Below are 57,151 nucleotides of genomic sequence, written 5' to 3' on the forward strand. Positions count from 1 at the left end.
GGTTTCATTGGCGAAAACGAATTGGAAGAAGTCCGCCTAGACCGAAAAGCATTGGGTGAACCCAGTGAGTTTGTGACATTGCGCCGTCTCGATTTTGGTGGCTGCCGCCTCTCTATTGCGATCGATAAGGATGAAGAGTACAACGGCCCGCAAGATTTGGCCGGTAAGCGTATCGCTACCACCTATCCACAATTGTTAAAAGCCTACATGGATGAGCAAGGCGTACCGTTCTCAACCTGTATGCTGACCGGTTCTGTTGAAGTCGCGCCACGTGCTGGCCTTGCTGATGCCATCGCCGACCTAGTGTCTACCGGCGCTACTTTAGAAGCGAACGGCTTAAAAGAAGCGGAAGTCATCTTCCAATCAAAAGCGACCCTTATTCAGCGCAAAGGTGAGTTCGCACAAGATAAAACCGAACTGATTGATAAGCTATTGACTCGTATGCAAGGCGTTCAGCAAGCGAAAGAGTCGAAATACATCATGCTGCACGCCCCAGCAGAAAAACTTGAGCAGATCAAATCGCTCCTTCCTGGCGCAGAAGATCCAACCGTCTTGCCGCTCTCTGCTGACAAACAAAAAGTGGCCGTTCACCTTGTGAGTACCGAAAACTTGTTCTGGGAAACCATGGAACAACTCAAAGAGCTTGGTGCTAGCTCAATCCTAGTACTGCCAATTGAGAAAATGATGGAGTAAGGGCGATGAGAACAGTTGTTTGGCAATCATTGAGTGAATCTCAACAAGACTCCATTTTAGAGCGCCCTGCCATTACCGAAGGGGCGAATATTACCGCTGCGGTGTCTGAGGTTATCGCGCAAGTAAAAACTCAAGGCGATGCTGCTCTATTGGCGTTGACGGAAAAGTATGATCGCGTCAAACCAGAGTCGATTCGAGTCTCAACTCAAGAGATTGAGGCGGCGTCAGAGCGCTTAAGCGAAACCATGAAGCAAGCGCTTGAGCAAGCGTACGCCAATATCGCTAAGTTTCACAAAGCCCAAAAGCCACAGCCTATTAAAGTTGAAACGCAACCTGGTGTTGTGTGTGAACAAGTGACTCGAGCGATTCAGAAAGTCGGTCTTTATATCCCAGGTGGCAGTGCGCCACTGCCATCGACCGTATTAATGCTCGGCGTACCGGCTAAGATTGCGGGTTGTCGTAAAGTGGTACTCTGCTCACCACCACCGATCGCAGATGAAATCCTCTACGTGGCGAAGCTGTGTGGTATCGATGAAGTTTACAATGTTGGTGGTGGTCAAGCGATTGCTGCGATGGCTTACGGAACAGAAACCGTGGCGAAAGTGGACAAGATTTTTGGCCCAGGTAATGCGTACGTAACAGAAGCTAAGCGCCAAGTGAGCAACGATTTTCGCGGTGCCGCGATCGACATGCCAGCGGGCCCTTCTGAGGTGTTAGTGATTGCTGATGAGACCGCCGACCCAGATTTCATTGCCGCGGATCTCTTGAGCCAAGCTGAGCACGGCCCAGACTCACAAGTGGTGCTGGTCACGCCATCGCCAGTGATTGCCGATCAAGTGACGGATGCCGTTCAGCGTCAGCTCAAAGTACTGTCTCGCGCTTCTATTGCAGAAAAAGCACTGGCGTCGAGTTTGATCATCATTTCTGATTCCATCACTCAGGCGGTTTCTATTTCGAATTACTATGGCCCAGAGCACTTGATAGTACAGACCAAGAACCCACGTGAACTGCTTCCTCTTCTTGATAACGCTGGGTCGATTTTCCTTGGTGATTGGTCACCTGAGTCGGCGGGCGACTATGCGTCGGGCACCAACCACGTTCTGCCAACCTATGGCTACACTCGCACCTATTCAAGCCTAGGCTTGGCGGATTTCTCCAAGCGTATGACGGTGCAAGAACTCTCTGAGGAAGGGATTAAAAATCTTGCGCCGACCGTCGTGACCATGGCGGAAGCAGAAGGACTGGATGCGCACAAACGCGCCGTTACCATTCGTGTTGAAAAATTGGTTCAGAAGCAAGGGTAAGAGATGGAAAAGCTAGCACGCAAACAAGTTCAGCAACTGACCCCTTACCTGTCAGCACGTCGCATTGGCGGCAGTGGCGATGTGTGGCTCAATGCCAACGAGTCGCCTTTCAACAATGAGTACAAGACGGATTTCGCCCGCCTGAATCGCTACAGTGAGTGCCAACCTACTGAGTTGATTAACGCTTACGCCGCTTACGCGGGCGTGAAACCTGAGCAAACGCTGACCTCGCGCGGTGCGGATGAGGGGATTGAGCTTTTGATTCGCGCATTTTGTGAGCCGGGTGAAGACGCCATTTTATATTGTCCACCTACCTACGGAATGTACGCTATTTCAGCGGAAACCATTGGTGTGGAGAAAAAAGTGGTGCCGTTGACCCAAGATTGGCAACTGGATCTCAGCGCCATTGAAGCCAATCTAGACAAGGTAAAACTGGTCTTTGTTTGCAGCCCTAACAATCCAACCGGTAATTTGGTTAAGCGTGAAGACATCATCCGACTGCTTGAGATGACCCAAGACCGCGCTATTGTTGTGATGGATGAAGCGTACATCGATTTTTGTCCAGAAGCATCGACGGTCGATTTACTGGCTCAGTACTCTAATTTGGCTATTTTGCGCACTTTGTCCAAAGCGTTTGCCCTTGCCGGTCTGCGCTGTGGCTTTACCTTGGCGAATGAGGCGTTGATCAACGTCTTGCTGAAAGTGATCGCGCCATACCCAGTGCCTGTGCCAGTGGCGGAAATTGCCACCCAAGCCCTCTCAGAGGCAGGGCTTGCTAGAGCCAAGTTCCAAGTGCTGGACCTCAACGCCAACCGCGCGTATTTGCAAGCGGGTCTGTCGACCATTGCCGGTTTAACGGTGTTCGAAGGGTGGGGCAACTACCTGTTGGTCAAATTCCCTGATGGTGATGCACTGTTTAAAGCCGCGTGGGACACTGGCATTATTTTGCGCAATTCGCCGATTGAGGATTGCGTTCGCATCAGTATTGGTAGTCGAGATGAGTGCGAGAAGACACTCGGTTTTATCCGTAACTACTATTTATCCGCAACTACTACAGCGCGTGATGACACGCAGTAAAGAAACAAATGGGCGCTGGCTGTGGCGGGCGCCTTTAAGATTGAGATAAGGAAGTTCGAGTGAGCACACAACAAAAAATTCTTTTCATTGACCGAGACGGCACCTTAATCGTCGAACCGCCGGTTGATTTTCAAGTCGATCGTTTAGACAAACTCAAGCTAGAGCCGTTTGTGATCCCAAGCCTGCTTGCGCTGCAAGACGCAGGGTATCGCTTGGTGATGGTCACAAACCAAGATGGCCTCGGCACAGACAGCTACCCGCAAGCGGATTTCGATGCGCCGCACGACATGATGATGGAAATCTTCTCCTCTCAGGGTGTGAAGTTTGATGATGTATTGATTTGTCCTCATTTTGAAGAGGACAACTGTTCGTGCCGTAAACCGAAATTGGGTATGGTCAAAGAGTACCTTCAAGGCGGCAAAGTGGATTTCAAGCACTCTGTGGTCATTGGCGATCGCGCGACCGACCTACAACTGGCGGAAAACATGGCGATTCGCGGCATCCAATACCACCCAGAAACCATGGGTTGGCCGAAAATCTTAAAAGAGCTCACCGTGAATGCTCGCGTTGCTGAAGTAGTGAGAACCACCAAAGAAACCGACATCAAAGTGAAGGTTAATCTCGATGAGCAAGGTGGCAACGCCATCAGCACTGGCCTTGGCTTTTTTGACCACATGCTAGACCAAATTGCGACGCACGGCGGCTTCCAAATGGTATGTCAGGTGGAAGGCGATCTGCACATCGACGATCACCACACCATCGAGGACACTGCACTGGCGTTGGGCCAAGCACTAAAAGAAGCGTTGGGCGATAAACGTGGGATTGGCCGCTTTGGTTTCAGCTTGCCGATGGATGAGTGTCTGGCGCAGTGCGCGTTGGATCTCTCTGGTCGACCTTACTTGAAGTTTGATGCCAAGTTTAGCCGCGATCAAGTCGGCGATTTATCCACTGAAATGGTGGTGCACTTCTTCCGTTCATTGACCGATACATTGGCGTGTACCTTGCACCTCTCTTCAGCCGGCGATAATGATCACCACATCATCGAAAGCTTGTTTAAGTCGTTTGGTCGCACTCTACGTCAAGCGATCAAAGTGGAAGGCAATGAACTGCCGAGCAGTAAAGGCGTATTGTAAGGAGAGAGACTATGACAAAGCAAAACGTCGTTATCATCGATACTGGCTGTGCCAACGTCTCATCGGTCAAGTTCGCTATTGAGCGCCTAGGTCAATCCGTGACGATTTCAAAAGATCCTGATGTGGTGCTCGCTGCGGATAAGCTGTTCTTACCCGGTGTTGGCACGGCAAGCGAAGCAATGAAAAACCTTGCTGAGCGTGATTTGATTGATTTGGTGAAACGGGTCGAAAAGCCACTGCTTGGTATCTGTTTAGGTATGCAACTGCTTGGCAAACTCTCCCAAGAGAAAGGCACGCAAGGCGAAAATGCGGTTGAGTGTCTCGGTCTTTGTGATGGCGAAGTACGCTTGATGGAGACGGGTGATCTTCCGCTCCCGCACATGGGGTGGAATACGGTATCGGCCACCCCAGATCACCCACTGTTTAAGGGGATTGAAGAGGGCGAGTATTTCTATTTCGTCCATAGCTTTGCGATGCCTGTCGGCGACTACACCATCGCTCAGTGTGAGTATGGCCAACCCTTTACCGCTGCGGTGCAAAGTGGCAATTACTACGGGGTGCAATTTCACCCAGAGCGCTCATCGAAAGCCGGCTCAAAACTGATTGAAAACTTTTTAGCATTATAGGGACATAACCTTCGTGATTATTCCAGCACTCGATTTAATAGAAGGTCAGGTCGTTCGTCTTTATCAGGGCGATTACGGCCAAGTGACCGAATACAAAGTGGATCCAGCTGAGCAGTTTAATCTGTATCACCAAGCTGGCGCCAACTGGCTGCACCTGGTGGATTTGACTGGTGCTAAAGACACCAGTGCGCGTCAGTTAGACCTGATTGCCAAACTGTTAGCCAGTACCCCTGCAAAAATTCAAATTGGCGGCGGCGTGCGCAGTGAGCAAGACGTTGTGGATTTACTTGAAGCCGGCGCCGAGCGCGTCGTGGTTGGTTCCACAGCGGTGAAGCAACCAGAACTGGTCAAAGGTTGGATGGAAAAATACGGTGCTGAGAGAATTGTCTTAGCGCTCGACATCAATATCGATGATCAAGGTGTACGCAAGGTGGCGATCTCCGGCTGGCAAGAAGATTCAGGCGTGACGATTGAAGCCTTAATTGACGATTATCTAACTGTCGGATTACAGCATGTTCTATGCACGGACATCTCACGTGATGGTACGTTGACGGGCTCGAACGTTGAGCTTTACGTCGACCTTTGCAAGCAGTACCCGCAAGTGCAATTTCAATCGTCAGGGGGCATTGGGTCGCTGGCTGACATCGAGGCGCTCAAAGGTAGCGGTGTGTCTGGCGTGATTGTTGGTCGTGCGTTACTCGATGGCAAATTTACTGCAGAGGAGGCGTTTGCATGTTGGCAAAGCGAATAATTCCCTGTCTCGACGTTCGAGATGGTCAGGTGGTGAAAGGGGTTCAGTTTCGCAACCATGAAATTATCGGTGACATTGTGCCCCTCGCGCAGCGTTACGCTGAGGAAGGCGCAGACGAGTTAGTGTTTTACGATATTACCGCATCCAGTGATGGCCGCGTGGTCGACAAGAGCTGGGTAGCCCGTGTTGCTGAGGTCATTGACATTCCTTTTTGTGTGGCAGGTGGCATCAAATCGGCTGAAGACGCGGCGCGGATTCTCGAGTTCGGTGCTGATAAGGTGTCGATTAACTCACCAGCGCTAGCCAATCCACAGCTGATTACCGACCTTGCGGATAAATTTGGTGTGCAGTGCATCGTGGTGGGCATTGACTCTTATTACGATAAAGAGACAGGCCAATACCAGGTGTACCAGTTCACCGGTGACGAACAACGCACCAAAGCGACACAGTGGGAAACACGCGACTGGGTACAAGAAGTTCAGAAACGAGGCGCCGGTGAGATTGTCCTTAACATGATGAATCAAGATGGTGTGCGCAACGGCTACGACATCGAACAGCTCAACATGGTGCGTGAAGTGTGCAAAGTACCGCTGATTGCTTCTGGCGGAGCCGGTGAAATGGTCCACTTTGCAGACGCTTATCATCAAGCTAACGTCGATGGTGCACTAGCAGCTTCGGTTTTCCATAAGCAAATCATCAATATTGGTGAGTTAAAACACTACCTGAAACAACAAGGCGTAGAGGTACGAGTATGAGTTTTGCGAGCGGGCAAGTGAGCGCACTTGCTGAGCGTATCGATTGGGACAAAGTGGATGGCTTAGTGCCTGCGATTGTTCAAGACTTCCAATCGAGCCAAGTGCTGATGATGGGCTACATGAATCAAGATGCGCTAGAGAAAACCGCGCAGACAGGACAAGTGACCTTCTTTTCACGTACGAAATCACGCCTGTGGACGAAAGGTGAGACCTCAGGGAATGTGCTTCAACTGAAGAACATGGCGCTTGATTGCGACAACGACACCTTGTTGGTCAAAGTGGAACCTATCGGACCGACGTGCCACACAGGTACCACGACTTGCTGGGACGCTGACAAGCAAGAAGAGTCGCAAATGGTGTGGCTTCATCAACTTGAGCAGCTATTGGCTGCCCGCAAGAGTGCCGACCCAGACTCTTCCTATACTGCCAGCCTTTATGCCCGTGGCACCAAACGTATTTCGCAGAAAGTGGGCGAAGAGGGCGTTGAAGTCGCGCTTGCGGCGACGTCGGGCGACAAGGCGGAGCTAGTGTGTGAATCGGCCGATTTGATCTACCACTTGATGGTATTGCTTCAAGACCAAGGTCTATCGATGAACGATGTAATCAATAAGCTTAAAGAGCGTCATAAGTAACATGATTATTGATGAATGAGTGGTGCATGACATCGCTTGCTGAGAGAAAAACGCTCTCGGCGATACCGAGAGCGTTTTTTTTGAGCGTCTATTCGAACAAAAAGAAGTAGCCGTAACCGACCAGTAACGCCGGTAAGGCTGAATAGACGGTCGCGACTAAGGCGGCTTTTGGCGCCAGTGCAATCGCCGGGAACAAGGCATCGCCGTCGTTAGAGATGGCATTCGCCAATTGTGCTGATAGGGGCGCCGCACCAGAGATATACAAACTGGTCACCAAAATTTGCGGCCCGCACCCGGGAAGCAGACCCACAGCAACCCCCATTAGAGGCATCCAAACCCCAAGTTGAGCCACACTATTAGTGATATCGATATGCGCAGCCTGTTGGATAAGCTCAAAGGCGAGGAAGGCGACAATCACCCAGGCAGTCACAAAGTTGGTATCTTGCGCGGCTTTTTGAATCGGGTGTGACGAGACGATTTTGCAATCTTCCGCCACCGTTGACTCATAGTCTTTGATCTCACGAGTTAGAGACCACAGTAGCATGCTCATCACAATCAAACCCGTCCCAAGCCACTCCATGGTCATGTCAGGCACGTTTAACCACTGATTCACATCAACTTGAAAGGAACCGAGTATGGCGACAAGAGCGGTGGGGACTAGCAGCCACTTCCAGAATGTCCCTTGCAGATTGATGGCTTGAATTTCAATCGCTTTACTCGTCTCTTTATTGGCTGTGTGTTGCAGCGTCTGTAACGTTCGGGCTTGCTTAAGTGCGGGACGCAAAAAGTCGTCTTTGTGAATTGCGTTAACCACCAAGCCACTGACAGTACCCACGACAACACCCAGTGCGATCACACCCAATCCCACATTTGGCTGGCTGGCGAGGAGCAGAAAGGCCGCATCACCCATGGTGGCGGTCAGCACAGCGACGATGGCACCAAATCCGACTCGCCCGCTAACAAATTGGGTGGTCACGACAATCGCGCCACCGCAACCTGGCAGCGCGCCGAGCAGAGCGGCAAAAATCACTTGGTAGTGGCGCGAGTGCTGATACAGCGCCACGATTCGGTTGTCCGAACGAGTGATCTTCGCAATCGAGTGGTAGAGAGCAAGCGTTATTGCCACGTAGCAAGACACGGCCCAGAAGGCATCAGAGAGGGTTGAAACCGTGAGCGCGCGTGTTGAGTCGTTTAATAACAGCGCCAACAGCCCTACGGGTAGCAGCAAGCGTTTGTACGCGGGTCTAAATTGCAGCGAGTCAAGCGTGGCAGTTTGGGCGTCGAAGTGATTCATAGTGCAAACCATCGTAAAGCATTTCCTTGATTATATGAAAATGATAATGATTTGCAAATGCATTTGAATCGATTTCACCTATCGATTCAATGGTTAAAACGAGCCCACTTAAACCCCTTGATTTACAAGTAGTAAACGCTGATGGTTGACAAGAGTACGAAGGCTATCGGTACTTCATCACGAGTTCATCATAGCGTCCGCTCTGTTTTAGCTGGTGCAGCCCTATCATAAAACGGACCATTAGGGTGTTTTTTTCGGGATGATCTTTGGCGATGGCGAGATGCACGGGTTTTATCATCAAGCTTTTATCGACAAAGTAAAAGTGGTCTGAGTCTAAACCGATTTCCTTCATGGTATGAATGGCGGCTCGCTCATCGGCGATGATGGCGTCAACGCGTTTTGCGCGCAGTTTTCGAAGATTGGTGGCGAGATCGCTCGCGACGACCCGAGTAAAGTAGGTGGATTCATTAAAGCGCTCTCCATAGCCATAATCTTCAATAATGCCGACTGTCATGCCTTCTAATGAGGTGAAGTCTCGGTACTCAAAGGCGTTTTCTCTTAGCACAATGAACTTTAGGTGGACCATTAAATAGGGCACGCTAAATTCTAGCTCTTGGGTGCGATCGTCAGACCACCAAAGCGACACCAGCATATCTTTTTTACTGTTTCGCACTTCTTTAAGTGAGCGCAGCCAAGGCAAAATTTCCAAATCGATGTCATAGCCCTGCGTGGCAAACGCTTCTTGAACAATCTCTATCGCTAGCCCGGAGTTGACCCGTTCAAACACATAGGGAGGCCACTGCGCTTGAGTGGCGCGTATCACGGGAGGGCTGGCCCAAAGCACTGTGCTAAGGAGAAGCAGCGGCAGAGCATAAAAACAAAAACGCATGGCATTGACTCATTTATGATTATTGTCCTTTGAGTGTAGACACCTTTTGCCCGACCGCCAAAACACCCGATAGGGGTTAATTGGCGCTTTTGGCACCGTTAGGCGATGACAAATTCTCAAAATCAGGTAAAGTATCGGGCTTCGTGAGTAATCGCCCAGATCGGGCTCGTAATAGTCGTATAGGAAATAAGATGATTCTAGTCGTAGGTCACAAGAACCCTGATAGTGATAGTATTTGTAGTGCTTTGGTGGCAACTGAACTGCTGAAGGCACGTGGCGAGCAAGCCATGCCTATCCGCCAAGGTGAAATCAACCGTGAAACTCAACACATCCTTGACGTTGCTGGTGCAGAGACGCCAGAGCTTCGTACGTCTGTGGCCGGTGAGAAAATCTGGTTGGTTGACTATTCAGATCTCGCACAGGCACCTGATGATGTGGCAGACGCAGAAATCCTAGGTATCGTCGATCACCACCGTCTAGGTGATGTGATGACCATCAACCCGATGGAAGCGTGGATCTGGCCAGTTGGCTGTACCAACACGGTTCTATTCAATATGTTTAAAATCGAAGGCCACACAATCACGCCTAAGATTGCCAAGTTGATGATGTCGGCCATCTTGTCTGACACCGTGGGCTTTGCTTCGCCAACGTGTACGCAAAAAGACAAAGACGCGGTTGAAGAGCTAGCGAAGATCGCAGATGTGGCAGACATTGATGCCTTCATCAAAGACCTTCTGATTGCTAAGACGAACATTGAAGGTCTGTCGGCAGCGGAATTGGTTGAGAAAGATCTTAAAGGCTACCCATTCAACGGTCGTGATGTCGTAGTGGGTCAGGTTGAGCTGGCAACCCTTGAGCAAGTTGATGGCATGATTGATGCGCTGGAAGCGGATCTTGAGCGTCGCTGCAATGAAGAAGGTCTTGCGTTTGCAGCGGTGATGTTGACAGACATCACCACAGCGCAAACTCGTCTACTCTATAAAGGTGAATGGGCGCAGAAGCTGGTTAAGCATGAGAAAGATGGCAAGCTGATGATGGAAAACACGCTGAGCCGTAAGAAGCAAGGTTGGCCTTGGCTACAAACTGAGTTGGCGTAATCCAAACAGTGATCTTTTTCAAGCGCTTACAGGGATGCCTGTGAGCGCTTTTTTCTTTGTTTAAGGGGGTAACATGTCACTCAGTGAAGAGCAAAAGACAAGCATTAACAAGATGCGTCCGGATGAGCGTTTTAATTACTGTTTAAATGCGATCGCAAAAGAGCGCAAAGTGTGGATCCTAACCGACGAGCATGGCTGCGTGATGCTCAACACCGAAGATGATGATTGCGTGCCTGTGTGGCCCTCTGAAGAGTTTGCGCGTGAGTGGGCAACCGGTGAGTGGTCTGAGTGCGAGCCGCAATCCATTTCCACAGCAAAATGGTTCAGCCGTTGGACTGTCGGGCTTGAGCAAGATGAGCTCTCAGTGGTTGTCTTTCCTGACAGCAATGAAGAGGGCGTCGTGCTGTTTCCGGACGAGTTTGAATTTGAACTGAAAAAACGCGGCTAACCGTGCCCGTTCAACGTGATTAATAACCACCAACCAGCTTAAATAGCTGGTTGTTTTTTGCCTGCTTGGCCGCATCGCGTAAGATGCCTTGTTGCTGATAGTGTTGCAGCAGTTTACGCACCACTGGCGCGGCCTGCTCTCGACTCATACCAGGGCGCAGCTCAGGTTCGTAGAGCAGTTTTAATAAAATGACGTCGAGAGGCGAGAGCAGATCTTCAGGCGTTTCGTCATTAAAAATCGAAGGGTAGGCGCTTTCTGCGTCATTGGGCAGACCAAGCACTTGGGTGATCTCTTCGACGATGCATGCCAGCAGCTTGCCGTGACTGCGCGCTTGATCCACTGGGATAATGACGACCCCTTTGTCGATAACGCTGCTGCTCGTATAACTAAAGCTCGCTTTGCAGATGGCCCCCTTGATGTGCTCTAGCGCAAAAGTACCAATTTCCTCGGCGATCTCGTCTTGCCACTGACTTTGACGGGTGAATATCCACACCACGTTGGCGTCCTCTCGGCGTGAAACGCGCCGAATGTCGTGGCCAGTCATCGCGGATAAGTCGCGCAGATGCGCATTGGTGAGCTCATCATGAAGCTCGCGATCAGCCACGCGGTGATCAACCCAAATACGAATCGGAACCTGCCATTTCGTCAGTGGTTTGTCGCCAGGGCGGTATTCGTTTTTTAGTGCAACATCGAGAAAAGCGCGTTCAACAAAGCTTGGGTCAAGCCAGGTCGTCTGGCTAGGGTAGGCGAAGGCGAGGTGAGCAAAGAGCAGCAAGGGGCTAAGTAGAATCGCTTTGCCCCGTTTGAATAGATAGATTCGCTGTTCCATTGCTGACATCCCTGATTGAAATGGCGATTTAGCGAAAGCAGAGCGCTTTGTTAAAGTGGCTTTCAACCATGCGCTGAGTGATCGGGTGTTGTGGGTCAGTCAGCACCTTGTGGGTATCACCCGCCTCGACCACTTCTCCCTCGTGCATCACCATCACTTTGTCAGTGATGTGTTTGACGGTGCCAATATGCTGCGACACATAGACAAACGATACGCCCATCTCTTCTTGCAGTTCTAGAAACAGGTTAATGATCTGTGAGCGCATCGCCATATCAAGACCATTGAGCGCTTCGTCGGCGATGATGACAGAAGGCTGCAAAATTAACGCTCGCGCGAGACAGACGCGCTGCTTTTGACCTGTTGCCAACATTTGCGGATAGAAGTACGCATGCTCAGGCAACAATCCCACTCGAAGCAGGGTCTCTTTCACGCGCTTAATGCGTGCTTCGGGTGGCATGTTGGTGTTTCGCTTCAATGGCCCCTCAAGGATACGGCCAATCTGAATTCTTGGGTTGAGCGAGGTGTTCGGATCTTGGAAAATCATGCGAATGAGCTTACAACGCGTCGAGTAATCTTCATGGCGCAGCGCTTCGCCATTCACTCGGATTTCGCCAGAGCTGGGTTCAACCACACCGGCCAACATGCGCGCTAACGTGGACTTACCAGAGCCATTTTGGCCGATAAACCCCACAGTTTGCCCTGCTTCTAAGCTAAAGCTCACGGGCTTGACAGCCTGTTGGATTTTCTTTCGAAACAAGCCAGAACGCGTGACAAACTGTTTCGACAGTTGGTCGACTTCAAGTAGCGCACTCATGCTTTTTTTCTCTCCGTATTGAGTGGAAAGTGACAGGCAAATTTGTGGTTTTTAATCCGTCTGGTCATGGGGATCTCAACGCACTGACGCTGCGCGTATGGGCAGCGGGGGCCAAGTCGACAGCCAATTGGCAAATGTTGCAACGGTGGGATGGTGCCGGGCAAGGATTGCAGTTTTTCTTTGTGGGGAATCCACTCACTAAAATCGGGCATCGCTTTTAATAGCGCCACGGTATAGGGGTGTTTTGGCTTTTCAAGCAACTGCTCGGTATCTGCCGACTCCACCGATTGACCACAGTACATCACGGTGATGCGATCGGCCCACTGGGTGATGGTGGTGAGATCATGACCAATCAGCAAGATTGAAGTGTTGTTGATCTGATTCATTCGACTGAGCAAACGCAGGATTTGCGATTGCGTAATCGGATCGAGGTCATTGGTGGGCTCGTCTGCAATTAACAGCTTGGGTTTGGCCGCGATCGCCATCGCGATCATCACCTTTTGGCATTCCCCATCCGTCAGCTCATAAGGGTAGCTGTTCATCAGGCGGTTGTGATCTTTAATGCCCACTTTGTGCAGCAGGCCAATGGCTTGCTTCTTGCGCCAACTAAAGCGCTCGTACCAGCGGCCTTCAAAGGCGCTGGCTGGAATGGATTCGATTAGCTGTTTGCCCACTTCTTCCGATGGGTCCAAACAGGTGGAGGGCTCTTGGAAAATCATCGCCACATCGCGTGCAATAACGCGGCGACGCTCTTTCGGCGTGAGTTGCAATAGGTCTATATTGCCTAAGCGCATGCGGTCGGCGGTGATTTTCCAGTTCTCTTTGCACACACCAACGATGGCTTTCGCCACCAGACTTTTACCTGAGCCAGATTCGCCCACAAGCCCGCGAATCTCGCCTTCGTTGAGAGTCAGGCTCATTCGATCGACCGCTTTCATCAGCCCTTGAGGCGTTTCAATCTCGATCGTGAGATGACGGATATCTAACAGCGGCATTATTCAATCCCCGCATTCAATGCTTGGCGAACCCCTTCGCCAACGAGGTTGATCACGATGACAGTGAACATAATGGCAAGGCCCGGCAACGTCACTGTCCAAGGCGCTAAATAGATGAGCTCGACGGAGTCACCGAGTAGTGCGCCCCATTCGGTACTTGGCGTTTGAGCGCCAAGGCCCAAAAAGCCCAGTGCGGTGATGTCCAAGATGGCCAATGACAACGCGTAGGTCATTTCGGCTGCGATCACCACTAAGATATTGGGTAAAATGGAGTTCCACAGCAGGTAGAAATCATTGGCGCCATCGAGTCTTGCGGCCATGATGTAGTCTTTTTCCACTTCTGCGTGCACCGCGATATACAAAGAGCGCACGAAACGCGGAATAAGCGCTAGACCGATCGCCAGTAAGATATTGAATTCGCCAAAGCCCAGAAAGGCGACGAAAATGATCGCCAACAGCAGGGAAGGGATCGACATCACAGTATCAAGCAAGTGGTTGAGCGTACTGGAGAGCAGGCCTTTGGTCATTCCGGCTAAAATACCGATTGAGCAACCTATGATGGCCGCGATTAGCGTGATGATGATAGCTGCGCCGAACGTCAGCTGTGAACCTTCGATCAAGCGCGAGAGAATGTCTCGGCCTAAATCGTCGGTACCAAGGAAGTATTCGACGGTGCCGGTCGGATCCCAAGAAGGGGGAATCAGCAATTCACCGGTTTGTGCTTGCGGGTCATGGGGTGTGATCCACGGAGAGAGTAGCGTGATGACGATCAGCAGAATCAAACACCATAAACCAAACATCGCCAAGCTATTGGCTTTGTAGCTGCGCCAAAAACGCTCAAACTGAGTGGGTATCAACTCTTCTTGATAGATGTTATCGCTTAGCATACCACTCCTTCCTTACCAGCGGATTAACCATAGCACCAAACAGATCCGAGACAATATTGGCGGTGAGTACCAGTGTTGCCACTACGATGACACCCGCTTGAATAGAGACGTAGTCACGGTTTGATAAAGCATCCAGTAGCCAGCGACCAATCCCCGGCCAGTTAAAAATAGACTCGGTAATGATGGCCAAGGTTAACATGCTCGATAACTGAATACCGATTTTGGGGATGATGGGTGGGATGGCATTACGCAGCACGTGTTGAGTCACGATCTCGTGATTTGAGAGACCTTTAATCCGCGCCGCGCGAATGTAGTTTTGCCCCATCACTTCCGCAACCGAGGCGCGCATCAAGCCAATAACTTGTGTGGTCGGAGCGAGTGCCAGCACCAAGCAGGGCAAGATCAGGTGTTCGATAACACTTTGCAGCGCGTGCGCTCGGTACGCACCTTTGGCAAAAAACGCGTCAATCAAAGCAAAGCCGGTCACGTGTTCAATTTGATACAGAAGATCGTAGCGGCCGCCAACGGGAAACAGCTCAAAGTGCAGTGAGAACGCCATGATCATTAATAGCGCAATCCAGAATATCGGCGCAGAGTAGCCCGACATCGAGGTAAAGGAGATCGCCGTATCAATCCACTTACCTTGGCGCATGCCCGCTAACGTGCCAATTGGAATACCAATCATCAGCGAAATAACAAACGCGATAAAACACAGCTCAATGGTGGCAGGGAAGACCACTCCCAGCTCGTCAATAATCGCCACGCCTTGTTTATTAATACCAAAATTTAAGTGCATCAATTCGCCGACGTAGGTCGTCCAGCCGGACCAGTAGCTCATTTGGCTCCAGGCGGAATCGGGCTCTAAACGAAGTAAGCTAAAGCCCACCATGGTCAAAATGAGCAAGGTGATGATAAAGAGGTTCAGTCTTCTTAGGGTATACAGCAGCATCAGTTCACCCTCTCCACTTTATCAAAAGGCTGTGCATTGAATGGACTCATGCGAAAGCCACGAATCGAGCGATCATGCGCCTGCAACTGTACGCCGTGATTGAGTGGGATCACGGGAAATTCTTCGTTCAAAATATTCTGTGCTTGCCTATAGAGGTTAAGGCGGTAGCGAGGACGATCCACTTCGAGCGCCAAATCGAGCAAAAAGTCGAAATCTGGGTTACACCAACTGGAGACATTCAGTCCAACGCGATCGGAATCGCACGACAAGAGTGGGCGTAGAATGTTGTCTGGATCACCCGTGCTGGCGATCCAGCCGGTGAGGTAGAGATCAATGTTGCTGGTGAGGTTGGTTCGCTCGAAGCGCTCATCAGTAACGAGGTTTAAGGTGATACCAATGTCTGCCAAGTTTGCTTGAATCAACTCCGCGGTTTTGCGCGGGCTTGGGTTGAATGCGCGAGGCTCAAGAGGTACCGACATACTGAGCTCCAAACCTTCGCTGAATCCAGATTCTCGCAACAGTGCCAAAGCATAGTTGCGATCGTAACGAATTTGGTTGGCGTCTTTTTGGTACGCCCAAGAGCTAGGCGGCAGAACCGAATAGGCTTGGCTACCCGTGCCATAGTAGACCGAATCTAAAATGTTTTGTCGGTTAATGGCAAAGTTGAGCGCCTTGCGCACGCGCGCATCTTTGAGCGCAGGGTGGGCGGTATTGACAGCAATAAAGGAGATGTTCATTGCCGGCTTTGAAATCAACTCAATGTTATCTTGCTCGCGAATGATGGGCAGTTGACTCGACAGAGGCGAGCTCAGTACATCACATTCGTTACGCAGCAGTTTAGCCAGTGTGCCAGTACCGCGATGGGAGATGTCAAACACAACTTGCTCCATCAAGGCGGGCTGTTTCCAGTAACGTGTATGGCGTTTAAGGCGAATGAGGTCGTTGACTTGGTACTCTGCCAAATAAAAGGGACCAGTGCCGACGGGGTGGGAATCTAAGCGCGCTTTTTCATCTTTTATTTCCAGTTCACTCGCGTACTCTTTGGAGAGAATCACCGGGTAGCTGGTGGCAATGTTGGATAAAAATGTGTTATCCGGACGAGAAAGAATAAAGCGGACTTGGTCATCTGAGGTAGCCACGACATCTTCAATTAAATTGGGGAAGTCGATGCTGTTAAACCAAGGGTAAATACCGCCCCCGACGTGATGAAACGGATGTTGTGGGTCAATGATACGCTTAAAACTAAACACCACGTCTTGTGCATTCAGCGCTCTAGAGGGCGTAAACCACGGTGTGATTTGAAATTGGATATTGGGACGTAGCGTAAACGTGTACTCCGTACCGCTTGCATCCACCTGCCATGCGGTGGCGAGACTGGGTATGGGTTCGTATGTATCTGGGTCGAGCACCAGTAAGGTATCGAAAATCTGAGGACTGAGCGCTTCAGACGTGATGCCGCTGTCGACCAGTTGCGGGTTAAAGGTCCCGGGGCCACCTTGGCCACAATAGACGAAGCCACTTTGGCGGATTTTGCTGTGGTCGATGTCGTCTCCGCAGCCGCTAAGCAAACCGAGGCCAACGAGACCGAATGTTAACTGTAGTAATGCTTTCATAGAAAGAGCGATTGCCTGAGATAAAGCACAAAGCGATTGGTCATTATGCCTCAATATCTGAGTGATTTACCATAAAAGATAAGGGTAATTTATCATTAAACCTCTTGATAACCCAAGTGTTGGGTGATCAAGAGCCGATTTACTCATCGTCTGCGGAAGACTCAAGGTTTGGCGTATTTAATTGATACTTTCTCACCATTCCCCTGAGCTGATGATAGCTAAGACCGAGCAATTGTGCGGCTTTTCGCTGGTTGTATTTGCTTTCTGCCAGCACTTGGTTAAGTAGAGCGATGTCTTGCTCTTCCTGCCAGCGTTTGTAATCCATCGGAAAAGTAAACATAGGCGCACCCACAGCGTTGGACGCCTTTTCTATAGTGTCATGAGAAGCGGATTTGAGAGGCTCACTCCACTGCGGCTTAAAAGGGTTAAAGGTCAACTCATCAATCGGCGTTTCTTGCTCGCCATGAAGGTACACGGCACGTTCGACGACATTTTTCAGCTCGCGCACGTTGCCAGGCCAGTCGTAATCGAGCAGCGCTGACTCCGCATGCTCGGTGAAGCCGGCAAAATAGCTAAGCCCTAATTCACGGCACATCTTGATGGCGTAGTATTGGGCAAGCAATAGGATGTCTTGTTGACGTACTCGTAACGGCGGAAGGTAAATGACATCAAAGGCGAGCCTGTCGAGCAAGTCAGCGCGAAAATGCCCGTCTTTCGCCATGGTGGGTAAATCGGCGTTGGTGGCGCAGATGAGCCTGACATTGGCTGTCAGTGGTTTTTGCCCTCCGACTCGCTCATAGTGACCATACTCGATGACGCGCAGCAGCTTTTCTTGCACCATTTGTGGGGCAGTGGCCAGTTCGTCTAGAAACAGCGTGCCATTTTCCGCACGCTCAAATCGGCCTTGATGACGCCCTTTGGAGCCGGTAAAGGCCCCTTGCTCATGCCCAAATAGCTCGGAATCTATCAAGCCTTCGCTAAGCGCCGCGCAGTTAAGTGAAATTAAAGGTTGGTCCCAACGCTTGGACAGATAGTGCAGGCGCTGTGCGATCAGCTCTTTACCTGTCCCTCGCTCGCCGATAATTAACACCGGACGCTCAATCGCAGCCAGTTTGGAGACTTTATCGAGCACCGCAAGAAACGCAGGTGACTCACCAATCAGATTTTGTTGCATAGTCGCGGCTCACTCAAAATTGCCCCTATGGGCGGTTGGTAAAATTTACCTTATGTTGGTTATTTTCATCACATGCGTGTCTTTCAATCAAGGGGAGAAATCTAAGTGATTGTTTTAAATGAGCTTATTTATTGGCACGACACTTGTATTGTTCACACTCGTAGCGACAACCATTAAGGAGCCTCATCATGGGTATTTTTTCAAGATTCGCCGACATCGTTAACTCCAACATCAGTGCTCTGCTTGATAAAGCCGAGGATCCCGAGAAAATGATCCGCCTCATTATCCAAGAGATGGAAGATACACTTGTCGAAGTGCGCACTAACTCCGCCAAAGCGATAGCGGACAAAAAAGAGCTGGCGCGCAAAGTGGAAGCCATTGATGAGCAAGTGCATGATTGGCAGCAGAAGGCCTCTTTAGCGTTAACTAAGCAGCGCGAGGATCTCGCCCGTGCCGCCTTGATTGAGAAACAGAAATTACAAGATGTACTCAAAGGTCTTCACACAGAGCAAACCTTAGTGGAAGAAACCATCGAGAAGCTGACCGGTGAAATCAGTAAGCTAGAGAGTAAAATTACCGAGACTCGCGCCAAACAACAGGCGTTGGCGATTCGCAGCCAAGCGGCCTCCAATCGTCGCGATGTTCAGAAACATCTGCACACGGCCCGTACCAACGAAGCGATGGCGAAGTTTGAGCAATATTCACGTAAGATTGATGAACTGGAAGCGGAAGCAGATGTGTTTGCGCAATCGGGCCAGAGTAAATCACTTGACCAAGAATTTGCTGAGTTGCAAGCTCAAGATGAAATTGAGAAAGAACTCGCGCAACTTAAGCAGCAGATGGAAGAGAAAAAATCCTCTTAATCCCTCTGTGAAAAATCATTTCGCTGCAGAGCATTCGCCCCACAACAATAGGGAGAAGCGATCAGCTTCTCCGCCTAAAAGGAGTCATTTATGTCATCGTTTATGGTTACAGGGCCATTAATTGTCTTTTTGATTTTTGTCGCCCCCTTGTGGCTTTTCTTGCACTATCGCAGCAAAAAAAGAACCAGCAGTGGCTTATCACAAGAGGATTACCAGCGCCTGCAAAGCTTATCCAACAAAGCTGATGCGATGCAGCAACGAGTAGAAACCTTAGAGCGGATCCTTGACGAGCAGTCACCAAACTGGAGACGTCGCTATGAGTAAACGTGAACTGTATCGAGATCCTGCCAACGGTAAGTTGTCGGGCGTATGTGCTGGGCTGGCCAACTACTTCTCATTAGAAGTGTGGCTAGTACGTATTTTGGTCATCTCTGCAGCGCTGTTGGGCGGTTCGTTTCTGGTGCTGCTAGCCTATGTTGCCCTCAGCTTCATGTTGGAAAAAATGCCCGCCAGTTATCAAGCGGAAATGGAGAGCGAGCAAGGACATAAACTCAAGAGTAAGCCGTGGGAAAAGGGCCAAGCGCCAAGCGCATTACTCGATAATATTGAGCAAGAGTTTGATCAGCTTGAAGGCAAAATCAGAGATATGGAAGCCTACGTCACCTCAGATACGTTTAGTGTCGAGCGGGAGTTTCGCTCTCTCTAAAGGCGCGGTGGCAAACAGTGATGGGGCGCCCACTTCATCGCTTTATCATCAACGCGTGAAAGTTCATCATTGAGACTAAGGTCTAAAACTCGGCCAAATCCCTAATTTTCATAATAATTTATTATCCCTGTTATGGAAGCGCGCATCGCTATCATCTATCTTTATCAATAGTTGGATTGAATAGATGAATAGCGAACAATGGAACTGTGACTATGCGAACTTCCTTAACGCTCTTGGTGGGCGCAGCGCTGATTAGTGGCTGCGGAAAAGAGCCTGCCCCTGTCCCTGAGCCAGACTCTCGTCCGGCGAAATTATTTACCGTCTCGGTTGGCAACACGCAATTTGAACGTCAATTCCCGGCAGTCTCTGAAGCCGGAGATCGCGCCGTTCTTGCGTTTCGCGTGCCTGGGCAGCTGCAAACCATTGACGTGCGTGAGGGGCAAAATGTCACGCGTGGTCAAGTGTTAGCTACCCTAAGTCCCGATGAATATGCATTACTCGCCGAGCAAGCCAACGCGCAGTTCACACTGGCTGACGTGCAATATCGCCGCTATAAAAAACTGCGTGAAGATAAAGTCGTTTCCGAGCAAGATTTCGACCAAGCGCAAGCCAATCACAATTCGGCAAAAGCACAGCTTGATCAAGCCAACGCGAATTTGGGCTACACACGCTTACTTGCGCCTTATGATGGTACCATCTCGTTGATCCCCGCTGAAAATTTTGAATATGTTGCTGCTAAGCAAGCAGTGATGAACATTCAAACCAATCAATTAATGAAAGTGGTGTTCCAACTGCCTGACTATCTGCTCAATCATTTTGCGCGAGGGGCACAATCCCAAGCCGTCATGACCTTTGACGCCTTTCCTGAGTACCAATATTCGCTGAGCTTTCAAGAGTTAGATACGGAAGCGGACCCCAAAACCGGATCGTACAAAGTGACCATGATTATGGAGCGCCCAACGGATGTCGGGATTTTGCCTGGCATGGCTGGCATTGTCAGTGTCACCGCTGGCAGCGGTGAAGCGACAACCATCCCGAAATCAGCGCTGCTTGAACAAGACGGTGTCACTTATGTATGGCGAGTCGATGACCAAGGTTTAGTGGAAAAAGCACCAGTGACATTGGATGAGCGCCGTTATGTGGTGTCGGGGCTCAGTGATGGCGACCAGATAGTCACCTCTGGGGTGAACAGCATGACTGCAGGTATCAAAGTGCGTGAATGGATTAAAGAGCGGGGGTTGTGATGAACAGAATATGGACCACATCGGTCGCCTTGCTGTGCACCAGCGTATTGTTTGGCTGTGAAAGAGAAGCGGACTACCTGGATTTTGGCTTGCCTAAAGTTAAAGTGGCGAGCGTAGGCAGCGAGTTCAGCGGTGATAGCCTCTTTTTCCCTGCGGTGGCCAATGCGGCTGAGCGTGCTCATCTTAGTTTTCGTGTCGCCGGCGAAATTAGCCAATTGAATGTGAAAGAAGGGGATAAAGTCGCAAAAGGCGACGTCATCGCCGTGCTTGACCCAACCGACTACCAGCTGGATGTCGACAACGCCAGTGCCAAATACACCGTGGTTGACAGTCAATATCGCCGCTCAAAACCTTTGGTGGATAAAGGGCTGTTAGCGAAGTCTCAGTTTGATGAAATTGCCGCCAACCGCCAAATAGCGCTCGCAGAACTTCAACTGGCCAAGTTGCGGCTCTCGTTTACCCAATTATTAGCCCCCGTCGATGGGGTGATTTCACGTGTCGCAGTGGATCAGTTCGAAAACATTCAAGTGGGTCAGCAAGTGGTGAACATTCACAGCTTAGACAACGTCGAAGTGGTGATTCAATTGCCAGACAGACTCTACGCCCGCCAACCAGAGCAAGCCAAACTGGAAAAAATCGATGCGGTGGTTCGTGTGCCTAGTGGCAACGAATATTCAGCAACCATCAAGGCGTTCACCACTGAGCCCGATCCCTCAACGGGCACTTTCACCGTGACCTTATCAATGCCCATGCCAGAAGAGGAGTACATTTTGGACGGCATGGCGGTCGAAGTGACCTCACGTGGGGAAAACGCAGGCTTGAATTTATCAGCAGGGGTACAAGTACCGATTGAAGCGATATTTAATGCCGATGGCGACGCACTGGCGCGCAGCGAAACCTTCATCTGGCGTCTAGACGATGACGGCACGGTTAGCAAGCAAGCCGTGGTGACCGGCAAGGCGACCAAAACATCGGTGCAGATTCTTGAGGGCCTGGAAGCGGGTCAACAAGTCGTAATCGCAGGGCTCGGGAAATTGACACAGGGAATGCAAGTTGAAGTCATCGCCAAGGAGGCGCAGCATGACGAACTCTAATCAAACGCCACGCGCAGACGACGACATTACAGGCATCGCCGCGTACTTTATTCGTAATCGAGTCATCAGTTGGATGATTTCACTGATCTTTTTGATTGGTGGAGCGGCGGCGTTCTTTGGTTTGGGCCGTTTGGAAGACCCTGCCTTTACCATCAAAGATGCTATGGTCGTCACTTCCTATCCCGGTGCCACACCGCAGCAAGTGGAAGAAGAGGTAACTTACCCACTAGAAAAGGCGATTCAGCAACTGACCTATGTCGATGAAGTGAACTCAATTTCCAGTCGAGGTTTATCGCAGATCACCGTCACCATGAAAAACAACTACGGGCCGGATGATCTGCCGCAAATTTGGGACGAGTTGCGCCGTAAAGTCAACGACCTCAAAGGCTCGCTGCCACCTGGGGTAAATGATCCACAAGTGATTGATGACTTTGGTGATGTGTATGGCATTTTGCTCGCCGTCACCGGAGATGGGTACAGTTACAAAGAGCTGCTTGATTACGTCGACTATCTGCGTCGAGAGCTGGAACTGATAGACGGTGTCAGCAAAGTCTCGGTGAGTGGTCAGCAACAAGAGCAAGTCTTTATCGAAATTTCCATGAAGCGCCTCAGTAGCCTCGGGTTATCACCGAGCACGGTGTTTAATTTGCTTTCGACACAAAATGTGGTCTCGGATGCCGGTGCGGTGCGCATTGGCAGCGAATACATTCGCATTCAGCCGACGGGTGAGTTTCAAAATGTCGACCAGTTGGGCGACTTGATTTTGACCGAATCGGGCGCACAAGGGCTTATCTATCTACGGGACGTCGCCGAGATTACGCGCGGATACATCGAAGTCCCAAGCAACATTATTACCTTTAACGGCCATTTGGCGCTCAACCTCGGCGTCTCTTTCGCGCAAGGGGTGAACGTGGTCGAAGTGGGGCTGCGTTTTGATCGCCGTTTGGCTGAGCTGAAATATCAGCAGCCTGTAGGCGTCGAGATTGCAGAAATCTACAGCCAGCCGAAGGAAGTTGACAAGTCAGTGAGTGGCTTTGTGGTCAGCTTGGGCCAAGCGGTCGCGATTGTGATTGTGGTGCTACTGTTTTTCATGGGCTTACGCTCCGGGCTCTTGATTGGTCTTATATTGCTGCTGACCGTGTTAGGTACCTTTATTTTTATGAAGTACTTTGCGATCGATTTGCAGCGCATCTCGCTTGGCGCCCTAGTTATCGCACTTGGTATGCTGGTGGACAACGCGATTGTGGTGGTGGAAGGGATACTGATTGGCACGCAAAAAGGGCGCACCCGCCTGCAAGCCGCGACGGATATCGTCACGCAAACCAAATGGCCGCTGCTCGGTGCGACGGTGATTGCGGTTACTGCGTTTGCGCCTATTGGGCTGTCTGAAGACTCGACCGGTGAGTATTGCGGTACCTTGTTTACCGTGTTGCTTATCTCGTTAATGCTCAGTTGGTTTACCGCGATTTCGATCACGCCGTTTTTTGCTGACATCTTCTTTAAAGGGCAAAAAAACGCCGCGGGCAGTGAGGATGCCGATCCCTACAATGGGATTATCTTTGTCGTCTATCGACGCTTTTTGCAGCTGTGTATGCGTCAAGCTTGGCTTACCGTCATCGTCTTGGTTGTGGGGTTGGCCGCCAGTGTGTATGGCTTTGGCTTTGTTAAGCAGGCGTTTTTCCCTTCATCGACCACGCCCATGTTTCAGGCGGATATTTGGTTGCCTGAAGGGACGGACATTCGCGCGACCAACACTAAGCTCAAAGCGTTAGAGAGTTGGATCACTCAACAAGATGGCGTCGAGCATGTCACCACGACCGCCGGAAAAGGCTTGCAGCGCTTTATGCTCACGTATGCTCCGGAGAAAAGCTACGCGGCTTATGGGGAGATCACCACGCGAGTCACCAGCTATGAATCTTTGGATGCCCTGATGGTGAAATTTCGCGCCCACGTTGAGCAGCAATTTCCAGAAGTCAATTACAAGCTGAAAAAGATTGAGCTTGGCCCAGGCGGAGGCGCAAAAATTGAGGCGCGTCTGATTGGCTCCGACCCAACGGTGCTGCGTTCGCTCGCCGCAGAGGTGCAGGCCATCATGCGTGACGATCCTGGCGCGACCAACATCCGTCATGACTGGCGTGAGCGCACTAAGGTTTTAGAGCCCAAGTTTAACGAAAGCCAAGCGCGACGTTACGGCATCACAAAATCCGATGTTGACGATTTTCTCTCGATGTCGTTCTCTGGGCTCTCCATCGGTGTGTACCGAGATGGGACTACCTTGATGCCAATTGTCGCAAGACTGCCCGAGGAAGAGCGGGTGGATATTCGCAACATCGAAGGGATGAAGATATGGAGCCCAGCACTGAGCGAATTTATTCCTTTGCAGCAAGTCACGCTTGGTTATGACATGCGCTGGGAAGACCCGATTATTGTGCGTAAAAACCGCAAACGTATGTTGACCGTCATGGCTGACCCAGACTTGCTCGGCGAAGAAACAGCGGCCACTCTGCAAAGTCGCTTACAAACCAAGATAGAAGCGCTCGAGTTCCCGCCGGGGTATTCGCTCGAATGGGGCGGGGAGTATGAGTCATCCGCCGATGCGCAAGCATCTCTATTTACTACGATGCCGATGGGCTATTTGTTCATGTTCTTGATCACTGTGTTCTTGTTCAACTCCATCAAAGAGCCGATCATCGTCTGGTGTACCGTGCCATTGGCCCTGATTGGCGTCACCAGTGGCCTGTTGCTGCTGGATACACCGTTTGGTTTCATGGCGCTACTCGGCTTTTTGAGTCTGTCTGGCATGGTATTGAAAAACGGCATTGTGCTGCTGGATCAGATCGAGATAGAGATGAAACTGGGTAAAGATCCCTACGTCGCCGTGGTGGATGCGGCGCTGAGTCGTGTACGTCCGGTGTGTATGGCGGCGATTACTACCATTTTAGGTATGATACCGCTGCTACCGGACATCTTCTTTAAACCGATGGCCGTGACCATTATGTTTGGTCTTGGGTTTGCCACCGTGCTGACGTTGATTGTGGTACCCGTGTTGTATCGCCTATTCCACTCAGTACGTGTGCCGAATGGTCGAGAGCCAAGTGACCCTTCAGCACTGGGTATGCAAGAGGCGACTCAGTAACTCGCAGTTGTAACAACCAAAAAAAGGAGAGCGCATGCAACGGTGCCGTTGGGTGGATGAATCAAAGCCAGATTACGTGGCTTATCATGACAATGAATGGGGCGTGCCTGTCCATGATGATAAGGTGTTGTTTGAATTTTTAATCCTCGAGTCCGCGCAGGCAGGGTTGAGTTGGTACACCATCTTAAAGCGTCGCGAGGGTTATCGCCGTGCGTTTGCTGGCTTTGACCCGCAGAAGGTCGCACAGTTTGATGCCAAAAAGGTTGAAGAACTGATGCAAGACGCCAGCATTATCCGCCACCAGCCGAAAATTGAAGCAGCAATTAACAACGCTCAGCGCTTTCTTGAGGTGCAAAAGGAGTTTGGCTCATTCAGTGCGTTTATTTGGGGATACGTCCAAGGGGTGCCCGTCGATAATCGCAGTGAAGAGCGTCTCCCTGTGGCCACCACGCCATTGTCTGATCAACTGTCTAAAGAGATGAAAAAGCGTGGATTTAAGTTCTTGGGAAGTACGACGCTTTATGCGTATTTGCAAGCGGTTGGGGTAGTCTTCGATCATGATTTGGACTGTTTCTGCCGAGAGAAAACCACGATTCAACAGGCATAAGCCAAGTGAACTCAGTAACGTACAAAAGTGAACTGAGTAACGTAAATAAGCAAAGGGGCTATCGAGCCCCTTTATCGTATCGGTATACTTTTAACGTTTCGTTTGTTGCTCCGCAAGATGAAACTTTGGTGTGCAATTCGAGCTAGCAACAATCACACAAAACGATCACTCAAGGGATCAGAAGTTGGCCGTCAGTCCCACGTACCAAGAGCGAGGGTCGACGCTATAACCGCGCTGCGTCATGTCCAAATCGTCATATTGTTCAATGCGCGCTGACGCTGGGTTGGCTCATATGGAGGGTCAGTGCGGTATTGGAGACGTGTTTTTCCTCCAGCAGGTGTTTCAAAATCACCCTCAAGTTTAAGTCAACCTTATCTAAATTCATTTTCTGCATAACCAGTATGGAAACTATCCTATTGACGGATTGATATTAGCTGATATTCTCAACCATAATCAAGAATCATTCTTGTTACTATTTGCGATATGACCATTTAGCTGCCAACTATTGGTGAGAAGAATGATTCAATATCTGAATATGGAACAACACCTTAAACGTGGTGATGTCGTGAATCCTCAGTGATACATCCTGTCATTGAGTGTGGTTAGGTAAAGGTGGAACCTCCGTATGGCAAGGCTTAAGGCTTTTTCTTTAAACATGGTATTTTCTTGGAACATCGTATTGGGTTGTGCAGTTGCGCTGGCAAGTACATGGGCAAGTGCGAAAACAATCGAACACAATTTGGGTAGCATTGAGATTGAAGGTCAGCCCAAACGCGTGGTGGTGCTTAGTTACGGCGCATTGGATTTGCTCGATGAGTTGAATGTTGAAGTGGTGGGTGTGGTGAAGCAACTGATCCCAGAGCACCTTAGTCAATACCAAGCGGAGCAATATGCGTCGCTGGGCAGTTTGAAAGAACCAAATTTTGAAGCCATTTACATGGCGAAACCGGATTTGATCATTGCTGAAGGGCGCCAAGCGGAAATGTACTCTGCTTTGTCTGACATCGCGCCGACCTATATGTACCAAATTGACAGTGCGGATTACTGGACAACGACGCAGCATCACTGGCGTGTGATGGGGGATGTGTTTGGTCAATCCGAGCGTGTTGAGCAGATGATCGCAGACGTGCAAGCGCAGTTTGATGCCGTCGCGAAGAAAGCACAGTCTGGTGAGTTCAGCGCGTTGACCGTGATGAACAATGGCAATCGCATTTCTATGTTTGGTCGTCAAAGTCGTTTCTCGATTGTGTATGACGAGTTTGGTTTCCATACCAACGAAAGCAAAAATGTCGAGACCGTCGCTGCGACACACGGCAACTTGATCTCCTTTGAATACATCGCTGACGCCAAACCGGATGTAATGTTTATCCTTGATAGACAACAGGCGATTGGCGCGGGCAATAATGTCTCTAAACAGCTGTTTGATAATGCTTTGGTCAACAACACACCGGCCGCCCAGCACGACCGCATAGTGTTTTTGGACCCTGCTGCGTGGTACTTGACCGCAGGGGGATACCACTCAACGCAAACCATGGTGGCCGACGTCGAAAAAGTGTTCCACTGAGCCTCTGACGTTTAAATTTTATCATTGAGACAGCGACGGATGGTGTCGGCCATCCGTCTACCTTATGTAATGAATAACAAAATTATCTTCGCAATACTTGGTTTGTGCACACTGAGTATTGCTTCTTTATTTGTGGGTGTGGCGACGATCAATTTGTCGTCTCTGATGGTTGGTGACAGTCACACGCTCGACATCATTGTGACCAGTCGGCTGCCAAGGCTGTTGGCGATAGGGCTTGCGGGCGCAGGGCTTAGTGTGGCGGGTTTGATCATGCAGCAGATTGTTCAAAACCGCTTTGCTGCCCCGTCGACCACGGGGACAGTTGACTGCGCTATGCTCGGCTACATTATCGGACTAGTGCTGTTCTCCGAGGCGCAAAGCTGGCTGCATCTCACCATCATTATGAGTTTTGCTCTGCTTGGAACGCTGATCTTTGTCCGTTTTATTCAAAAGCTGAAATTTAAGAACGCTATGCTGGTGCCATTGATTGGGATCATGTACGGCAATGTCGTCTCCTCAATGACAACTTTTATTGCTTACAAATACGATTTGGTGCAAACCCTAGGCTCATGGACAGTGGCCAATTTCGCGTCCGTTCTCAAAGGCAATTATGAAGTGCTCTATCTTGCTGTCCCGACGTCGATCTTGGCCTACCTCTACGCGAGTCGGTTTAGCGCGGCGAGCATTGGGGAGAGCTTTGCGAGAAATATCGGTCTCAACTATCAACGAATCGTCACTGTGGGCGTACTGCTGGTGGCGGTGTTGTCCTCTTCTGTGGTGATGATCGTCGGTGTGATTCCCTTTCTAGGTTTGATTGTACCGAATGTGGTGTCACTGTTTATGGGCGATAACATGCGCCGCAATCTCCCCTGGACAGCGTATTGGGGGGTGTTGCTTGTGCTGATCTGTGATGTGCTAGGACGAGTGATCATTTTCCCTTATGAGGTACCGATTTCTATGATCATCAGCATCCTAGGCGGAGCCATTTTCGTGACACTGATTCTAAGGGATAAGAGCAATGCGTAATGGCGTAAAAATGGCGTTGCTGACGGTCTTGTCACTGCTGTTTATCGGTTACTTTTTGGGGAAAGGGCTGACCGTCGACAACTATCAGTTTTTCTTGTCGCGTCGCATCCCTAAAGTGCTGGCGATTGTGATTGCGGCGGTGGCGATTGCCTCCTCGTCTTTGGTGTTTCAGACCATCACCAACAATCGAATCCTCACCCCCAGTATTCTCGGCTTCGACTCGCTGTATGTGATGATTCAGGTCTTGCTGGTGGTGACGTTGGGCAGTATGAGTGTGTGGGTGGTGAACAGCGGCATCAACTTTTTGCTCTCCACGTCGATTATGTTGTTGCTCGCCATGACGCTGTTTGGCTTTTACTTCAAAAAGGCGCAGCGAAACCTGTTTACCTTGCTGCTGATTGGCGTGGTGTTGAGCAGTCTATTTAGCAGCGTCACCGGCTTCTTCACTATGATTGTCGATCCCGATGAATTTATCATGATTCAGGGGTCTATGTTCGCGAGTTTCAATAACATCAACGGTGACTTGGTCTACTGGAGTCTGTTGCCTCTCTCTTTGAGCGCGGCGTACCTCTTTTATCTCTCTCCACAGTTGGACGTTTTTTGGCTTGGAGAGGCGAACGCGAAAAGTCTCGGTGTCGATACCCAAAAGCTGACGATGAGGGTGATGTTTGCCATCACCATTTTGGTTTCCATTTCCACAGTGTTGGTCGGTCCGGTGCTGTTTTTTGGTCTGATAGTGGTGGCACTGACGCGCGAGTTGTTTCGCGCCTATCAGCATCGAGTGTTACTGGTTGGTGCCAGTTTGCTGTCGATTGTCATGTTGGTAGGTGGGCAGTGGATGGTTGAGAACCTATTAGATTTTCAAACCACGATTAGTGTCATCATCAACTTTGTCGGTGGTGCCTATTTCTTAATGTTGTTGAGCAGAGAAAAACTCAGTTAAGGCGAGCAAAATGATTACCATCCGTGGATTAAGTAAACAATACGACGAACAGTATGTGGTCAATAATGCTGACGCTTTGTTCCCTCTCGGGGAGGTGACGAGCATTATCGGCCCAAATGGGGCGGGAAAAAGTACGCTGCTTGCTATGGCGAGCCGCTTGACGGACAGTGATGCTGGAACGGTTGTGATTGGCGACAAGCCACTCAATCAATGGGAAACCCAGGAGCTTGCTAAGCATCTTGCAGTGCTGCGCCAATCCAACAACATTAATATGCGATTTACGGTGCGTGAGTTGGTCGCCTTTGGCCGTTTCCCCTACTCACAAGGACGCTTGACCAAAGCGGATCAGTCGGTCATTGACGATGCGTTGGCGCAATTGGAGATCACTGATATTCAAGATCGTTTTATCGATCAGTTGTCAGGCGGGCAACGCCAGATGGCGTTCATCGCTATGGTCGTCGCTCAAGATACCGACTACGTATTTTTAGACGAGCCACTGAACAACCTCGACATCAAACACTCGGTCGATATGATGCAGTCATTGAAGCGTCTCGCGCATAAAAATAACAAAGCGATTGTGATTGTGATTCACGATATCAATTTCGCTTCCTGCTATTCGGATAACATTATTGCGATGAAAAAGGGGCATGTGGTGAAAAGCGGCCCAACGCAGGAAGTGATTCAAGAGTCGGTATTAAGTGATATTTACGAGCTGCCTTTCACGATTCGTGAAGTCGATGGCAATCGTATTTGTATGTATTACCAAGGATGACACTCTTAGTGAATCACTCTCGCTGCATCATCCATAAAACAAAAGCGCCTTCGTGGCGCTTTTGTCATATTGGCTGTTTGGTATTTGTCACTGAGCCGCTTTTTCGGCAATGAGAGCATTGTAGCGCTGAAAACCCGCCTCCAGATCGGCCAACAGATCGTCAACGTCTTCAAGACCAATGTGGACACGAATCAAGGTGCCAGTGAAGTTCGGGTTGGCTACCGTGCGTAAACTGTTAAAACTCTTTGGCTCGTTGGCTAAAATCAAACTTTCAAATCCACCCCATGAGTAGCCCATACTGAAATGCGTCATTCCATCGAGTAGGGCGGTGGTGGCTCTTGGGTAACTGGTTTTGAGTACAAAGGAAAACAACCCGTTGCCGCCGGTAAAGTCACGGGCAAAAAACTCATGACCCGGACAGGTATCGAGCGCAGGGTGGCGAACGTGATCCACTTCTGGACGATTGGCCAGCCACTGGGCGACTTTCAGACTGTTCTGCGCATGCTGTTTTAGTCTCACATCCAGCGTGCGAATGCCGCGCAGACCCAGATACGCATCATCCGGCGAGACACATTGCCCCATCAAATAGCTTTGCTCACGTAACTGATCCCAGTGCTTTTCATTTGCCACCGCGGTACCTAGCATGACGTCCGAGTGACCAACGATGTATTTGGTTGCCGCCTGAATCGAAATGTCGACCCCATGTTCAAACGGTGAGAAGTGGACGCCCGCTGACCAAGTGTTGTCGAGCATCACAATGATATCGTGTTTATGCGCAATTTCGGCGAGAGTCGGGACATCCTGCACTTCCATGGTGATTGAGCCTGGAGACTCGAGAAACAGCACTTTGGTGTTAGGTTGGATAAGTGATTCGATCTCTTCGCCGATCATAGGGTCAAAGTAGGTCGTCGAGACGCCCATCTTCTTCATGATGGTGTTACAGAAATCACGTGTCGGTTCGTAACAGGTATCCACCATAAGAATATGATCGCCAGTCTCGACAAAAGAGAGGATCGCGTTGGAGATGGCGGCCGTACCACAGGGGAACAGCGCACACCCTGCGCCACCTTCAATCTCAACCATCGCATCTTGAAAGGCAAAATGGGTGTGAGTACCACGACGACCATAGAAGAGGGTTTTGTTCGCGCGGTTGACCATGGCGTGATGTTTTTCCGCAACGGTGTCGAACACCACGGTTGAGGCGCGTTGCACGGGTGGGTTGACCACGCCGTTGGTCCATTTTTTGTCACGACCTGCGGTGACGAATTTTGTTTGTTTGCCCTCTGACATCTTAAGTCCTTGTCTTTGCTGCGTTGCCAATGAAACGAACCTCTATTTAAAACATGGCGAGCGGCAATGATCAAGCCTTATAACAGTGGGTTAAATAAGTAGAAGACACGCTCTAGGAAGCGGGAATAGAGAGAGCGCTCGTTCCACTGCTCTAACTCCACCTTATAGGCACTCTCGATGTAGCTTTGCTGTAACCAATACATCTCTTTAGTAAACGCCACGTCATCGATGGCGAGGGTCAACTCGAAGTTAAGCCATAAGCTGCGCATGTCCATATTGACGGTGCCAACCAAACAGAATTGCTCATCAATCACGACCGATTTGGTGTGCAATAACCCGCCATAGAACTCAAAAATCTCCACACCCGCTTGCATCAATTCAGCGTAGAAACCGCGTGACGCCCACTGCACCATCAGTGAGTCATTTTTGTGTGGAATGATGAGTTCTACTTTGACGCCTCGCTGAGCGGTCATTTTCAAGGTTTCCAACAAATCGGCGCTCGGGACGAAGTAAGGCGTCGTAATGCGCACGGATTGGTTGGCTTGATTGATCGCCAAGGTTAAAACTTGGGAGATCAAATGCTCAGGCATCCCGGGACCAGAAGGGACCACTTGCACAGGGTGCTGGGTCTGCCTGTCATCTATTCGGCATTCTGGAATGGAGGGTAAGCTGCGCTGGCCGGTTTCCACTTCCCAATCCCAGCAATGGATGGCAGAGAGGACATTGACGGTGGGGCCAGTGATGCGGATCATGATGTCGATCCACTGACCGACACCGGAATCTTGTTTGAAATGGGCAGGATCGACCAGATTCATCGAACCGGTATACGCCACTTTTTCATCAATAACGATGATCTTGCGATGTTGGCGCAAATCGAGGCGACGCAGAAAAATACGCCACGGGCTCACTTCGAGCGCCTGAACCACCTCGACGCCCGCTTGTTTCAACATGGTGTGCCAATCACTGCTAAAAAAGCGCGGGCTGCCTGCAGAATCGAGCAACACTTTGACATCGACGCCTCGCTTTGCCGCGCGAATAAGGGCAGAGGCGACAGAGTCGGCGAGCCCACCGGGGTGCCAGATGTAAAACACCATTCGAATGCTCGATTGAGCGTGTTCGATATCCTCTATGATGGAGCGCAATATCTCATTGGGTGAACTCTGCAGAGATAATGAGTTGCCTGATAAGGCGGGCAAACCGAGGCGATTATTGCACAGTTCGTCAATGCGGGTGATGTGGCGGCCAAACATCTCAGGGGAGTGTGCATGGCAATCATTGAGTTTTGAGAACCAAGTTGCAAAGGGAGCGAGCATCTCTTTCGCCCGTTCGGCGCGTTTTCTACCTAAGTTAAGTTCGCCAAATAAGAAATAGCACCCAACGCCCACCACGGGAAGAATATAAATGATCATCAACCACGCTAACGACACGCTGACAGCGCGCCGCTTATGGACGACACGAAGCGTGACGCCAGCAACAAGTATCCAATAGAGTACGATCCCCGCGAGGGTGAGGAACTGGTAAAATTTATCCATCAATTAACCTAAGACTGCAATAGCTTGTCCATCTTACTTCGAGCCCCGTTTTCCAACAAGCGTTTGAAAGTTTGCAATGGATACAAATGCATAACATTTATGAATGTGTAATACGGTAGAAAACGGGCTATATACCAGACTGGTTTCGTATAGCGAAACAGAACGATTGTGTTAGAGAATTGTAAAACGAAGACACAAGCATGCGCGCTAGGTCAAAAAAGCAGCATTTAACTGCGCAGGTTACAAATATGTTGGTAATTTGTACTTGGCAGGGCTTCCAATTTTACTGGTAAACTGGTTTACTTACCACAACGTTAGCGTCACTCAAAATTCTTAAAAGTGTAAAAAATAATATACACATAACTTTTAAAGACGCCTAACAGAAGCATACACAACATCAATCAAGTTTTAATGGAGTAACCGTGGCTACATCAAGTTCATCAGCCCGTGATACGTGGGGGTCTAAATTAGGCTTCATCATGGCCGCAGCAGGTTCTGCTGTTGGTTTGGGTAACATCTGGAAGTTTCCTTATACTGCTGGGGAAAGCGGCGGCGGCGCGTTCGTTGCGATTTACCTAGTGTTCGTTATTGTTATCGGTTTCAGCGTCATGCTGACAGAATTTGCGATCGGTCGTAAGACTGGTCTTTCTGCGGTTGGCGCGTTCAAGTCAACGGACCGTCGCTGGGCCTTTACCGGCGTATTGGGTGTGTTCAGTGGTCTATTGATCATGGGCTTCTACCCAGTCGTTGGTGGTTGGGCGTTAGCGTACGTGTTTAAAGTCGGTGGTGGTCTACTGAGCACACCGGACGCGATTGGCAGCAGCTTTGGTGGTTTCATCTCTGATCCTGTTCAGCCTCTCCTTTGGATGGCGGTTTACCTTTTCCTAAACATCATGATCGTTATCAAAGGTATCTCTGGTGGTATCGAAAAAGCAGGCAAAATTCTTATGCCGTTGCTTTTCTTAATCCTCATCGTGGTTTCGGTACGTGGTCTTATGCTACCAGGTGCGACAGCGGGTCTGGAGTTCCTATTTAGCCCTGATTTCTCGAAAGTTGACAGCAACGTAGTACTTGCCGCACTAGGTCAAGCGTTCTTCTCGCTCAGCTTGGGTATGGGTGCAATGCTGACGTACGGCTCTTATTTGAAGAAGAAAGAGAATCTAGTACAGAACACGGCTATCGTTACTGCGATGGACACCGGTGTTGCTATCCTTGCCGGTATCGCCATGTTCCCAGCAATGTTCGCTTTCGGTATGGAGCCAGCAGCGGGCCCAGGTCTAGTATTTGTCGTTGTACCTCAACTGTTTGCTGAAATGGGTGGTGTCGTAGGTCTATTGCTTGCTTTGGCGTTCTTCATTGGTCTAACAGTGGCGGCTTTGACTTCTTCCGTTTCTCTACTTGAAGTGGTTGTGTCTTACCTTATCGATGAAAAAGGTCTGAAGCGTTCAACAGCGGTAATTGGTTCAGGCGCTGTAATGGCGACACTATGTATCATCGCATCGCTTTCTCTTGGTGGCGTTGGTCCTACACTGTTTGATACTGGTGCGTTCGATATCTTCGATCTACTAACGGATAAAATCTTCCTAGCAGTAGGTGGTATGTTGATCTGTATCTTCGCAGGCTGGAGACTGAACCGTGACGATCTGAAGAAAGAAATCACCAACGATGGTGAAGTGTCTTTCCCACTCTTCGGTCTATGGTACAACCTAGTGAAATTCGTTATCCCTGTTGCTATCGCGATTGTTGCCTTCATGGGTATCAAATCTGGCTTTGATAGCGGTAAAGGCGAAATCATGCTGCTGGGTATCGGTATCATCGTATTGGCGGGTATCTTCTCTAAGAAGTTGTAATCGCTAAGCGTTGACCTGATAAACAAAAACCTCCCTCTGGGAGGTTTTTTGCTATTTCGCTTTCGCCTCAAATCGGTATACTCGCCTTTCCAAGTAAAGGCCCATCTATGTTTGATATTCTACACACTCACCCAGACTTTCTTATCATCAACAAACACCCCGGTGTCTCTGTACACAAAGACGACGGTGATACGCTGCTTCTGCAAGCTATCGCGAGTATCTCGGGGGATGACAAACTCTATCTTATCCATCGCCTTGACAAGATGACCTCCGGGTTATTGCTTCTAGGTAGAAACAGTCAGGCCGCGAGTGAGCTATCAGCGCTGTTTGCGAAACGAACGGTGAGTAAGTTTTATCTGGCAATCGGCAGCAAAAAACCAAAAAAGAAACAGGGATTGATCAGTGGTGATATGGCGCGATCGCGCCGAGCAAGTTGGAAGTTAATCAATACACAGTGTAACCCTGCGCTGACACAGTTTTTCTCTGCCGCGGCGATGCCTGGCGAGCGTCTGTTTTTGTGTAAGCCACATACTGGAAAAACTCATCAGATTCGGGTAGCGCTAAAATCTATTGGCTCGGCCATTGTGGGTGATCCAATCTATAATGCCAGCTCTAAAGCCGATAGAGGCTATTTACACGCGTTTGCGCTCGGCTTTGACTATCAAGGTGAGCGCTACCAGTTTGTCTGTGACCCACGCGAGTACGAGACGCTGGGGAATAAATGGCGTGAGGCACCAGTATCACAAAGTATCGACGCTTGGTTGACGCCTTGGACACTCAACTGGCCAACCATTAAATAACGGCAAATCAAATAACGGATAACGACCTATGCAATTACTGCCCATTGAATCATTGATCACACAGTTGACCCATGCGTTGTCAGAAGCGAGCGATGAAGTTCGACGTCTATTTCACGGTCGCGGACGTCAGTATGAAGGGCTAGAGCAAATCACCTGTGATTGGGTCAATGGTCAGTTGATGGTGAACCTGTTTAAACCTGTCAGCGACGAGAGTTTGCAGGCACTTAAAGCGGCGCTTATCGCCATGACCGAGCGCGATATTTGGCGTGAAAAATGCGGGCGTTCAGTGGTGATTCAACACCGATACAGTGAAGGTGCGCCTACGGAAGTGTTGTTCGGTGAGTTAGACCGTCACCCTGTGGTGGTGGAATCTGGACTGAAGTATCAGCTCGATATTGGTCGAAATCAAAACTTCGGGTTGTTTCTCGATATGCGCTTTGGCCGAGATTGGGTCAAAGCGAACGCGCGCCATAAAAACGTGCTTAACCTGTTTGCTTACACCTGTGGCTTCTCCGTCGCCGCGATAGAAGGCGGCGCCGATCAAGTGGTCAACGTCGATATGGCCAAGGCGTCATTGAGCAAGGGGCGAGATAACCACAGACTCAATGGCCACAATCTCAATCAAGTGAAGTTCTTGGCCCATGACATCTTCAAATCGTGGGGAAAAATCAAGAAAAGTGGTCCGTATGATTTAGTGATTATCGATCCACCCTCGTTTCAAAAAGGCAGTTTCGCACTGACGAAAGATTACCAAAAGATTTTGCGTCGCTTGCCCGATTTATTGGCGCAAGACGGTGAGGTGCTGGCGTGTGTCAACTCACCGCAAGTCACAAGCCAATTCCTTATTGATGGTATGCAAAGTGAGGCGCCGCAACTATCGTTTGTTGAGCGCCTAGCGAACCCGCCTGAATTTGCCGATGTCGACGATGAGGCTGCGCTGAAAGTACTGCGTTTTCGCTAACCCCCAGTCATCGAACAATAGAGTTATAGAGCGGATGTTGAAGCCTGATTTTCAGCGAGGGTTGGCAGTAAGTGGATGACTTCAAGATGCCTGCTTTATGGCGCTGATTTCAGTGTATGGAAGCCAGAATAAATCCGTGTGAAGGTGGTAAACCAGCATGCTGCGCCAAACACATAGGCTATCAGGGCAAAGTGTTCAGGTAATAGGCAGAACAGAATAAAACAGGCGATGGTCTCTGTACCCTCCGTTAACCCACTCATGTAGTAGAGCGACTTGTGAGAGTAGATCGGGTTCTCAATACCTCGTTTACTTGCCAAAACTGCGAAGGCGAGAAAACTTGAGCCGGTGCCGATGAATGAGAAAATCAAAAAGGCTCCCGCAACGGCGTTCTGCTCTGGGTTGGCCAATACAAAACCAAATGGCACTAAAGAGTAGAACAGAAAATCGAGGCTGATATCTAAAAATCCACCCGCATCGGTGATCCCTTGTCTACGTGCCAGCGCGCCATCTAAGCCATCACAGAGTCGATTGACGACGATGAAAAACAGCGCCACATCGTAGCGAGAAACGATCAGCGCTGGCAAAGCCAAAACGCCAAGCAAAAATCCACATAGTGTGGTTTGGTTGGCCGTCACACCAAGCTTATCCAATCCCTTAGCCGCTAGGGTTAGCGGTGCACGTATCACGCGAATACTCACTTTATCGAGCATGATTATTTCCCCCAACGCCAATGCAAAATACGTCCCTCGGGCGGCACATCTTGTTCATCGTGGGTGACCAGTAGGGTAGGGATGTGCGCTTTGCTTAGCTGTGAAAACACCCAGTCACGAAACTGGACTCTAAGTTGTTGATCGAGTTTGCTAAACGGCTCATCAAGTAGCGCCAATTTAGGCTTAGCCAGCAACATGCGGATCAGGCTGACACGAGCACGCTGACCACCAGAAATATGCTCAGGATATTGGTTCGCTAACGCGTCCAAGCCGACACTCTGAAGGGCTTGCAGTGCGTCTTTTTTACGCTGCTGACCTTTAATTTGATTGGGCAGAGCAAAGGCAAGGTTTTGCCAAACATTTAGGTGAGGAAACAAGAGATCATCTTGAAATAAAATCCCTACTTCTCGCTGGTGGGCCTCGACCTGATTGAGCTCACGATCATCAAGAATGATCTCTCCTTGTGCTTGAAAGTCATCACTGAGGTGACCTGCAATCAAATTCAGTAGCGTCGACTTTCCACAGCCGCTAGGGCCCATGACACAGACGACTTCACCATTTTCTATCGTTAAATCAAGGGTATGCAGTAGTGCCTCTCCTTGTCGATTATGGATGGCGAGGTTTTTGAGATATAGCGTCATGAGTGGAATCTTCCTTTACAGCATTGGATGTGAGAGTGGCGCTTACGGCGCTTTCTGATACTCGGCGCGTTGTTCTCCGGGTGACAGCGCGGCTCAACAGCAAGGCACCACTAAAAAAGACAAAGGGGAGCAAGGCTTGCCAGATTGCGTAAATGGCGGTGACACGGCGATCAAAGCCACTGGAAAGTGCCACAGCTTCGGTGGTGATCGTCGCGATTCTACCTGCGCCGAGCATCAAGGTCGGTAAATACTGGGCGAGGCTGACACTGGCCCCCACCGCCCAAGCGTAACAGATTGCAGGAAACAGCAGTCGCGCCTTGATGGTGAAAAAGACGCTCAGTGGCGATTTGCCGAGTGACAACGCTGCCTTGGTATAGTTGAGATTGTAACTTCGCCAAGGCCCATCGAGGGCGAGGTAGACAAAAGGAAACGCAAAGAACACGTGTGCCCAGACTGTCCATACCCAGTAGAGATCACTGTTGATAGATAGTGTGACCACTTGTAAGCCGAACAAGATAGAGAGCTGTGGGATCAACATGGGCAAGGCGATGACAAATCCAGGTACATGCAAACGCGATCGCAGTCGGTACTCATGGCATACCAAGGCAGCAATTAGGGCAATGGTGGTCGCGATAAGCGCCAGCAGTAAGCTGTCGCTGATGGTTGGTAACACGTTCTGCCACTCATTGTGCCAAAATCTGCCACTCCAAGAAGTGGGCAATAAGTCCGGAAAACGCCAACGCTGTGCGACGCTCCACACCAGCATGATGGGCAGCATTGACGCGGCAAGCAGTGCACTTAGAGTGAACACAGATTTGCCAGGTAAAGCCAATCCGGCGCGGCCAGAATATTGCCAGCTTGACCAGAATTGCGTGATTGCTTTTTCAATCACGACCACAGCAAGCAGCAAACTTGATGCGATGGCAAACAGGGTAACGGCGCCTGCAGCGGCGCGAGGTAAGACGTTGAGATCAGGATCGTTAAACCACTGCCAAATCATCACTGCAAAGGTGGGCGGGTTGGTGGGTCCCAAAATCAGGCTTAAATCGACCACGGATACGCCGTAGGCGATCACGGCAAACAGAGGGAAGCGCATTTTTCTCAGCCATTGTGGTAGCACCACTTTCCACCACATTTGTGCGCACGAATATCCGAGCGAATGAGACACCTGGGCGAGCTTAGGGAGGTTAAGCTGGCCAAGTACCGGGATACTCATTAATAGTAAGAAGGGCACCTCTTTGAGTGCGAGAGCTATCGTCAGGCCTGCGGCGTAAGGGTCATGGATCAACCATGCTGCATTGTGCGTATCACTGCCCATCATCAACCATTGATTCGCCCATCGTGCCAGCAAGCCGGTCGGTGAGAAGAGAAAGGCAAAGCCAATGGCAAACGCGACGTGGGGCATCGCCAATAAGGGGGAGAGCAGCAACTCTACCTTGCGCCAATGCTTGTTCATCCACAAACTTTGTAAGATGGCAAAGGTGATGGCGCAGGCAAGATAGGTACTCACCAGTGCGCTGGTCAGGGTACTGCCGATGGCGCGTCCCACTCCCGGCCATTGCAACACAGTGTCATACGCGGCTAATGTGATTTGGTCAAAGCCGATGACCGGCATATACCCCAAAGAAGAGAGCATCACACCCAATATGCCGGGCATAATGGGCATGATGCAGATCAGTAAAACAATGAAATACGTCGCTCTAAACATCTGGCTCTCGTATTGGTTTGCTGGCTACTGGCCGTAGCGTTTCTGCCACTCGACTTCGAGTGCGGATTGCCAACTTGGGTGCGGCTCCGCCACAGATTTAAACAGCGTTGTATTTTTCGCGCTGCCCTGTAACACCTCATTCTTAAGCACTGACGGATCGCCCCACACATTCAAATCTCCTTTGCGTGATTGTGCTTCTGGGCTGAGTAAGAAGTTAATCGCCACCTTGGCGCCCTCGGGCGCATTGGCGTTCCAAGGAATCGCTAAGAAGTGAATGTTAGACAGGGCGCCGCTCTCCATCGCATAGGCCGCTGTGGTTGGGGCAAGCTTTCCGCTTGCTTGAGCGGAAAAAACCGCATTGGGATTAAAGGTAATCGCCAAGTCTAACTGTCCGTCGTCAAGTAATTGCAAAGTCTCTGCCGTGCCCGATGGAAATTGCTTCCCTTGACGCCACGCGACCGTATGAAACTCATCGAGATATTGCCAAAGTGATGCCGTCACTGCATCAAACTGGGCCTCAGACACGGGCTTGGCGAGCGATGGATCATTGTTAGTCAGTTCAATCAACAGCGCTTTTAAAAAACTTGTGCCGTGAAATTCGGGTGGGCGAGGGTAGCTGACACGATTAGGGTAGGCCTTAGCGTAGCTTAGCAGTTCACTAAAAGAGGCGGGCGGATTATTCAGTGTGGTGGTGTCATGGATAAACACCAGCTGTCCTACCCCCCAAGGTGCTTCAAGGCCAAGTGTTGGCTCTGAAAAATCACTGTCAACGGGCAGTGACTTATCGACGTACTGCCAATTGGGGAGCGATTCAACAAATGGACCATAAAGCAGAGCGTTGTTTTTCATCGATTTAAAGTTTTCACCGTTGATCCACACCATATCAACGCTGCCCCCGCTGTTTTTGTCTGCCGCTTTTTCAGCAATCAGGCGAGTCGTGGTCTCGGCAATGTCCGTCACTTTGACGTGTTTCAGAGTCACGCCGTATTGACGCTCTAGTTCAGAACTTGCCCAGCGCAAGTAGTTGTTGATCTCCTGGCTGCCACCCCAAGCATGAAAATAGACAGTTTGCCCTTTGGCTTTTTCAACTACCTGATTCCAGTTGTCGGCCGCTAGGCTACTAAACGCCACAAGAAGCGAGGTGAAGAGTGTGATAAACCTTGTCATGAGTATCCTTTCTGATGAACGTATTGAATGGTTGCGATAAACAAGTAGACCGGAGCCGCATTGCGATTCATTCATTATGAACGAAAAAAAACAAAAGTTTTACGAGCGAAAGAGAAATGTGGGTTAAATCAAGGCGCTGCGTTGGAAATAAAACTTGCGGACAATAAAAAGCAGCGCTTTGGGCGCTGCTTATAAATACACGTTGATGATCGTGATGCGTTAGAACTTAAAGCGCGTGGTAAACATCAATTGGTCGCCGTAGAAGTCGTTGATACGAGCCTCTGCACCGAGAGAGAACAATTCGGTGGAGTGGAAACGTGCGTAGACAGAGCCTAACCATTGGTCTTTGTCGTCGAGCGATAAGTAACCGCCGCCACCGCCGACTTCAAGTTGTGGCCCAAGCCACTGACGAACGCCTAAGTTAAGCTGCATGCCTGTTTCAGTGCTCTTATCGTTGCGACCATTGAAATCCACCATACGGAAGAGCATCGAACCGGTCAGATCCGCCCAGTTGTTGATCGGTGCGTGAAAGCCAAGACCGACCGCTGAGTCGTAATCGCCTTCAAACTCTGAATCAATGCGAGCAATAAAGTGTGCGTTAGGGTGGATGGACTTGCTCACGCCACCGCCGAAGGTCACTGGGCTTGCGCCGATACGAGCTTCGAAGTAGTCGTAACTGAAGTTACTCATAACCGCTGGGCTGTTTGGATCCTCAGCAAATGATTGGCCAGATGCAAGCACTAGCGCCGCTGCTAAAATTGTTTTACGCATAATGGACGATAAACCTTTATCTTGTTAATTTCCTTGGTCTTTAGCGAGAGTGTCGCTATGACGATGTGTCAACATAATAATGCATCATAGCGAATGCCACTACACTAAATGTCATTGTTTTGTCGATATATCTAGCATTTAGCAAGTGATATGCCAAGATTTAGCCAGTGAATGGCTAAGGTGGTCGTTTATTCACCCAAGTCCAAACGGTTTTTCGCTATCGCGGCAAAGATGGCTTCTGTATCGAGTATCGATGCCCAGTGGAGCGGATTGGGCTCGTTGTCGATAACAAATTGGGTGAGTTGCTCTTTGATTACGCTTCGCAACTCCTCTCCGCGCCAGGGCTTCGCGATGTAAAAGTCGAGGCTCGAGTGATTAATCGCTTCCACGGTATCTTCTAGCCCCGCTTGTCCGGTAAGAAGTAATTTTCGCGTCGGCTTCGTCTCTTCTTGCTCATTCAATTCAATCAGGAACTGGATGCCTGTCTGCTCGGGCATAATGTGATCGCAGAGAATCAGCGCCAAACGGGTACCTTCTTTAGCCGCCGACTGAATGATCTGTTTGGCTTCTGCGACCGACTCTGCCGCCTCGAGTACAAACGTCTCTTCAAAGCAATCCAGATCTTGCACTACGCTATCGAGGACTTCTCGCTCGTCATCCACGCACAAAATGAGATAGTTGTTCATACATGAGTCCTTGTTGTGTGAGACATGGGGTTGACTGGCAGCCAAACCGACATCTTAGTATAGGGGGCCAACTCTGGGTGATGGTGGCACTCCTCTTCGGTAAGTGAGGCCACGTCTATCCTTCCACCGTGTTGCAGGACAATTTGCTGGCAGACCGATAAGCCAATACCTAGGCCAAAATTGCCTTCTTTTTTGGTGGTGAAATTGAGAGTAAAAATTTTATCCAGTTGCGCTTTGGGAATACCACAGCCGTTGTCTTTAAATGCCACTTCTAGCCAGTTGTCGTCATGAAGGGTGGTGGAGATCTCCAACACACCTTTGGCAGGAAAGACATCAATCGCGTTGGAGATAAGATTGGTCCACACTTGTTGCAGCGCGATTGGCTGACAGGAAATGAGAGGGATGTCGCCATAGTGCTTTTCAACATGATGGAATTTTAATTTGTTTTCAAAGATCACTAAGGTGTCTTCCAACCCTTCGTGTATGTCACTCAAATGAAAAGATTCATCATCGGGCCTTGCGTAACCTTTCAGGCTCTTGACCATATCTGCAATACGCTGCGCGCAGACATGGATTGAGCGCAGGGTAGCCCCCGTCAATTGATAGGCTTCGAGATCGGTGAGTTGGCTTAGCGTCTGCTGCGGGTGACGTTTTGCGCGCGTTAACCACTCTTCATCCTCATTAAGCCCTAGCTTGACCAGCTTTTTTGCCACGCGGCGATCAGAGACGCGCTTTTCAGCGGCGGCGGCGAGCTCGCGCTCTTGTGAGGTTGAGCGGGGCCGTGCGGTCAAGGCATGAGTGAGAATCTCGCTCCCCAATGCTTGTATCGGCTCGTCCCCTTGATGGGCGATCAACTGATGGATTTTGTCAGTGATGGTATCTGTGCCGCGCAGTATTGCGGCAATCGGGTTATTGAGCTCATGGGCAACGCCTGCGACTAGCTGCCCCAACATGGCCATTTTTTCTCTTTCGATCAGTTGTTGGTGGGCCAGTTCCAGCGACTCCAGGGTTTTTTGCAACTCAAGTTTGGTGGTAATGCTGCGTTGCAAACGGCGATTGAAATGGCGCAGTAGTAAATTGGTAAATAGTGGCAGCAGCGCAGTATTGGAGTGCATGACTTTGGCGAAGACGTCACGATCGAGTTTGATGACTTCTGTTTTCGTCAAAGTTATGGCGGTCGAGAATGACGTTTCGCCGGTGACAAAGGACATCCCGCCCACGATGCTGCCTTGACTGTGACGGACGACTTCACGCTGAATACCGAGCTCATCTTTTTTGTACAGTGCCACTTGGCCTTCGGTGATGAACCACAGAAAGCGGTTTTCCTCGCCTTCTTTGGTTAACAGATGGTCGGCGGAGTAGGTACGACATGCGTTGGTATCATCTTGGTCAGAAAAAAACTCGCGCAGAGCACCGGTCACTTGTTCTGCTAATTGTTGGTCGGTCAGCGTGTGGTGATCGCTGATAAAGCCCTCGCGATAGCTTCGCATCTTCTGATCGATGTGGGCGCGAAGTAGGCGGTGTTGGTCGAGAACTTGGCTATAGCTGAGCAGGTTATCGCGATCGTTTTCGAGCACGAATGTGGTCAGTTCTTTCAATGCGGTACGTTCGACCACGTTGTCTTGCAAAGGCTTGGTTAAGCAGTGGTCAAGGCGGCCATCATTGACCGCGGATAAAATGGCTTGAATATCCTGCCCACAACTGACGAGCACTTTTCTTGCTAAACGTGTTTGAGGTGACTTATCAAGGTGAATCAAGAAGCTGGCGCCATCAAACTGCTCATGGTGACTGGCGATCACTAAGGCCATCTCCTGTTGCCTTTCGATACAGAACTCGAGAATCGAGTGGGCGTCCTCGATGGTATCGGCAGTGTAAATGTCGAATTTAAGCGCAAAGGTCGCAAGTTCACGTCGCAGGATTTCAACGCTCACAGGGTTGTTGTCGAGGCACAATAATGCGTAATGATTCACGGCGTTTTCATTTTTTGGAAACCAACACATGCTCCACTGTAACAAGCCTGACCAAACCATGTTGAGAGCTGAGTAATAGAATCTTTGCCAAAATCGAGAGAAAGACAATACTCTGATTTATCTCAATGTTTTTTGGTGTAGACTTGGGACAAATCTCCATACCGGACACGTACATGCATCAGCTTAAAAAGATTGGCGCCATCGGTGGTGCCATTTCTCTCGCCCTTTGTTGGCCATTGGCCGTGGGGCAAATTGGTCAAAATGTTATTCAAGATGGCATTCGTCACCTAAACAGCGCGGCCATCAGTGCCGACGTCGTCAGTTACGATAGAGGCTACCTTTCCTCCAAGGTGACCACCCGCTATGTGATTCACGATCAAGAGCTCGCCGCCCAAATGGCTCAAGATGGCTTACCCAGTGAGTTTATCGTTCACAGTGATTTGACTCATGGTTTGGTGAGCCTTGACGCCGATTCGGTCATCGAAGGGCTAGAAGCCATTCCATTGACGCTGCACACCTCAACCCAACTCAACGGCAATACTCGTTATACCGTATCTATGGACAGTTGGAATTATGTCGCGCAAGGGGCCGATAACGCGGTGTTGTCGATGTCGCCATCGACGCTGAGCGGTCAGATCACTGTGCTAGGTGAAGTGAGCTACGAGCTGGATATGCCCGCTGCGGATATCGACTTTAACCACGGCGAGTCGCTGCATATTGTGGGTTTAAAAGGCAGTGGAAGTGGTAAGAAACAGGGCAGCTTTTGGTTAGGTGAGCAGACCCTATCTGTCGATGAAGTGACGTTGACGGATCCAGCTCAAGCGGTGTGGCTTGGCCTCAAGCAAGGTCAATACCGCGTCACCAGCTCTATGGACGAAGTGAATCAAACCGTCAGCAGTCAGCATGTTGTTCGTCTTTACGATGTTATCGGTCAAGAGGGCGAAGTGAAAAGTGTTGGTTTCGATCTGACTTTTGGTGGTTTAGATATGGAATCGTTCGACCATTTAGTGAATATCTATCAAAACAACCCTGTTCTCAGTGAAAATGAGATTGAGCAAGCAATTTCCCAAGTTGAGACCCTGTTTACCAAAGGGTTTTATCTCACTATGAACAAATTGGATGTCGATTTGGGTGACGGCGCAGTGTTCGATTCTACTTGGACAGTGGCAGTACCAGAAGGTACCTCTGGCATCTCACAAAACCCTATGATGGTAATCCCAGCGTTGACGGGCGAGATTAATACCTTTTTCTCCAACCAACTTGTTGAACAGTATCCGTTTATTAAGCAGGGTGTTGATGAAGCGATTGTGATGGAGTTTATCTCACAAACCCAGCAAGGCTACCAAATCCAAGCCACCCTTGAGCAGGGGAATTTGGTGTTTAACAATGGCCAGAAAATACCCTTGATGACCTTGTTTCTCTCTGCAATGATGCAGCCATAGTTAGGAAAACAAACCACTAAGCAAGAAAAGAGGTCGTAACACCTCTTTTCTTGCTTTTTATCTCGTAGAAAACGTGCTATTAATCCTAGCAATCTCTCAGAATGATCAAGGAATGTGAAATGGACAACGTATATAACTTCAGTGCAGGTCCAGCGGCGCTACCTAAAGCCGTGATGGAAAAAGCGCAAGCAGAATTTGTTAATTGGAACGCGCTTGGCACTTCGGTTATGGAGATCAGCCATCGCAGTAAAGAGTTTATTCAAGTCGCTGAGGAAGCTGAGCAGGATTTACGTGATCTGCTGAATATCCCAGACAACTACAAAGTCCTTTTCTGCCAGGGTGGCGCGCGCGCTCAGTTCGCCGCCGTGCCGCTTAACTTGCTCGGTAGTGCGCGCAAAGCCACTTACATTGATGCCGGTTACTGGGCACAAAGTGCGATAGAAGAAGCGCAGAAGTACTGTGATGTTGACGCATTCTCTGCAAAAACAGAGAAAGACGGCAAACTTGCTGTCGTCGCCGCGAGCGAGTGGCGTATCGATGCAGACAGTGCTTATGTCCATTTTTGTCCTAACGAAACCATCGATGGTATTGAGATCAGCGAACTGCCCGTGACTGAAAAGCCGATTGTGGCAGATATGTCTTCCAACATCTTGTCACGTGAGATTGATGTGTCGAAATATGGGGTGATTTACGCAGGCGCGCAGAAGAACATTGGCCCAGCTGGTATCTGTATCGCGATTGTACGTGATGACCTATTGGAGCTTGCCAGTGACGTGTTGCCAAGCTTTTTAAACTACAAAGTTTTGGCGGAAAAAGAGTCGATGTTTAATACACCGCCGACGTTTGCTTGGTACCTCTCTGGGTTGGTGTTTAAGTGGTTGAAAGAGCAAGGTGGCGTGGCAGCTATGGAGAAAATCAACCAACAAAAAGCCGCGACACTCTACAACTACATTGATCAGTCAGACTTTTACATCAACAACGTGCATTCCGACAACCGCTCGCGCATGAACGTGCCTTTCCAACTGAAAAAACCGGAGTTGGACAGTCTGTTCCTAGAGCAAGCGAAAGCCCGCGCTTTGGTGGCACTTAAAGGTCACCGCGCGGTCGGTGGGATGCGTGCATCGATCTACAACGCGATGTCGCTCGAAGGTGTGCAAGCCTTGGTGGACTTTATGGCTGAGTTTGAAAAAGCCAACGCATAACGGTATTTCCACCGCGTTGCTTAAAACAGAGATCAAAAAAGGGGCGTTTGCCCCTTTTTTGAACCTCATTTGTCAGCGGTGTTTGGGTTTGCGCTTGCCTTGGCCATTGGATCGGCCTTGCTCTGCAATCACATGATCGCGTGAGGCTTTACCCGCTGGCGCTTTGCCTTTCTTATTTCCGCTGTTTTTACTCGCTTTACCTTTTTCACTGCCATGCATTTTTTCAAAGCCAGGCTGAGTTTTCGTGTGCTTAGTAGCAAAGCGATTGGAGCCGTGACGTCCGGATTTTCTGCGTTGCGCAGGCGTCTGGGCGGAACTGTCTTCAGCCGGAACGAGACAACTCGGCTTATCACCGATCAGGTGCTTTTTACCCATGTTGATCAGAGCTTCACGAATCAGTGGCCAGTTTTGCGGATCGTGATAGCGCAGCAGAGCTTTGTGTAAACGACGCTGGCGCTCTCCTTTCGCAACGGGCACCACTTCACGCTGCTTATATTTAACGCGCTTGAGCGGATTCGTCTCTGAGTAATACATTGAGGTCGCATTACACATCGGTGATGGGTAGAAGTTCTGCACTTGATCGCACTCAAAGTCATTCTTTTTCAGCCAAAGGGCCAGATTGAGCATGTCTTCATCTTCTGTGCCAGGGTGGGCGGAGATGAAGTAGGGAATCAGATATTGCTTCTTGCCTGCTTCTGCACTGTATTTTTCGAACATCTCTTTGAAACGGTCGTAGGCACCCATGCCCGGCTTCATCATCAAATCAAGCGGACCTTTCTCGGTATGCTCTGGTGCAATTTTCAGGTAGCCGCCCACGTGGTGCGTAACCAACTCCTTAACGTACTCTGGGGATTCAATCGCCAAGTCATAACGCACACCAGAGGCGATCATCACCTTGTTGATCCCCTCGACTTTGCGCGCCGCGCGGTAAAGGTCGATGGTGTGCTTATGGTCAGTATTGAGTTTATTACAGATGCCAGGGAAGACGCACGATGGACGACGACAGTTTATTTCCGCTTTCGGATCGCTACAGCCGAGGCGATACATGTTGGCCGTAGGGCCGCCCAAATCAGAAATCGTTCCGGTAAAGCCGGGCACTTTGTCTCGAATTTCTTCCAACTCATTCAAAATGGACTCTTGGGAGCGGTTTTGAATGATGCGGCCTTCGTGCTCGGTAATGGAGCAGAATGAACAGCCGCCAAAACAGCCACGCATGATGTTGACTGACGTCTTGATCATGTCATAGGCAGGAATTTTTGCTTTGCCGTACATCGGATGAGGCACGCGTGCATAAGGCAGACCAAACACGTAGTCCATCTCTTCTGTGGTCAGAGGAATTGGCGCTTGGTTGACCCATAGCTCTCGGTCACCGTGCTTTTGAATCAGAGCGCGTCCTGAGTACGGGTTTGTCTCAAGGTGCATGATGCGACTGGCGTGCGCGTAAAGTATGCGGTCATTGTTGAGTTTTTCAAAATGAGGCAGGCGCACTGCGGTGGTTTTCGCATCGTGTCGCGAAGGGCGAATCGTGATCGGTTGTGGCTTTGTCTCTTCTTGTTTCGCTTTGGTGTCGCACTGCTCTTCCACCACGTAAGGATTTGGCGGAATAAACGCCTCTTTACGTGGCTTCTCAATACGTGATGAGTCGATGATGGTGTAACCTTCTGGCTCGGCCGCCAAGTTCACCGCGGTACCACGAATATTGGTCATATTCGCGATCGCTTCGCCGTCGGCTAAACGGTGCGCGACTTCAACCAGTGCGCGCTCTGCGTTACCAAACAGCAAGATATCGGCTTTGGCATCAAACAAAATGGAGCGACGTACTTTATCTGACCAGTAGTCGTAGTGCGCAAGGCGACGTAAGCTGGCTTCAATACCCCCCAGTACGATAGGCACACCTTTGTAGGCTTCACGACAGCGCTGCGAGTAGACTAAAGTGGCACGATCTGGGCGCTTGCCCCCTTCGTTGTTTGGGGTATAAGCGTCATCATGGCGTAATTTGCGATCCGCCGTGTAACGGTTGATCATCGAGTCCATGTTGCCGGCGGTGATGCCGAAAAAAAGGTTAGGTTTGCCAAGCGCCATAAAGGCATCTTTGGTTTGCCATTCTGGCTGAGCGATAATCCCGACACGAAACCCTTGGGCTTCCAAAAGACGTCCGATGATGGCCATACCAAAACTGGGATGATCCACATAGGCGTCGCCTGTGACGATGATGATGTCACAGCTATCCCAACCTAAAGCATCCATTTCCTTGCGACTGGTCGGAAGGAATGGCGCGGTGCCAAAACACTCGGCCCAGTACTTTTTGTATTGGTGAATCGGGGTAATATCGTTGAACATATTTTGCTCTCTGTGCCAGGGAGCGCGAATTATAGCGGCTTGTTATTCATCTATCTACCTCAACATAGCCCTCATTTTTTTACGTATAAACACGGCAGGTTAACGGATTATTTCGAGCATCCAGTCTAAAATTAACCTCATCAACATAAACCACACAGGTGTTTACGAGCATGGAAGAGAATTTTCAAGTGCATGCGCTTGAAACCACAGCAGAGCCTTCTAATCACCCCAAGTACAGCACGTTTGATTGGCGTTTGGACCTTAACAACCAGACTTTTAGTTGCGATCCCGATGCGATGCAGCTTTTGTTTGGCCAGAATGTGGCGAGCGTTTCGGCGAAGCAGTTATTCAAGCTGCTTCCTACGTTACACCGTAAGCGCTGTCAGAGTGTGTTCAAGTCGGTGCTGAAAACCGGTGAGATGGACAGGTTCCATTGTTGTTTGCTGATCCCTCATGCCGTGTTTGCTTACGTTGAGTTTGACGTCAACAGAGAAGCGACCAACGTGCTTTCAGGCTGCTTTTCTCCACGTCTGGTGATTGGTTCCCGCTCGGACGCCAGTGACCTGTTTTGCTCCGCATTTGAAAGTGAGACGCGCGGTGTGGTCATCACCGACGCGCAAACTCGCATTTTGGCGTGTAATCGTCGCTTTGAACAAAATACTGGCTATTTACTCAATGAAATTGTGGGTTTGAAAACCAGTATTTTTAATGCCGACAAGCTGAGTGACGAATTTTATGAAGCGATGTGGGCGAGTGTAAATCGTTGTGGGGCATGGAGCGGACCGATCATCACCTTGAAAGCGGATGGCTCCACCGTGCCACAAGAGCTCTCAATTACGGCAATTGAGCGTGCCAGTGGCGAGCGTATCTATATTGGTGTTACGTCTGATCTCTCCAAGCAGCTGGATAAAATTGATGGCTTGGAAACCGATGGCATTGACCTACTGACCTTATTACCCTCTCGAGACAGTTTCATTGCCGAACTGGAGCAACAATGTGAGCAAGCGCCGGATGCGTTGAATGCGGTGATGTTGGTATTGCAGCCAAAGTTTCCTGCCGACAAAGCGCATCAAGTCAAAAAGCAATTTGCCAGTTATTTGATTGAGAGCACCAAAGTGGCAAGCTGCGGCTATTTGGGTAATGGTCGTTTTGCGGTGTGTTTGTCGATAGCGGAATCCACCGCCGAAGAGCGAATTCGAGAAGTACGCAAAGCAGTGAAGAACTTTTTTCACCTTTTCAAGCGTGCCCAAGGAGAGATTGCCTTGGCATTGCGTGACGGATTAACCGGGGTATCGGTACTGGGGGTCGATGCGAATAACCCTTCGCGTTTGATTTCCCATGCGACTCAGGCGTTACTGGAGCTGAACCAGAGTGAAGGCAAACGTATTGCGTTTTTCGACCGAGAGATGCATCAAGCACAAGAGCGCAAGAAAGCGTTGGAGGAGTTCGCGATCAAGTGCGTGAAAGGTGGTCTGGTGGATGTCCACTTCCAGCCTTTGGTGGATATTAAATCGGGTCAGATTGATAAGTTTGAAGCGCTGTGCCGTTTTCCAATCAATGATCAATTGAACACTAATACGCAAGAGATGGTGAGTGTCATTGAAGACCTTGATTTGATCGTCGAGCTCGACGATATGATTTGCCATCGAGCAATGTCGATGCTGCCCGAATTACAAAAGCGCTTTGGCGCTCAAGTGGGCTTGTCTGTTAACCGCTCCCTTAACTCAAAACACGATATTGGGGAAGTCTTGGGCCGTACGGTGCAGATGGTGGACAGATTGAAAATTGACCCTGATCGATTAACCATCGAGTTTACCGAAAGCGCCTATTTTGAGAGTGACAGCTATCAAGAATCGATGTTGTCGGCGATACGAGAGGCAGGTGTGCTCATCGCCGTAGATGATTTTGGCACAGGCAGTGCGTCATTTGAGTATCTCAATCGCAGCTATTTTGATGTGTTAAAGATTGATCGGGTGTTTGTGAGTGGTATCAGTGAAACCAGCCGTAAGTACCATTTAGTGGCTTCCATCACTAAGCTAGCACAAAAGCTTGGCCTCAGGGTCGTGGCAGAGGGGGTGGAAACGGAACAAGAGTACCAGGTGATTGCCAGTCTCGGCGTCAATTATGTTCAAGGTTACTACTTTTCAAAGCCGATGAGCCTTGATGACCTTAGATTGGTTGAGGACTACTGCCAATTGCCCGATGCGCCACGTTCAAGCAGCGGTGAGCCATCATTAGCGGATTTGGTATCGCCCAACGTCAGCCACCTTAGCCCTACGGTGGCGCTGTCACTGATCTTTCAGAAATTTCAGGACAAAACGATACAAGCCTTACCTGTGATCGATGAAGGGGAATGTCTGGGTGTGATAGAGCGCGCTTCGATGAACTTACATCTGACGCCCACCATGGGCACCGATTTAGAAAGCAGCAAAGAGCGCAACATGTGGCTGAAAACCGCAAACCGTATTATGTCGCCGCCTGCGGCGATCATCTATTGGCAAACCCCGCTCGATAGTATGGCGGCACTGTTGGAGCAGTACCCGCACTTTCCCTGGGTGTTGGTCGACAAGGAAGGCGCGTTCAAAGGCATTGTCGAGCAGCGCACTGTATTGAAGCATCTCACCAGTCTGTTATGATTCGCGCCTTGTTCATTCAATTATCTGACAGATTATGATTCCTGATTTGCTTGCCTCTTTCGCACCGATGTTGCTCGGCGCGCAACTGATCTTAACCCTTATTCTCGTTAAAGGTGACATCTGCCCAGGCCAGCGTGGGCGTATTCATAAGGTACTACCCGCTATCGCGATTTTGTGGTTAGCGGTTGCCTCCTTACGTATTGAAGCCATGATGGTGGTGTTCGCTATCGGCTATTTCTATTCTCAGGTTCAAACTAAGAAAACACGAGTGCAAGGACCGTTATGGGTGATGTACTTGGCGAATGGTTTAGCGCTGGCTTACGTTGGAATCATGATCACTGAACAATCGAGCTTTGCTGCTGGGTTGAGTGTTTTAGTTCAGGTTGTGTTGCTAGGCGGATTGTTTGCCCATTTGCTGTTGACGGTGGCAAAAACGAGATTGCAAGCGTTTCATCGAATTTTACCTGTCGCGGGGGTGGCTTCTGCAATGATAATGAGCATTACTGTACTGCTTAAAGCGTCTTCATTGGACGAGCAGACGCTCACCATGGCAACGCAGCCGTTGCTGGTCAGTTTTGCGCTTCTCATCACTGCTGTGGTGGTTTGGAGCTGGCATATGTTGCTCAGTAAAAGCATCACTAAGCCGCAGTTGGCGGTTGCACTGGTGATGTTGCTGGGTGCGGTGACGGTTAATCAGGGCTTATTCGTTCTTTAGTCTCGGTCACTGTTATTTTTCTGCTGAAGGTCTAAGCTTGTGTTATCAACACGACAAAGGAGCGCAGCGATGGATCTTAGTAATGTTGGCCGTTTCGATAGCACGATTTTACTTGGTATCGTGAACGAGAAACTGAGACTGGAGTGTGACAGTCTCGAAGAGTTGGTAAGCACCTATGAAATGGATGCAGAGACAGTGATTGGCAAATTGGATGTGCTTGGCTACCAATATGACCCGCTCACCAACCAGTTCAAGTCAAACCAACGGTAGGACTTCACTCAATTCAGCGTCGATGTCGGTTCAATACCTGACAGCGAAGCTAGGTATCGGCGTGACGAACCGTCTCGGTGTAACCTTTAGAGGTTACACCGTTTTTATTCCCTCTAAATGACTTTTCGACTGTTGCCGAGCGGTATGGAAAAACGCTTGTAGATAGCGTTTGCCCTTATCACTGTCTCTGGTCGCCGCGAACAGTCGACGCCACAGTCCGTCTCCCAAAGGAATACTGGTGATCAAACCCTGACGAGAAAATTCACTGATTGCCCAGTTAGGTAGCGCCGCGATACCGAGCCCCGCGGACACCATCTGCACCAACATCAGTGTATTGTCTGCTTGTTTCCACTTTGCCGGCTCCACCCCCGCCGGAGTCAAAAAGTGTTTCACTACATCTAAGCGTTTTTTCTGCACTGGATAGGAAATCATGGTTTCGCCTTCAAGATCGCGTGGTTCGATACGGTTTTTTGTCGCAAGCGGGTGCGTGGTCGAGGTGATTAAGCGCATTTCAAAGTCGAAGAGCGGTTCATAGTGAATTTCAGAGCGCGGTTGAATATCTGAAGTGATAACCAGATCCAACTCGCCACTGATCAATGCGGGCAGGGGTTCAAACGAGAAACCTGATGAAAAATCAAGTGTGACACTGGGCCACGCAATTTGATACTCACGCAGCGCAGGCATCAACCACTGAAAGCAGGAGTGGCAGTCTATCGCCATGTGCAGGCGTCCGTTGACGTCTTCTTTGAGGCTTGCCAACTCATTTTCTGCGCGCGCTAGCTTGGGCAGAACCTCATCGGCGACGCGAAGTAAGATTTGTCCTTCAGAAGTGAATTTCACCGGACGAGTTTTACGCAGAAAGAGCGGACTGCCTATGCGAGACTCGAGATCTTTGATTTGATGAGAAAGGGCCGATTGGGTCAAGTGCAGTGACGTTGCGGTTGCGGTGAGTGATCCGGTATCTCGCAGCGATACCAATGTTTTCAAATGCTTAAGCTCGATCATTAATTTAATTCAACCTTTCCCTGTCTCAGATGAGTAAAACTAACTTACTCGTTTTTTATGGGTGTGTAAACATCTAGACGTCCAATTTGATTTAATATACATTCTATAACAACAACGCCGACCCAATGGGTCGGCGTTGTTGTCGTAGGGATTGGTTTACAGCGTTTGACCATTCACCGTGACATGAACGTCAATGTTGCCACGAACGGCGTTGGAGTATGGACACACTTGGTGAGCGATTTTCGTCAGCTCTAGTGCTTGTGCATCGTCGAGAGCGAGTGCGACGTTCAAGCTCACGGTGAGTGCAAAGCCACCTTGCTCATTTGGACCGATACCGACTTCAGCGGTTACCGGCGCTTCTTTCAATGTGACCTTGCCTTCACGCGCAACGTGGAGCAGAGCGTTAGAAAAACAGGCGGCATAACCTGCGGCAAATAGTTGCTCTGGGTTAGTCGCTGCACCTGTGCCACCCATCTCTTTCGGATAAGCAAGGCTAAGCGAAAGTTGACCGTCGTCAGTTTGAACCTGACCGTTACGGCCAGCAGATGCGGTTGCTTGAGTTTTGTAGAGTGTGCTCATAGGTATCTCCTTGGTTATTTAAGTTGTGCGCAATTTAATTGTTTGCAATCATATATCGAACCCAAGTTGTTTTGCAACTATATTGTGCACAATTTATTTTTAAGGTTAATACTATGGACACTTGTCATGTGACGCCCCCCTTGAGTGATGAGGATAAAATAAAACTCGAGAATCAAGTCTGTTTTCCACTATACAGTGCGGCTAACGCAGTTGGCCGAGCATACAGACCGCTACTGGATGCATTGGATCTCACTTACGCGCAATACCTAGTGATGATGGTGCTGTGGGAGCAAGATGGCGTCAGTGTCAAAGAGCTGGGTGCTCGGTTATACCTCGATTCAGGGACCTTGACGCCACTGTTAAAACGTTTGGAAAGCAAAGGGTTTGTAGAACGAGCGCGCAGTGAGAGTGATGAGCGCGTGCGGGTCCTCAATCTCACCTCGCACGGAAAAGCGTTGAAGCAGCAAGCCCTTACCGTGCCCACTGCGCTGTCATGTAAAATCAATTTACCCCTGGAAGAGATGGTGATGCTCAAGCAGCTATGTGAAAAAGTGCTTGAGCGTCTAGGTGAGTGAGGGAGAACGCCTCACTGCGTATCGTTACAACACTTCTTCTTTGTTAAAGAAACGGTTGAGCACACTCGCCAACGCCTCTTTGGTTGCTGGCTTGGTGAGGCGACCATCCATCAGCTTGGCCATTTTCGTTACACTGGCGCTCTCTGCCTCTCCGCTGAGCGCAATAATAGGAATGCTTGGGTAAGACTCCTTGATGCGTCTAGAGGCTTCAAAGCCATCCATGACCGGCATCTGGATATCCATAAACACCAACTCAACGGGATTATCGTGAATGATGTCGAGCGCGGTTCGACCGTTATTTGCCATAATCACTCGATAGCCCAGTTGTTCGACGTACAGTTTGACTAACGCACGTTGCACTTCTTTATCATCGACCACCAACACCACTGGCGCACCCGGAGCGGTAGGGCTCGAAACCACTTGGCGATCACGCGGTTTTACTTTATTTGTAGGCTCAGCGGCGGGCGTTGATTTATTCGGCGTGACGACAGGCTTTTGCGTGGTGGGGGGAAAGCTCAACGTGAACTCGGTAAATTTGCCTTGTTCTGAGCGGCACTGAATTGTCCCACCAAACGCTTTCATCACGCGTTGACAATAGCCCAGACCTAGCCCACTACCACCACTCTTACGGTGACTGAAGAAATCATCAAAAATACGCTCAAGAAGATCCGCTGGAATACCTGGGCCTGTGTCGGTAACAACGAGTCGGTTGTCGTTCTCCCCAAGCACGGTTTCAATGGTGATGTGGCTATCTGGGTAAGAGTCAAAATAGTAAATGGCGTTGCGAAGGAGATTGAAAATCACAAAGTTAAACAGTGTCTCGTTTACCTTAGCGACAAAATCTTGATTCAGTTTTAGGTGGACACGGCGGCGAGTGGGTTCATCGTCAAAGCCATAGTTTTCGACAGCGCTGCGCACGCAGGCGCTGATCGATGTTGCCAACGCGGGCTCTTGATCCAGCGAGGCACTGTTCACCTCTCGCAATATGATATCGATCAGCTGGCGACCACGCAGGACGGCTTGCTTGCCGTTGTCGACGTGTGTCATCAATTCAAAATGGGCGGGCAAATGGCGAATTTTTAAGTTGAGATGCTCAAACTCATACTGCACTTGGCTGAGTGGGTTACGCATTTCATGTGCAATGGAATTGGCTAATGCCTGAGACTGTTTGACCTTACGTTCGTAGTTGATGTGCGCTTGAACTTTGGAGAGCACCCGTTGCAGCGCTTCAAGTTCCTCATAGGAGAAGTTTAATCCGCCATCTTTCTCACTTGAGACCAAGACATGCGACAGTTTATTTCGACCTTCATAAATAGGCAGAACTAGGGCGGATTGTGTCTTTTTCATCGCTGAGCGAACTTGACTCAGTTTGCTACTGCCACTTTTTGCCATCGCTTCTTCCACCTCATCGAGCACAAGTGGTGCGGTGTGGGTTTCAAAGTAATCACGGTAAAAGCTTGCTCCTTGAAAGTCATCCAACAAGCGCAGTTTATTTTCAGGTACATCGAGGTAGCGTGCGAGTTTGTCCATCGCTTGCGTTGGTGAGTGATGAAATTCGTTCTCCAACTTGATGATTTTTTCCACTGGAGACACCGGATCGCCATACACAATATAGCTAATGGAACGTTGCAAGCTGCGGTAAAGTTTGGACCAAGATAAGCCAACAATTGCGACTATGGTGACCACCTCAAACGCGTGTGAATCATCAAATATGGGCAGTAAGGTGATGGCAGAAAAATAGACGAACAGTGTCACGGCGAAGCTCAAACCGATATACAGGATATAGCGCGAGCTATAAAAGCGAGAGGTAAGCAGCGCGTAGCCCATGAAGAGCATTTCGCTGACAGAGAGTGCAGGTGGTAGCCAAGTCAACGAGAAGTCATTGAGGAAATAGGTAAAGCCAAGCTGAATGACTGCCGTTGAGCACATAAAAATGGCCATACCAAGAATCATGTAGTTGATTCGAGTCCGTTGAATACGGTTTTCACTTGCCGTTAAAGAGAGCAAATTGATAAACGTCAGCACCACCAAGGTGGTCAAACCGAGGAAAAAGGGCTGAGTATACGGACCAAACTCCAATATGAACTGACTTGGGCCTGAAATAGAGGCGCCTTGTACGGTCAAATCCGGTAAAAGGTTACAAGCTAAACCAAAAGCAAATACGCTCCATGCCACAATGGATTGGAACACGGGGACGCGTTTACTTGCGTAATAGGTGCGCAGCTTAGCGGTAAAATGATACGCAGAAGCGAAGGCGACTAGCGCAGAAATATTGGCGACAATCGCCATTAAGACCGCCGCTTTCTCACCGAGCAATGGCAGCAATCCGGTATGAAAGTAGTAGTTACTAAGAATCCAAATAAACAAGCCAAATGTGTAGGTCACA

Annotated in this window: 52 protein-coding genes and 1 pseudogene (1 of these 53 cut by a window edge); 30 read left to right on the top strand and 23 right to left on the bottom strand. The window is 49.7% G+C overall.

Going from position 1 to position 57,151, the window contains the following annotated elements:
• The 8 genes from hisG to hisIE all read left to right on the top strand — a co-directional run.
• Positions 1-693: ATP phosphoribosyltransferase (hisG, locus tag AC6R0L_RS00585; protein WP_500627921.1), on the top strand; the 693-nt coding region annotated here is incomplete at its 5' end.
• 5 nt (positions 694-698) lie between these two features.
• Positions 699-1,997 carry a histidinol dehydrogenase gene (gene hisD / locus AC6R0L_RS00590; RefSeq protein ID WP_500627922.1) on the top strand — a complete coding sequence of 433 codons (1,299 nt, stop codon included), beginning with the start codon at positions 699-701 and terminating at the stop codon, positions 1,995-1,997.
• 3 nt (positions 1,998-2,000) lie between these two features.
• Positions 2,001-3,074, top strand: a complete 1,074-nt coding sequence (gene hisC / locus AC6R0L_RS00595; protein ID WP_500627923.1) for a histidinol-phosphate transaminase — start codon at positions 2,001-2,003, stop codon at positions 3,072-3,074.
• 59 nt (positions 3,075-3,133) lie between these two features.
• Positions 3,134-4,207 carry a bifunctional histidinol-phosphatase/imidazoleglycerol-phosphate dehydratase HisB gene (hisB, locus tag AC6R0L_RS00600; protein ID WP_500627924.1) on the top strand — a complete coding sequence of 358 codons (1,074 nt, stop codon included), beginning with the start codon at positions 3,134-3,136 and terminating at the stop codon, positions 4,205-4,207.
• 11 nt (positions 4,208-4,218) lie between these two features.
• Positions 4,219-4,833 carry an imidazole glycerol phosphate synthase subunit HisH gene (gene hisH / locus AC6R0L_RS00605; protein ID WP_334550767.1) on the top strand — a complete coding sequence of 205 codons (615 nt, stop codon included), beginning with the start codon at positions 4,219-4,221 and terminating at the stop codon, positions 4,831-4,833.
• Positions 4,834-4,846: 13 nt separating this feature from the next.
• Entirely contained in the window at positions 4,847-5,584 is a 738-nt protein-coding gene (gene hisA, locus AC6R0L_RS00610; RefSeq protein WP_487902056.1) for a 1-(5-phosphoribosyl)-5-[(5-phosphoribosylamino)methylideneamino]imidazole-4-carboxamide isomerase, read from the top strand.
• A complete protein-coding gene (gene hisF / locus AC6R0L_RS00615; protein ID WP_500626904.1) occupies positions 5,566-6,339 on the top strand; it encodes an imidazole glycerol phosphate synthase subunit HisF in 774 nt (257 codons plus the stop codon). Before hisA ends, hisF begins: the two co-directional genes overlap by 19 nt.
• Positions 6,336-6,971 (top strand): bifunctional phosphoribosyl-AMP cyclohydrolase/phosphoribosyl-ATP diphosphatase HisIE, encoded by a 636-nt coding sequence (gene hisIE, locus AC6R0L_RS00620; protein WP_334550764.1) that lies wholly within the window; start codon positions 6,336-6,338, stop codon positions 6,969-6,971. Before hisF ends, hisIE begins: the two co-directional genes overlap by 4 nt.
• An 88-nt stretch (positions 6,972-7,059) precedes the next feature.
• On the opposite strand, the gene AC6R0L_RS00625 is transcribed toward hisIE, so the two are convergent.
• Together AC6R0L_RS00625 and AC6R0L_RS00630 are read right to left on the bottom strand one after the other, a co-directional pair.
• Positions 7,060-8,265 (bottom strand): putative manganese transporter, encoded by a 1,206-nt coding sequence (locus AC6R0L_RS00625; RefSeq protein WP_500627925.1) that lies wholly within the window; start codon positions 8,263-8,265, stop codon positions 7,060-7,062.
• A gap of 163 nt (positions 8,266-8,428) precedes the next feature.
• Positions 8,429-9,154 (bottom strand): transporter substrate-binding domain-containing protein, encoded by a 726-nt coding sequence (locus AC6R0L_RS00630; protein ID WP_500627926.1) that lies wholly within the window; start codon positions 9,152-9,154, stop codon positions 8,429-8,431.
• A 191-nt stretch (positions 9,155-9,345) separates the two neighbouring features.
• Between AC6R0L_RS00630 and AC6R0L_RS00635 the strand changes: the two genes are divergently transcribed.
• Together AC6R0L_RS00635 and AC6R0L_RS00640 are read left to right on the top strand one after the other, a co-directional pair.
• Entirely contained in the window at positions 9,346-10,251 is a 906-nt protein-coding gene (locus AC6R0L_RS00635) for a manganese-dependent inorganic pyrophosphatase (RefSeq protein ID WP_500627927.1), read from the top strand.
• A gap of 73 nt (positions 10,252-10,324) precedes the next feature.
• Positions 10,325-10,699 carry a DUF2750 domain-containing protein gene (locus AC6R0L_RS00640; protein ID WP_334550759.1) on the top strand — a complete coding sequence of 125 codons (375 nt, stop codon included), beginning with the start codon at positions 10,325-10,327 and terminating at the stop codon, positions 10,697-10,699.
• A gap of 19 nt (positions 10,700-10,718) precedes the next feature.
• On the opposite strand, the gene AC6R0L_RS00645 is transcribed toward AC6R0L_RS00640, so the two are convergent.
• From AC6R0L_RS00645 to pspF, 7 genes are all read right to left on the bottom strand, one after another.
• The gene (locus tag AC6R0L_RS00645; RefSeq protein WP_500627928.1) at positions 10,719-11,528 is read right to left on the bottom strand and encodes a DUF2927 domain-containing protein; all 810 of its coding nucleotides are present in this window, start codon (positions 11,526-11,528) and stop codon (positions 10,719-10,721) included.
• A 28-nt stretch (positions 11,529-11,556) separates the two neighbouring features.
• On the bottom strand, positions 11,557-12,342 hold the full coding sequence (locus AC6R0L_RS00650; protein WP_334550755.1) for a peptide ABC transporter ATP-binding protein: 786 nt from the start codon (positions 12,340-12,342) through the stop codon (positions 11,557-11,559).
• A complete protein-coding gene (locus AC6R0L_RS00655; RefSeq protein WP_334550754.1) occupies positions 12,339-13,337 on the bottom strand; it encodes a peptide ABC transporter ATP-binding protein in 999 nt (332 codons plus the stop codon). The genes AC6R0L_RS00650 and AC6R0L_RS00655 overlap by 4 nt, the downstream gene beginning before the upstream one ends.
• Positions 13,337-14,224: a putrescine export ABC transporter permease SapC gene (sapC, locus tag AC6R0L_RS00660; RefSeq protein WP_334550752.1), complete on the bottom strand. Its 888-nt coding sequence runs from the start codon at positions 14,222-14,224 to the stop codon at positions 13,337-13,339. The genes AC6R0L_RS00655 and sapC overlap by 1 nt, the downstream gene beginning before the upstream one ends.
• On the bottom strand, positions 14,211-15,173 hold the full coding sequence (locus AC6R0L_RS00665) for an ABC transporter permease (RefSeq protein WP_500627929.1): 963 nt from the start codon (positions 15,171-15,173) through the stop codon (positions 14,211-14,213). Before AC6R0L_RS00665 ends, sapC begins: the two co-directional genes overlap by 14 nt.
• On the bottom strand, positions 15,173-16,786 hold the full coding sequence (locus AC6R0L_RS00670; RefSeq protein WP_500627930.1) for an ABC transporter substrate-binding protein: 1,614 nt from the start codon (positions 16,784-16,786) through the stop codon (positions 15,173-15,175). The genes AC6R0L_RS00665 and AC6R0L_RS00670 overlap by 1 nt, the downstream gene beginning before the upstream one ends.
• 139 nt (positions 16,787-16,925) lie before the next feature.
• On the bottom strand, positions 16,926-17,960 hold the full coding sequence (pspF, locus tag AC6R0L_RS00675) for a phage shock protein operon transcriptional activator (protein ID WP_500627931.1): 1,035 nt from the start codon (positions 17,958-17,960) through the stop codon (positions 16,926-16,928).
• A gap of 188 nt (positions 17,961-18,148) precedes the next feature.
• Between pspF and pspA the strand changes: the two genes are divergently transcribed.
• The 7 genes from pspA (at position 18,149) to AC6R0L_RS00710 (ending at position 25,610) form a co-directional block, all read left to right on the top strand.
• Positions 18,149-18,823, top strand: coding sequence for a phage shock protein PspA (gene pspA, locus AC6R0L_RS00680; protein ID WP_334550744.1), 675 nt, complete (start codon positions 18,149-18,151; stop codon positions 18,821-18,823).
• Between the two features lie 90 nt (positions 18,824-18,913).
• Complete coding sequence (gene pspB / locus AC6R0L_RS00685; RefSeq protein WP_334550742.1) at positions 18,914-19,147, top strand: envelope stress response membrane protein PspB; 234 nt, start codon at positions 18,914-18,916, stop codon at positions 19,145-19,147.
• Entirely contained in the window at positions 19,140-19,529 is a 390-nt protein-coding gene (gene pspC, locus AC6R0L_RS00690) for an envelope stress response membrane protein PspC (RefSeq protein ID WP_334550740.1), read from the top strand. The genes pspB and pspC overlap by 8 nt, the downstream gene beginning before the upstream one ends.
• A 212-nt stretch (positions 19,530-19,741) precedes the next feature.
• Positions 19,742-20,773, top strand: a complete 1,032-nt coding sequence (locus AC6R0L_RS00695) for an efflux RND transporter periplasmic adaptor subunit (protein WP_500627932.1) — start codon at positions 19,742-19,744, stop codon at positions 20,771-20,773.
• Positions 20,773-21,867, top strand: coding sequence for an efflux RND transporter periplasmic adaptor subunit (locus AC6R0L_RS00700; protein ID WP_500626892.1), 1,095 nt, complete (start codon positions 20,773-20,775; stop codon positions 21,865-21,867). Before AC6R0L_RS00695 ends, AC6R0L_RS00700 begins: the two co-directional genes overlap by 1 nt.
• Positions 21,854-25,003 (top strand): efflux RND transporter permease subunit, encoded by a 3,150-nt coding sequence (locus AC6R0L_RS00705; RefSeq protein ID WP_500627933.1) that lies wholly within the window; start codon positions 21,854-21,856, stop codon positions 25,001-25,003. Before AC6R0L_RS00700 ends, AC6R0L_RS00705 begins: the two co-directional genes overlap by 14 nt.
• 34 nt (positions 25,004-25,037) lie before the next feature.
• Entirely contained in the window at positions 25,038-25,610 is a 573-nt protein-coding gene (locus AC6R0L_RS00710) for a DNA-3-methyladenine glycosylase I (RefSeq protein ID WP_500627934.1), read from the top strand.
• 271 nt (positions 25,611-25,881) lie between these two features.
• Here AC6R0L_RS00710 and AC6R0L_RS00715 read toward each other — a convergent pair.
• Positions 25,882-25,995, bottom strand: a pseudogene (locus AC6R0L_RS00715) (LysR family transcriptional regulator); the annotation flags it as partial.
• Positions 25,996-26,265: 270 nt separating this feature from the next.
• Here AC6R0L_RS00715 and AC6R0L_RS00720 point away from each other — a divergent pair.
• The 4 genes from AC6R0L_RS00720 (at position 26,266) to AC6R0L_RS00735 (ending at position 29,915) form a co-directional block, all read left to right on the top strand.
• Positions 26,266-27,174 carry a siderophore ABC transporter substrate-binding protein gene (locus AC6R0L_RS00720; RefSeq protein ID WP_500626889.1) on the top strand — a complete coding sequence of 303 codons (909 nt, stop codon included), beginning with the start codon at positions 26,266-26,268 and terminating at the stop codon, positions 27,172-27,174.
• Positions 27,175-27,243: 69 nt separating this feature from the next.
• On the top strand, positions 27,244-28,200 hold the full coding sequence (locus AC6R0L_RS00725) for an ABC transporter permease (RefSeq protein ID WP_500627935.1): 957 nt from the start codon (positions 27,244-27,246) through the stop codon (positions 28,198-28,200).
• Positions 28,193-29,143, top strand: a complete 951-nt coding sequence (locus AC6R0L_RS00730) for an iron chelate uptake ABC transporter family permease subunit (RefSeq protein WP_500627936.1) — start codon at positions 28,193-28,195, stop codon at positions 29,141-29,143. Before AC6R0L_RS00725 ends, AC6R0L_RS00730 begins: the two co-directional genes overlap by 8 nt.
• Positions 29,144-29,153: 10 nt before the next feature.
• Positions 29,154-29,915 (top strand): iron ABC transporter ATP-binding protein, encoded by a 762-nt coding sequence (locus tag AC6R0L_RS00735; protein ID WP_487902069.1) that lies wholly within the window; start codon positions 29,154-29,156, stop codon positions 29,913-29,915.
• A gap of 87 nt (positions 29,916-30,002) precedes the next feature.
• On the opposite strand, the gene AC6R0L_RS00740 is transcribed toward AC6R0L_RS00735, so the two are convergent.
• Together AC6R0L_RS00740 and cls are read right to left on the bottom strand one after the other, a co-directional pair.
• On the bottom strand, positions 30,003-31,205 hold the full coding sequence (locus tag AC6R0L_RS00740) for a cystathionine beta-lyase (protein ID WP_500626886.1): 1,203 nt from the start codon (positions 31,203-31,205) through the stop codon (positions 30,003-30,005).
• A gap of 77 nt (positions 31,206-31,282) precedes the next feature.
• On the bottom strand, positions 31,283-32,737 hold the full coding sequence (cls, locus tag AC6R0L_RS00745; RefSeq protein ID WP_500627937.1) for a cardiolipin synthase: 1,455 nt from the start codon (positions 32,735-32,737) through the stop codon (positions 31,283-31,285).
• Positions 32,738-33,159: 422 nt separating this feature from the next.
• On the opposite strand from cls, the gene AC6R0L_RS00750 reads away from it, so the two are divergent.
• The 3 genes from AC6R0L_RS00750 to AC6R0L_RS00760 all read left to right on the top strand — a co-directional run bounded on the left by AC6R0L_RS00750 (position 33,160) and on the right by AC6R0L_RS00760 (position 36,348).
• Positions 33,160-34,587, top strand: coding sequence for a sodium-dependent transporter (locus AC6R0L_RS00750; RefSeq protein WP_500626884.1), 1,428 nt, complete (start codon positions 33,160-33,162; stop codon positions 34,585-34,587).
• Between the two features lie 107 nt (positions 34,588-34,694).
• The gene (locus tag AC6R0L_RS00755) at positions 34,695-35,387 is read left to right on the top strand and encodes a TIGR01621 family pseudouridine synthase (RefSeq protein WP_500627938.1); all 693 of its coding nucleotides are present in this window, start codon (positions 34,695-34,697) and stop codon (positions 35,385-35,387) included.
• A 28-nt stretch (positions 35,388-35,415) separates the two neighbouring features.
• Entirely contained in the window at positions 35,416-36,348 is a 933-nt protein-coding gene (locus tag AC6R0L_RS00760; protein ID WP_500627939.1) for a class I SAM-dependent methyltransferase, read from the top strand.
• A 95-nt stretch (positions 36,349-36,443) separates the two neighbouring features.
• On the opposite strand, the gene AC6R0L_RS00765 is transcribed toward AC6R0L_RS00760, so the two are convergent.
• The 7 genes from AC6R0L_RS00765 to AC6R0L_RS00795 form a co-directional block, all read right to left on the bottom strand.
• Entirely contained in the window at positions 36,444-37,058 is a 615-nt protein-coding gene (locus AC6R0L_RS00765; protein ID WP_500627940.1) for a CDP-alcohol phosphatidyltransferase family protein, read from the bottom strand.
• A 2-nt stretch (positions 37,059-37,060) separates the two neighbouring features.
• Positions 37,061-37,699, bottom strand: coding sequence for an ATP-binding cassette domain-containing protein (locus AC6R0L_RS00770; RefSeq protein WP_500627941.1), 639 nt, complete (start codon positions 37,697-37,699; stop codon positions 37,061-37,063).
• Complete coding sequence (locus AC6R0L_RS00775; RefSeq protein WP_500627942.1) at positions 37,665-39,407, bottom strand: ABC transporter permease; 1,743 nt, start codon at positions 39,405-39,407, stop codon at positions 37,665-37,667. The genes AC6R0L_RS00770 and AC6R0L_RS00775 overlap by 35 nt, the downstream gene beginning before the upstream one ends.
• 24 nt (positions 39,408-39,431) lie before the next feature.
• A complete protein-coding gene (locus tag AC6R0L_RS00780; protein ID WP_500627943.1) occupies positions 39,432-40,574 on the bottom strand; it encodes an ABC transporter substrate-binding protein in 1,143 nt (380 codons plus the stop codon).
• Positions 40,575-40,793: 219 nt separating this feature from the next.
• On the bottom strand, positions 40,794-41,345 hold the full coding sequence (locus tag AC6R0L_RS00785; RefSeq protein WP_500627944.1) for a hypothetical protein: 552 nt from the start codon (positions 41,343-41,345) through the stop codon (positions 40,794-40,796).
• 188 nt (positions 41,346-41,533) lie between these two features.
• Positions 41,534-42,031, bottom strand: coding sequence for a response regulator (locus tag AC6R0L_RS00790; RefSeq protein ID WP_500627945.1), 498 nt, complete (start codon positions 42,029-42,031; stop codon positions 41,534-41,536).
• Positions 42,028-44,001 (bottom strand): ATP-binding protein, encoded by a 1,974-nt coding sequence (locus AC6R0L_RS00795; protein WP_500627946.1) that lies wholly within the window; start codon positions 43,999-44,001, stop codon positions 42,028-42,030. Before AC6R0L_RS00795 ends, AC6R0L_RS00790 begins: the two co-directional genes overlap by 4 nt.
• A 173-nt stretch (positions 44,002-44,174) precedes the next feature.
• On the opposite strand from AC6R0L_RS00795, the gene AC6R0L_RS00800 reads away from it, so the two are divergent.
• Complete coding sequence (locus tag AC6R0L_RS00800; RefSeq protein ID WP_500627947.1) at positions 44,175-45,443, top strand: DUF945 family protein; 1,269 nt, start codon at positions 44,175-44,177, stop codon at positions 45,441-45,443.
• Positions 45,444-45,562: 119 nt separating this feature from the next.
• Positions 45,563-46,645, top strand: coding sequence for a 3-phosphoserine/phosphohydroxythreonine transaminase (serC, locus tag AC6R0L_RS00805; protein WP_500627948.1), 1,083 nt, complete (start codon positions 45,563-45,565; stop codon positions 46,643-46,645).
• Between the two features lie 72 nt (positions 46,646-46,717).
• Here serC and AC6R0L_RS00810 read toward each other — a convergent pair whose 3' ends face one another.
• Positions 46,718-48,985, bottom strand: coding sequence for a YgiQ family radical SAM protein (locus tag AC6R0L_RS00810; RefSeq protein WP_500627949.1), 2,268 nt, complete (start codon positions 48,983-48,985; stop codon positions 46,718-46,720).
• A 170-nt stretch (positions 48,986-49,155) separates the two neighbouring features.
• Between AC6R0L_RS00810 and AC6R0L_RS00815 the strand changes: the two genes are divergently transcribed.
• From AC6R0L_RS00815 to AC6R0L_RS00825, 3 genes are all read left to right on the top strand, one after another.
• A complete protein-coding gene (locus tag AC6R0L_RS00815; protein ID WP_500627950.1) occupies positions 49,156-51,621 on the top strand; it encodes an EAL domain-containing protein in 2,466 nt (821 codons plus the stop codon).
• 34 nt (positions 51,622-51,655) lie between these two features.
• A complete protein-coding gene (locus tag AC6R0L_RS00820; RefSeq protein WP_500627951.1) occupies positions 51,656-52,336 on the top strand; it encodes an HI_1241 family integral membrane domain in 681 nt (226 codons plus the stop codon).
• A 69-nt stretch (positions 52,337-52,405) separates the two neighbouring features.
• The gene (locus tag AC6R0L_RS00825; RefSeq protein ID WP_334550693.1) at positions 52,406-52,606 is read left to right on the top strand and encodes a DUF4250 domain-containing protein; all 201 of its coding nucleotides are present in this window, start codon (positions 52,406-52,408) and stop codon (positions 52,604-52,606) included.
• 93 nt (positions 52,607-52,699) lie between these two features.
• On the opposite strand, the gene AC6R0L_RS00830 is transcribed toward AC6R0L_RS00825, so the two are convergent.
• The gene (locus AC6R0L_RS00830; protein WP_487902084.1) at positions 52,700-53,611 is read right to left on the bottom strand and encodes a LysR substrate-binding domain-containing protein; all 912 of its coding nucleotides are present in this window, start codon (positions 53,609-53,611) and stop codon (positions 52,700-52,702) included.
• 156 nt (positions 53,612-53,767) lie between these two features.
• The gene (gene ohr / locus AC6R0L_RS00835; protein ID WP_500627952.1) at positions 53,768-54,190 is read right to left on the bottom strand and encodes an organic hydroperoxide reductase Ohr; all 423 of its coding nucleotides are present in this window, start codon (positions 54,188-54,190) and stop codon (positions 53,768-53,770) included.
• Between the two features lie 113 nt (positions 54,191-54,303).
• Here ohr and ohrR point away from each other — a divergent pair, with 113 nt between their 5' ends.
• Entirely contained in the window at positions 54,304-54,765 is a 462-nt protein-coding gene (gene ohrR / locus AC6R0L_RS00840) for a transcriptional regulator OhrR (protein ID WP_334550685.1), read from the top strand.
• A gap of 24 nt (positions 54,766-54,789) precedes the next feature.
• Here ohrR and AC6R0L_RS00845 read toward each other — a convergent pair whose 3' ends face one another.
• On the bottom strand, positions 54,790-57,151 hold the 3' portion of the coding sequence (locus tag AC6R0L_RS00845) for a response regulator (RefSeq protein WP_500627953.1). 149 nt of this gene lie beyond the right edge of the window; only the last 2,362 of its 2,511 coding nucleotides appear in the window; its start codon lies beyond the right edge, outside the window; the stop codon is at positions 54,790-54,792.

The organism is Vibrio sp. R15-SG3-ISO1A, assembly GCF_059833955.1.

Bases quoted from the DNA above. Each gene is read 5' to 3' on its own strand.
- hisD (WP_500627922.1), top strand. From the start codon at position 699: ATGAGAACAGTTGTTTGGCAATCATTGAGTGAATCTCAACAAGACTCC.
- hisC (WP_500627923.1), top strand. From the start codon at position 2,001: ATGGAAAAGCTAGCACGCAAACAAGTTCAGCAACTGACCCCTTACCTG.
- hisH (WP_334550767.1), top strand. From the start codon at position 4,219: ATGACAAAGCAAAACGTCGTTATCATCGATACTGGCTGTGCCAACGTC.
- hisF (WP_500626904.1), top strand. From the start codon at position 5,566: ATGTTGGCAAAGCGAATAATTCCCTGTCTCGACGTTCGAGATGGTCAG.
- hisIE (WP_334550764.1), top strand. From the start codon at position 6,336: ATGAGTTTTGCGAGCGGGCAAGTGAGCGCACTTGCTGAGCGTATCGAT.
- AC6R0L_RS00625 (WP_500627925.1), bottom strand. From the start codon at position 8,265: ATGAATCACTTCGACGCCCAAACTGCCACGCTTGACTCGCTGCAATTT.
- AC6R0L_RS00630 (WP_500627926.1), bottom strand. From the start codon at position 9,154: ATGCGTTTTTGTTTTTATGCTCTGCCGCTGCTTCTCCTTAGCACAGTG.
- AC6R0L_RS00635 (WP_500627927.1), top strand. From the start codon at position 9,346: ATGATTCTAGTCGTAGGTCACAAGAACCCTGATAGTGATAGTATTTGT.
- AC6R0L_RS00640 (WP_334550759.1), top strand. From the start codon at position 10,325: ATGTCACTCAGTGAAGAGCAAAAGACAAGCATTAACAAGATGCGTCCG.
- AC6R0L_RS00645 (WP_500627928.1), bottom strand. From the start codon at position 11,528: ATGGAACAGCGAATCTATCTATTCAAACGGGGCAAAGCGATTCTACTT.
- AC6R0L_RS00650 (WP_334550755.1), bottom strand. From the start codon at position 12,342: ATGAGTGCGCTACTTGAAGTCGACCAACTGTCGAAACAGTTTGTCACG.
- AC6R0L_RS00655 (WP_334550754.1), bottom strand. From the start codon at position 13,337: ATGCCGCTGTTAGATATCCGTCATCTCACGATCGAGATTGAAACGCCT.
- sapC (WP_334550752.1), bottom strand. From the start codon at position 14,224: ATGCTAAGCGATAACATCTATCAAGAAGAGTTGATACCCACTCAGTTT.
- AC6R0L_RS00665 (WP_500627929.1), bottom strand. From the start codon at position 15,173: ATGCTGCTGTATACCCTAAGAAGACTGAACCTCTTTATCATCACCTTG.
- AC6R0L_RS00670 (WP_500627930.1), bottom strand. From the start codon at position 16,786: ATGAAAGCATTACTACAGTTAACATTCGGTCTCGTTGGCCTCGGTTTG.
- pspF (WP_500627931.1), bottom strand. From the start codon at position 17,960: ATGCAACAAAATCTGATTGGTGAGTCACCTGCGTTTCTTGCGGTGCTC.
- pspA (WP_334550744.1), top strand. From the start codon at position 18,149: ATGGGTATTTTTTCAAGATTCGCCGACATCGTTAACTCCAACATCAGT.
- pspB (WP_334550742.1), top strand. From the start codon at position 18,914: ATGTCATCGTTTATGGTTACAGGGCCATTAATTGTCTTTTTGATTTTT.
- pspC (WP_334550740.1), top strand. From the start codon at position 19,140: ATGAGTAAACGTGAACTGTATCGAGATCCTGCCAACGGTAAGTTGTCG.
- AC6R0L_RS00695 (WP_500627932.1), top strand. From the start codon at position 19,742: ATGCGAACTTCCTTAACGCTCTTGGTGGGCGCAGCGCTGATTAGTGGC.
- AC6R0L_RS00700 (WP_500626892.1), top strand. From the start codon at position 20,773: ATGAACAGAATATGGACCACATCGGTCGCCTTGCTGTGCACCAGCGTA.
- AC6R0L_RS00705 (WP_500627933.1), top strand. From the start codon at position 21,854: ATGACGAACTCTAATCAAACGCCACGCGCAGACGACGACATTACAGGC.
- AC6R0L_RS00710 (WP_500627934.1), top strand. From the start codon at position 25,038: ATGCAACGGTGCCGTTGGGTGGATGAATCAAAGCCAGATTACGTGGCT.
- AC6R0L_RS00720 (WP_500626889.1), top strand. From the start codon at position 26,266: ATGGTATTTTCTTGGAACATCGTATTGGGTTGTGCAGTTGCGCTGGCA.
- AC6R0L_RS00725 (WP_500627935.1), top strand. From the start codon at position 27,244: ATGAATAACAAAATTATCTTCGCAATACTTGGTTTGTGCACACTGAGT.
- AC6R0L_RS00730 (WP_500627936.1), top strand. From the start codon at position 28,193: ATGCGTAATGGCGTAAAAATGGCGTTGCTGACGGTCTTGTCACTGCTG.
- AC6R0L_RS00735 (WP_487902069.1), top strand. From the start codon at position 29,154: ATGATTACCATCCGTGGATTAAGTAAACAATACGACGAACAGTATGTG.
- AC6R0L_RS00740 (WP_500626886.1), bottom strand. From the start codon at position 31,205: ATGTCAGAGGGCAAACAAACAAAATTCGTCACCGCAGGTCGTGACAAA.
- cls (WP_500627937.1), bottom strand. From the start codon at position 32,737: ATGGATAAATTTTACCAGTTCCTCACCCTCGCGGGGATCGTACTCTAT.
- AC6R0L_RS00755 (WP_500627938.1), top strand. From the start codon at position 34,695: ATGTTTGATATTCTACACACTCACCCAGACTTTCTTATCATCAACAAA.
- AC6R0L_RS00760 (WP_500627939.1), top strand. From the start codon at position 35,416: ATGCAATTACTGCCCATTGAATCATTGATCACACAGTTGACCCATGCG.
- AC6R0L_RS00765 (WP_500627940.1), bottom strand. From the start codon at position 37,058: ATGCTCGATAAAGTGAGTATTCGCGTGATACGTGCACCGCTAACCCTA.
- AC6R0L_RS00770 (WP_500627941.1), bottom strand. From the start codon at position 37,699: ATGACGCTATATCTCAAAAACCTCGCCATCCATAATCGACAAGGAGAG.
- AC6R0L_RS00775 (WP_500627942.1), bottom strand. From the start codon at position 39,407: ATGTTTAGAGCGACGTATTTCATTGTTTTACTGATCTGCATCATGCCC.
- AC6R0L_RS00780 (WP_500627943.1), bottom strand. From the start codon at position 40,574: ATGACAAGGTTTATCACACTCTTCACCTCGCTTCTTGTGGCGTTTAGT.
- AC6R0L_RS00785 (WP_500627944.1), bottom strand. From the start codon at position 41,345: ATGCGTAAAACAATTTTAGCAGCGGCGCTAGTGCTTGCATCTGGCCAA.
- AC6R0L_RS00790 (WP_500627945.1), bottom strand. From the start codon at position 42,031: ATGAACAACTATCTCATTTTGTGCGTGGATGACGAGCGAGAAGTCCTC.
- AC6R0L_RS00800 (WP_500627947.1), top strand. From the start codon at position 44,175: ATGCATCAGCTTAAAAAGATTGGCGCCATCGGTGGTGCCATTTCTCTC.
- serC (WP_500627948.1), top strand. From the start codon at position 45,563: ATGGACAACGTATATAACTTCAGTGCAGGTCCAGCGGCGCTACCTAAA.
- AC6R0L_RS00810 (WP_500627949.1), bottom strand. From the start codon at position 48,985: ATGTTCAACGATATTACCCCGATTCACCAATACAAAAAGTACTGGGCC.
- AC6R0L_RS00815 (WP_500627950.1), top strand. From the start codon at position 49,156: ATGGAAGAGAATTTTCAAGTGCATGCGCTTGAAACCACAGCAGAGCCT.
- AC6R0L_RS00820 (WP_500627951.1), top strand. From the start codon at position 51,656: ATGATTCCTGATTTGCTTGCCTCTTTCGCACCGATGTTGCTCGGCGCG.
- AC6R0L_RS00825 (WP_334550693.1), top strand. From the start codon at position 52,406: ATGGATCTTAGTAATGTTGGCCGTTTCGATAGCACGATTTTACTTGGT.
- AC6R0L_RS00830 (WP_487902084.1), bottom strand. From the start codon at position 53,611: ATGATCGAGCTTAAGCATTTGAAAACATTGGTATCGCTGCGAGATACC.
- ohr (WP_500627952.1), bottom strand. From the start codon at position 54,190: ATGAGCACACTCTACAAAACTCAAGCAACCGCATCTGCTGGCCGTAAC.
- ohrR (WP_334550685.1), top strand. From the start codon at position 54,304: ATGGACACTTGTCATGTGACGCCCCCCTTGAGTGATGAGGATAAAATA.